A 57,671-nucleotide genomic window follows, 5' to 3' on the forward strand; every position below is an offset into this window, starting at 1 on the left:
TTGGAATAACAGTTTGCTATTGGGTACTTGCTTGGCACAAGGTGGTGAATTTGCTTTTGTAATTTTGAGCCTTGCAAAAAGTGAGAAGATTTTAACGGAAGCTCTATTAGAGCCAGTAACCCTTATTGTGACGTTGTCGATGGTACTCACACCAGTGATTTACTGGCTTATGGCAACCAAGGTCATTCCTCTGTTTAATAAAGAACGTCCACCTGAATATGATGAAATTCCTCAGCAAGATAACCCGATTATCATTGCTGGTTTTGGTCGATTTGGACAAATTATCGCGCGTATTGCCCGCCTGCAACATTTGGGCTTTACCGCAATCGACAACAATCTTCATCAAGTGGACTTTGTTCGTCGATACGGCGGTAAGCTTTATTATGGTGATGTGACCCAACCAGATTTACTGCGTTCTGCGGGTATTGAAAAAGCCAAAGTATTTATTCTAGCGATTGATGATGTTGAAGATTCAATGAATGTCGCACGCCATCTCAGATTAAACTATCCAAATTTAAAGCTGTTGGCTCGTGCTCGTGACCGCCACCATGTACATCTTTTAAGAGATTTAGGCGTGGAATACATTTGGCGTGAGACGTATTTATCTTCATTAGGTATGGCTTATCGCGCCTTGCGAGAACTAGGTATCTCTGATGAACAGGCCTATAACAATATCGAAATTTTTCGGGATTATGATGAGAAATTGCTCATACAGCAGCAAAGTATTTATACTGATGAACAGAAGATCTTTGAAACACATCGTAATGCCTTAGCCGAACTTGAGCATTTGTTTGAAAGTGATGCGCAGCAACAGGCCACATCAAAACACGATGTGAATTTAAAGCGTCATTTACAACCAAATCGCATCGACATTACACGAGATCATCTAGAATAACTTGAGATTTCAAAAAATGGCTATATTAAGGACTTATTCACATTGCCTAAATAATTGGACAATGGGCACAAAGCTGCCCCTGTCCCGCTTGCGGCTTCGCTGCATTTCCTAAGCTTGATTAAAACGAAATAGTTATACTCTGCTTAGGGCCCTGGAGAATATTATGTCTGATTTACGCCAACGCTTTTATATTGAGAACTTTCCAGTTCGTGGGGAAGTAGTTCATCTAGAAGAGGCACTACAAACTATCTTAGCTCAACGTGACTATATGCCTGCGGTTAAAATTCTGCTAGGTGAAATGTTGAGTGCGACTGCATTACTTGCAAGTACACTAAAAATCAAAGGCCGTATCAGCTTGCAAATCCAGGCTAGCGGCACCTTTAAGTGGGCAATGGCTGAATGTAATCATTTAGGTGAAGTTCGTGCTCTAGCGGATTACGAAACGGATCCACGCTTCATTGAAGCAACAGACAGCAGCACAGTTCTCGGCGCTTTAGTTAATCCAGTTTTGTTTATTAATATTGAACCGGAATTTGGCGAGCGTTATCAAGGGATTGTGCCGCTTGACCAAGTAACCTTAGCTGGTTGCCTCATGCAGTATTACGATTTGTCTGCACAAATTCCAACTCGCATTGTGTTAGCGAGTACGACCAAACGCTCTGGTGGTTTACTCATTCAGCTTTTACCACGTCACAATGAAGAAGAGCAAAAATTGGTCGATGAAGATTTATGGCCACGCTTGACCATGTTGACTGAAACATTAAAAGCTGAAGAGCTCACCAATTTAGATGCAAATGAAATCTTATATCGTTTATATAACGAAGAAGAAGTTCGTTTACCAGAAATTGAAGCATTAAAATTTGGCTGTACATGTTCAAAAGAACGCTGTGCACATGCGCTTATTCAAATTGGTGTAGATGCTGTTCATGAAACGTTAGAAGAACAGAACCCGATTCGTATGGATTGCCAGTTCTGTAATACTCAATACACCTTTACTGCTGAAGAAGCTTTAGCGTTATTTGGTGAGCATTTGAGTTAATCTTCAAAATTTATAAAAAGGCGGATATACCGCCTTTTTATTTGTCTGTACTTTTGATGATCATTTTCAATATCTTATTTTAGATAGGATAATATAAGGCTACTTTATAGCCTAATAAATAAGACACTCAAAAAGCCATGAATTATTTTGATTATTTTCTCTTTATTTTTAGCGTAGTTATCATGATTGCTACCCCTGGGCCTGTCATGATTTTAGTTGCAAGCGCTGGACTTAAAGGAGGGTATAAAAAAGCGCTTGAAACCATTTTTGGTACAAATTTAGCATCTCTTGTCTTAATTTTTATTTCAGTGCTTGTTTTAAAGGGAGTGCTCAGTGTTAACGATAGTTATCTTAATATCATTCGGATTTTAGGCTGTCTATATATTGGTTATTTAGGTTTCAGTATTCTTAAAGAAGTGATTCAAGCCCCTCACCCAGAAGCGATACAAACAGTTTCAGCACAAAATGGCGGCTTTAAAAAAGGCTTTCTCGTCGGTATTTCAAACCCTAAAGATATTATATTTTTCTCGGCTTTCTTTCCGCAATTTGTCTCTATTACGCCCCAATTAAATTTAAGTCTAACCATCCTCACTCTGACATGGATCGTTTTAGACTTCCTGACATTATCTTTGGTTTATATATTCTTCCGTCGCCTTTCTAACAGTCATTTATATCCAAAAATATTAGGCCTATGCGGTTTATTACTTTTACTTATTGCCCTTTACGGCTTATATCAAAGTTTCATCTAAATCAGGAGAGGTATATACCTCATTTATCTATGCCTCTTCCTCTCAATTTTATTTTGGAATAGAACAACTCTTATACAATCTAGCTTATTGAAAACTTTAAAAATCGTTTCATAATGAAATAAACCTACATCATCGTGATAAAACATTATGGCAAAAAATTATTATGAAGAATTAGGGGTTACACGCAAAGCCTCTGCTGATGAAATTAAAAAAGCTTATCGAAAATTAGCTCGTAAATATCATCCTGACATTAGCAAAGAAAAAGATGCAGAAGAAAAGATGCAGGCTATTAATGTTGCCTATGACACCTTAAGCAATGCCGAAAAAAAAGCTGAATATGACCAAATGTTAGACCACCCTCAAGGTTTCAATAACTTTGGTCAGGGCGCTGCGCAAGGTGGTTTTGATGGAGCACAGTTTTATCGCCAAGGTTTTACAGGTGGTGAACAAGCAGACTTTAGCGGTTTTGAAGATTTATTTGGGCGCTTTGGTGCAGGATTTGGTGGTGGTCAGCAGCAACACCAGAGACAACAGCGTAGTTATCGCGGTGAAGACCAACATGCCAGCATAGAAGTCGATCTTGATATTGCCTATCAGGGATCAACGCAACAGATTACCCTACAAATTCCGACCGTGAATGCTTATGGCGAGCCTGAAGTTCAGCGCAAAACCCTTCAAGTCAAAATACCAAAAGGTATGAAAGAAGGTCAGCAAATCCGCTTAAGTGGACAAGGGCAAAGTGGTATCAATGGCGGTGCCAACGGCGATCTTTATATTGAAATTCAGTATAAAGACACAGACCGCGTTCATGTTGAAGGCAGTGATGTATATTTGACTGTAGATGTAGCTCCGTGGGAAGCTGCGTTAGGTCAGAGTATTGAAGTAAAAACACCAGCTGGACCTTTAAACGTCAATTTACCTCACAACGCAAAACAAGGACAACAGCTACGTTTAAAAGACAAAGGGATACCAAATAAAACGCCAGGCCATCTCTATTTAATTTTAAATATTGTATTCCCCCCAGCACATTCTGAAAAAGAAAAACAAGCCTATCAGCAACTGGCTGAAGCCTTCGCTTCATTCGAACCTCGTTCATCTCATTAGGGAGCAAGATTATGACAACCATTCATTATCGAGAAATTGTATATGACGGCCATACCTTTAGTGCAGAGGTCGTTGATGAACAATCCACATTTGATCTACAACAATTTGCTCAAGCTTGTGGTCAAAGCCCTGACTGGATCATTCAGTTAATTGAATATGACATTTTATCAGTCGACAATACACCTGAAGCACACCAATTTATGGGTGAAGATGTTGCCCGTGCTCGTAAAGCTTATCGTCTGCAAAGAGACTTTGACGCAAGTTTGGCAGCAGTTGCGGTGATGCTAGATTTGATTGATGAAGTACAACAACTTAGAAAACAGTTGAAGCATTTTCATTAAATTAGATAGCCACGACGGAGTCCTACTGGCACTCATTGTCTATTCCATCAGCTAATTACGTTACTTTTGTTTTGGCATGAGTAGCGAAGCTACGCAAGGCCAAAACCAGAGATATTGAAGTGCGTACTAAGGTCAAATTTATATTTGAACGCAAGCTACGCACTTCGTTTGTCTTGCGCTCGAAGCAAACGAGGTTTGCTTTTTCTCGCTCAGGTTGTGGATGACGCTTAGCTCGAGCAAATTTGGGAAAAGATTCAATAAAAATAAAAAATTATTTCAATCGAGTAATCTTCTCCAATTCCTTCACAGTCTGTTTAATCGGCTCATATTCCAAAAACCAAAACAAATTCATCCGATCTTGACGATGCTGCTGGGCCAACAAATCAATGACACTTTTTTCTCCACGTCCAACCAAGTGCTGTCGATAAAAATAGTACAACAGAAAAATCGTACTAATCAGCATGGCACCCAGCATAATCCAGAACCCAACGGGTGATTTAAGACCAGGAATAAACTCAAAATTCATTCCATAAATGCCGGTTAAAAGGGTAAGCGGTGCAAAGACTGCGGTAATAATTGCGAGAATTCGCATGTTTTCATTGGTTTGGTTCGCAATAGCAGAAAAATGTAAATCAATGGCTGACTGAATTGCGCTGCGTAACCGCAAAGTATGTTTCTGAATACGTTCAACATGACTCATTAAATCATTTAAACGAACCAGTAAAATATCTTGAGAATTACGGATGTGACCGCCAACGACATGGTGGTAATTCTCTACAATTTCATCCCGAAATTCTTGAAGGGTTTCGATTTGTTCTTCACATAAATTTTCGACCTGTTGAAAGGCCATATTTTCATGGAATAGTTGGTGCCATTGTTTAAAACGGCGATTACCCTGTAACAATTGTTGCTGCCAATGCTCGACTCTTCTCGTCAATGGTGAACGGATATCAAGATAACCATCAACCATACTATTTAACAGACGTAACGATAAATCGACGGGTGAATTCGGTAATTTACGGGTTTTGTTTTGTTCTTCTAAAGTTTTGCATAAAATATTTTCGAGACGTTGAATATAGTTTTCAATCGACTTATTCCCCTGCTCGCGCACACTAATCAGCACATCAGGCGTCAAAATAAAACTAATAGGTGTCGTTGCTAAACCAAAAACACTATCTTGTGATTCTGCATGTTTAATTTCATCGTCAGGTGTGACCAGCTTCTTAAAAATTAATAGGTCATACTCTTCAAGCGTATCGAATGCGCAGGGATGTTCTATATTGGCAATATCCCGCATATGAAATTCATTAATAACAACGCCTGAAAGCTTTTGAATCTCGTGTTGCCATTCTTCGTTATGGTTAACCACATCCGTTCTGACACTATCAATCCAGAAAAACTCCAGAACATGTTCACTATGCTGTTCACGGCTTAAAAAGACATAGCCGTCGCTTTGATGGCGATAAAAGTAATAAACCTGCATACCACAACGATCTGTTTTTGTATTACTTGCATCATGCCATAAAAAAAGTCCGCATCAAGCGGACTTTTTCATGTCACTAGAACAATTATGCTTGTTCAATGTCTTTCATAGTCAATTTAATACGACCACGATTATCAACATCAGCAACTTGTACTTTAACTTCCTGACCTTCTTTAAGAACATCAGTTACGTTCGCAATACGTTCATTTGAAATTTGCGAAATGTGAAGAAGACCATCAGTACCGGGCATGATATTTACAAATGCACCGAATTCTACAATACGGATTACTTTACCGTCATAGATCTTACCTGGTTCAACTTCAGCAGTAAGTGCTTGAATTTTTGCAATTGCAGCACGAGCAGCAGCTTTAGTTTCACCAAATACGCGAACTGTACCATTGTCTTCGATATCAATCGCAGCTTTGGTCTCTTCTGTAATGGCACGAATCGTTGCACCACCTTTACCAATAACATCACGGATCTTGTCTGGATTGATGTTAATCACTTCAAATGTCGGTGCATGAGCACTGATTTCAGGACGAGCGCGTGAAATCACTTTGTTCATTTCATTAAGGATGTGCATACGACCAGCAAATGCTTGGTTTAATGCAGCTTCCATAATTTCTTCAGTAATACCTTCAATCTTAATGTCCATTTGAAGTGCAGTAATACCGTTTTCAGAACCTGCTACTTTAAAGTCCATGTCGCCTAAGTGATCTTCATCACCTAAGATGTCAGAAAGTACTGCAAAACGCTCACCTTCTTTCACTAAGCCCATTGCGATACCAGCAACTGGTGCTTTAAGTGGAACACCCGCATCCATAAGTGATAATGAAGCACCACATACAGAAGCCATTGAAGATGAACCGTTAGATTCAGTAATGTCAGATACGATACGGATTACGTACGGGAAGCGGTCAGCAGCAGGAAGAACAGCTTGAACACCACGACGTGCTAAACGACCATGACCAATTTCACGACGTTTAGGACCAGATTCACGACCAGTTTCACCTACAGAGTATGCAGGGAAGTTGTAATGAAGCATGAAGTTATCTGTTTTCGTACCAGACAAAGTATCAACCATTAATGCATCACGAGTATTACCCAAAGTCGTTGTTACCAACGCTTGAGTTTCACCGCGTGTGAACAATGCAGAACCATGCGCACGACCCAACACACCCACTTGAACGTCGATACCACGAACAGTTTTGGTATCACGACCATCAATACGTGGTTTACCTGACAAAATATTGTCACGAACTGTACGGTATTTAAGGTCTTCAAATAATTCGTTTACTTCATCAGCAATACCAGTTTCGTCATTTTCAGGAACGAACTGAGCTACAGCTTCTACATAAAGTGCATCAAGTGCTGCATAACGATCTTGTTTAACCGCAATCGTATATGCTTCAGAAATTTTAGCTTCGAAAGCTGCTTTTAATTGCTCAAGAAGAGCTTCGTTTTTGCTTGGAGCAACCCAAGTTGATTCAACTGCACCAGCAGCAGCAGCAAATTCTTTAATTGCTTGAACAGCAATTTGCATTTCGTCATGACCGAAAAGTACAGCACCTAACATTTGGTCTTCTGAAAGTTCTTTCGCTTCAGATTCAACCATCAGTACCGCAGATTCAGTACCCGCAACCACAAGATCAAGATCACTTTCTTTCAATTGTTCGTGGGTTGGGTTAAGAATGTATTCGCCGTTGATTAAACCAACACGTGCACCTGCAATTGGACCACGGAATGGAACATCTGCAATTGACATTGCAGCTGACGCACCGATCATTGCAGCAATGTCAGCATCCATAGTCTTGTCAGAAGAAACAACAGTCGCTGTCACTTGGATTTCGTTATAGAAACCTTCTGGGAACAATGGACGAATTGGACGGTCAATAAGACGTGAAATTAAAGTTTCAGCTTCAGATTGACGACCTTCACGTTTACCGTAACCACCAGGGATACGACCCGCAGCATATTGTTTTTCTTGGTAGTTCACTGTTAACGGGAAGAAGTCTTGACCCGCTTTTGCTTTTGGTTGAGCAACAACTGCAACTAAAACAGTTACGCCGCCCATTGTAACTAAAACGGTATTTGCTTGACGTGCAACACGACCTGTTTCTAAAACAACAGTGTGTTGACCATATTGGAATTCTTTACGAACGATATTAAACATTGACATGTATTGTATTTTCCTAATTTTATTCTAGTGAGACCCCTAAGGTTTGGCATTCAGACTACAACTATTGGTAGATAAATGACAAAGCTTAGAAGCCATCACACTAGGCCAAAAATTTTAAATAATATTAAACGCAAAGAAGGAGCGCACAAGCGCCCCTTCTAAACATCACTTAACCTAAAATTAAGTGAAACTCTCTTTTCAGCGATAAAGCATTGCGACATGCGAAATAGCGAAAACAAAGTGAAAATCGAATTAACGACGTAAACCTAAAGCACCGATCAAAGCAGTGTAACGACCGTGGTCTTTACCATTTAAATAGTCAAGCAATTTACGACGTTGGTTAACCATACGAATCAAACCACGACGGCTATGATGGTCGTGTTTGTGAGCTTTAAAGTGACCTTGTAAATCATTGATTTGAGCAGTCAATAAAGCTACTTGTACTTCTGGTGAACCAGTGTCATTTTCAGCGCGAGCAAATTTAGCAATGATCTCTGCGCGGTCTGCATTAGTTAAAGCCATTCGATTTCTCCGAGATGCTTAAAAAAAGTTAACGATATGAATCAGTTGAGGCAACTGACTGCCGTGCATCACTACAGCAAGTTATCTATTTTAAGGTATCTATGGGTGGATTGCAAAATTGTTTTCAGTAACTTGTCATTTTAGACACTGACACGAGCATATTAACCCTGCACACTACCTTTGAATAAAAAGAAAGAAGCGCGAGGGACGTGTGAAAATTTTTTCAACCAACACTTGTCCAGTACCGGACAATATTGAGCAAGTTATTCGTCGTCAAGATGAAATTTCTGCTGAACAGGGTGGAATGACTGAACGCCAGATTCACAAAATCTGGAAAAGTATAGAAGCACTATATAAAACTGGAAATTATCCACTCATTACCTTCTGCTTACGTAGACAAGGTAAAATTTTGCTCAACAGAAGCATTGGATATGCTCAAGGAAATTCTCCAGCGGGACTACAAGAGAATGCTCTGATTGCGACTCCTGATACGCCCGTTTGTCTGTTTTCAGCATCGAAGATGATCACCGCCATGCTGATTCATCTATTAGATGAAAAAGGCGAAATCAATTTGCTTGATCCTGTGAGCTACTATATTCCCGAATATGGTGTTAACGGTAAGCGTCGTGCGACGATCTTTCATTTATTAGCACATCGTGGAGGCATTCCCTATATTGATGGCGATGTCACGCCCGAACTTCTATTTGATAAGGACGAAATTTTAAAACGTTTATATGCTGCAAAACCTGTGTCTCCTGCTGGTAACCATCTTGCCTATCATGCTGTGACGGCGGGTTATATTTTAGGAGAAGTCATTGAACGGGTGACTGGTCAAGATTTACGTGAATTTGTACATCAAACTATCGAAAAACCGATGGGAATGCCTTATTTCAATTATGGCTTAAAACCAGAATACCGCTCAGAGGTTGCCTTAAACTGTGCAACGGGTCTACACCCTCGCCTTGGCACCGATCACTACCTCAACCATGTATTAGGTGGAGGGTTGCAACTTGCAGTTGATGTCACTAACGATAACCGTTTTATGGACACAATTTGCCCAGCCGGCAACATTTATACCAGTGCAGAACAAGCTGGACGTTTCTTTGAAATGCTTTTAAGTGGAGGAAGCTATGGCGGTCAGCAAATCTTCAGTGAGAAAACAATTTTCAGAGCAACACTACCGACTACAGGCGTTAATATTGATCGTACTTTATTAATTCCAATGCGCTATGCATTAGGTCCAATGTTAGGCAGTAATCCAGTTGGTTTGTTTGGCCCAATGACGGGGCAAGCTTTTGGCCACTTAGGGTTCTCCAATATTTTATGTTGGGCCGATCCTGAAAGAGATATTAGTGTTTCTCTATTAACAACGGGCAAATCTGTAGTAGGAACTCACCTTCCAGCTTTAGCCAACGTGCTTTATCAGATTTCAACTCAATGTCCACGTATTCCTAGAGATCAACGCCGATCTTTGTTTGGTAGCGACTCTCATGAAACGAACTTAGTGTAAACAAATAAAAAACCCAAGCATTTCTGCTTGGGTTTTTTGCGCTGTAGTTTTTGTTTATCGTGTTATTTCTGTTTTTATTATCGTTAGTGAGATGCTAGTCACATCCTTCTTGTTGTTTTAACTCACTTCCAGTGTCTTTGTTTCTATTTCCTTATGTGATGTATTGTGACACATCCAATTATGAAGAAAAGTAGTATTTTTCTTATCATCATGTAAGCAAAAACGTACAGGTCTGTCTAATATTTAATAGATAACGGTTTTTGCCCCATTATCGTACAGTTCTGTATAACATTTAACTTAACAATTCACAGGAAAAATGGCTGTTTAAAAATCATATTACAGATAAATATATTGATATTACTGATATAAATTTTTAAAAGAAATTACACTCAATATTGGCTTAAATCCGAACTTTTCTAATCATTGTTTAGAAGTAAATAAAATTGAGAATATAAAAAAGCCCTGTAGTCTCTCCCAAAACTACAAGGCTTAGCGGCTGTAAGTTTCCTCTTTATACACTTACATCATTGTAAGTTCGCAGTCTCTCGACTTAAGCTATTATTATTGTGCGATTTTGCCCGACATTCCTTGCCAAGCTCGTTGTGCGTTTATAATCTCAAAAACGTGGGGTGTACTCTAGCAGCAAATATCTCGAATCTATGTAAGCTTTTTCTTACAAGGGTGAAAATATTAAGTTTGGCTTAACGAACTAACCGATTAACTTTCTGAACTAAACCACTTTTTCGTGTCGTACGAACTGTAAAGGACTGTAGTAAAGCTTCAGGATGAACCAAAAGACTCACTACTTTTTTAGCACGTGTAATCGCAGTGTAAATAAGCTCTTGGCTTAATAAATTCTTTGCAGCCTGATCTAGAACGACAGCAGTGTGTGTAAATTCAGACCCTTGCGATTTATGAATCGTTAAAGCGAATGCACTTTGAATACTTTTAGGTAATCGATTTGCAGCGACCCATTTATTCAAACTTGGGAAATATACTTCAAACTGCTGAGGCTGAGTTCTATGTTCAAAACACAAACCAATATCTCCATTTGAAATACCAAGCTGATAGTCGTTATAAGTCATCATGACCGGACGGCCAATATACCATCCCCCTGCTGTCACTATTGAAAGTTGTTGCTGTATCCAACGCTGCGCATATTGATTTAACTGTTGCAACCCAAATGGACCATGACGAACAGCCGTTAAAATACGGTAGTCATCAAATGCTTTTACTACGTTTTGGACCTGTTCAATCGAGCGTTCTTCTTTTAAATAATTTTTTAAGCTTTTTACATATCCTTGGAAACCGAGCATGAGCTTCTGATAATAAATTTCAACTTCTGCGTGATTCCCTTCTGGCAAATACTCAAGCTGAACCACATCTGGCATATCAACTTCTAAAGGAATTGAACGTAACTCTGAAACCTGAACAATGTCGATTTCAAACTGTTGCAAAACCTGCTCATGATTGATCTGACTGGTTTGCATTTGAATAAAACGTGCCACCTGCCCAATCAACGCCCCTTCAGCAAAACGGCGACTAGTTTGTAATTGTACTCTGTTGTCGGCGAGTGCCTGTATTTGTTGCAAGTCAGCAAGTACTGCACCTACATCAACGGAAGCGAGCTGATTTGCATCTCCTAATAAAATAATTCGACAAGATTCTGGCACCGCCTCAAATAGAAGAGTAGCCAGATTTAAATCCAGCATGGAAGCCTCATCCACAACAATCACGTCATAAGGAAGCGGTTGTTTTTGATTAAACCGTGGTGTTTGGCTATGTCCCATCCCTAATAGTCGGTGAATCGTTTGTGTTCCCTGATTCCTTAGTTCTTCACTCACTAATCCAGACTCAAGCAATTTAGGGTCATTAAACGAGTTCTGTAAGGCCTCTTGCATGCGCTGTGCGGCTTTACCTGTTGGAGCAGCCATCGCCACACGAATATTCGGAATTGCTTGGCTAAGCACTGCAATAATACGTGCAAGCGTATAGGTCTTACCCGTACCTGGCCCACCCGTAATAATACTCAAGCTCTGCCGAGCAACCATTTGTAAAGCTGCCTGTTGATGCGGGTCTGTGAGTAGGTCTAAGTAGTCATCACAAGATACAGGTTGAATTAATTGTTGCTTTAATCGACAAATTTGTTCTGCAAGGCGTTGCTCTAGGTGCCAATATCGGTATAATGCCAACCCCTGCTCATCGTAGATGCATGGGGCAACATTTGAGGTTGCTTGATCGGCAGATATAGCAAGCTGACCAAGTGCTGCAATTTGCTCAGAACTGACATCAATACAGCTATCGCCTTGTAAGCTCGCTTCAATAAGCTGCTGCAAGTAAGAAGTGGCTTCTGGCCCTTGCGATTGCTCAGTAAATGGAGCCTGATTTAAGAAGTTACTCCACGTTGTTAACCAGCTTAAATCGGCTTGTTCAGAGCTATTTATATTGTCCACACACTTATCCACCTAGTTTTCCACACGCTTGTCCACATGGTTGTAGACAGGTTTATCCACATGCCAAATATTTGTTAATATTAAAATTACATACTTTATCAGCATTTTTCATGCAATTTTATCCTCAGCAAAATACCCTAAAATGGCATCAAGACGCAGAATAAACTCAATGCTAGGCTGCCAGTAATAATAGCCCTGCTCAGCTTCACCATTCATGCCACGTAAATAAAGATAAGTTGCCCCACCTAAGTGTTGCTCAATCTGATAATCCTGCATTTTGACTTGCAAATAGCGATGTAATGCAACGAGATATAAACCTGCCTGTAGCCAGTAACTTGCCAAAGACATACTTTGAGCAATGCTATCGCTACGATAATCTGCAAGATCATCTCCTAAATAATTACTTTTATAATCGGCAATGTGGTAACGCTGCCCATCAAAATAAACCAAATCGATAGATCCATTAAGATAGCGTGCCGAGCGAGCTTCAAGTAATTCAGGCATATTCAAACCATACTCAGCAAAGAGTTGCTGAATACGTTTCATGGCTAAAACCCGATCTGACAATGCCAAATAAAAAGGAAACTCTGACAAATGCTGTTCTTGTTGGAGCTGATTTAGTCGGAAACCTTGATAAAGCGGCGTTCGCAAGACATCTTTTAGCCACTCTGCAACGGACTGGTAAAGCAGATTCTCGGCATCTTCTTCCTCTGGGAAGCTCTCTATATATTTATTAAGTAAATCTTGCCAAAGACTACTATAGTCATTTTTAAAACGGCGACGTATTTCTATGATCCAGTCATCTGAACATTGAAAATCAATATGCTCAAATATTTCATGCAAGAAATTACCAGCAAGCGTTCCTCGAGGGAAGTTACTCTTTATCCAGTCAATCGGCTGAGCACTGATTGCTTCAGCAGTGTTAATTAAATCCAGCTCATCTTCTGCTAATACAGCATCATTGCTCTGACTCGCCAATAAATCTGTGCCAGCTTTATGTTTTAAATGCTGTGCCAAGTAACTGAAACTGGTTTTACCTCTCGAATAAAAACGTTGTTCAGGAAACCGTTGTGCTTGTATTTCAATAATAGTTGATTGTTTGGCTAAATGAATTGCCTGTGGAATCTGCTCCAAAACCATTTCATCCGTACAGCAACGGTGTTGAAAAGGCTCAGCCCTATTTTTCCAAAACGCGAGGCCTGATACTGATTTACCGTCTATATCTTGTAAAAGTGCATAGACGCGGTGGCTTGCTCGCGTTAAAGCGACATACCAAAGGCGATTCTGTTCAGCAAGCGCTCGTTCTTCGTGCTGCTTAAGTTCAACTTCATTCAAATAAGTCTTATCAGCAATCGCAACTACACGTTGAGTCAAGGTCTGACTTGAGTCTGGCTGGACTACATCTTGGGTCGAAAAATTCAGAGTTTTGTTATTTTCTCGAAAGGGCTTGTCTGCACCTAATAAGAAAACAATCTTAAATTCCAGTCCTTTTGACTGGTGAATTGTCATGAGCTGAACGCCAGCCTCACTCGACAATTTACGTTCTAACTCCCAATCACGATCAAGAGGAGAACCCAACTGTTTAAGATACCAGTGATAGAGGTTTTGCGCGCCTGAGTATTTCTCACTGTGCTGACTCAAAATTTCAGTCAAATGACGCAAGTTCACCACAACCCGTTCATTATCTTTACTTTGGGCAGCGACCAAATTTTGCCATATATCAAACTGGATGAGGCATTGCTGCCATGCCACTAAAAAGCCTTGAGCGGACCACAACTCTCTAATAGTGTCAAAACCGGTCATAAACTGGCTTAACCCTTCGGCTGTCTGCTCAAGCTGCAAGAGTTGTTTTAAATCCATGGCAAATAAACGACTAATTAAAGCTCGCTTCACTTTTGCCTCATCGTAAGGATGAAGTATGGCAGTCAGCAAAGCACCAACGTCTTGGGCAATCGTGCAATCGAAAACACTTCGTTTTGATGGTCTGTTAACTCGAATTCCTAAACGCTCTAGCTCAAATTGAACTTTATCGAGGCCATCATGATTACGAGACAATACCGCAATATCATCTTCGTTTAGAGTTTGAGTCTGAGCATCTTTTTGAAAATATAGTTGTCCAGCATGTGACTGGTTGAGTAGATCCCGAATCTTCCAAGCAACTTGCTGTGCCTCAGTTTCTTTATCTTTGAGCATGAGCCAACGTAAAGGATGAGGATTATGATTGTTCTGCTCAATCAGTACAGGATGAGGTCGGGTTCCTGCTCGAATTGGGTCATATTGAACCTCTTCGCCAAAATCCATTTGTCGTTGAAATAAGGCATCGACCACTTCAACCAGATCTGCAACAGAACGATGGTTATGAATTAACTTATATTCACGACCATGTTTGGTTTGAATATCTTTATAGGCATTTAAAAAGGTGAGCATATCCCCACCACGAAAACCATAAATTGCCTGTTTACGGTCCCCCACCATAATCATGCAACCTTTTTGGTAGCGCTCTGGATGGCGCCAAATGCTCGCCAGCATGTCGTCTTGATCTTGGTTAGTGTCCTGAAATTCATCAACCAAAATTAAGGGATAACGCGCCTGAACAAATACAGCAAAACGCTGCCCCTGTTCACCTTTTAAAGCTTCAGAAAGTGTCCGAATTTGCTGAGAAAAAGTAGTTTCGCCTTTATTTTGTAAAACCTGAGGCAAACGTTTTTTAACTTCTACACACAAATAAGCTTTTAAAAAAATATGAAGCTGGTCGAACTGCTCGGCGTAGTTTTTCAACACGCCAAATAAATGCTGTATCTGTTGAATACAAGGATGTTGATAGAAACCATCTGAAATTTCAGCAGGACATTTCTTGAAAACTTTCTGATCGGCAAGTTGACCTAAAAACTTAAAAACAAGCTCACGTTGGGCAGTCAAAGAACCATCAAAAACTAAAATGCTGTCGCTTTGCGTTAGAACTTGTAAAAGCTGCGGTAAACACTCGCTAAATAGCTTATTAAAGGCACCATTACGAAATATTGTGCCGCTTACATGTTTATAGTGTTCGCCATCAAGCTGGTAGTACGGCTCTAAAAGGCTTAAGTCAATTTCTGTCGCTAACTGTTTGAGCTGAGCAAGTTGTTCAAATTGAATGATTGGTTTTTCAGGAAGTTTAAAATGAGCAGAACTAAAGTTAAGAGAGTCTTCGACCAGTTTGACAAAACCATCGACACTTTTTAACTCTCCTGCTAGATACAACGCATCAATCACGGTCTGAGGTTGAGACTGTATCCATTCACGCAAAACATCATGAATCAATTGTCGGCTATAAGTTTTAGCATCATCGGTAATTTGAGCACGTTCAATTTTGCCACTCTCAAAGGCAAACTCACGTAATAGTTTTTGGCTAAAGCTATCGAGTGTTCCGACAAATAACTCGTCTAACTGATCGATGATTAGTTTTAAACGTTCACACGCATAGGCAATACGCGTCGCGAAGCTTTTTAAAATATGTTGGAGTAATAAATCAGGCTCTTGCTCGGCCTGCATCATTAATTCGTGTTCTGTAAAACTGCGCTTGGTCTCTAAGTAACGATACGTTTCAACCAAACGGGCGCGAATACGACTTTTTAACTCAGCAGCGGCAGCACGGGTAAACGTGGTCGCAATGACTTGTCTAGGCAAGTACTTTTCAAGAAAGATACGGACCATCAAACTTGATAAGGTATAGGTTTTTCCTGTACCTGCCGAAGCTTCAATTAAGTGTAAGCCACTAAATTCAATATCAATAATAGGTTGATAAGACACCTGTACTCTTGAGTTCATGTCTTACTCCGAATGTTGAAATTGAAAAACTGGATGATACAGATCATACGCAAACTCATCACAAGCATGTTGAAGCAAAGCTTGCGCATCTTGTTCTTGTAAAATAAAGCTCCAGTCTCGATGCAACTTGCAAGCTTCATTTTGAGTCATATCCATTGTGGTAAATGACCCTGTTTCATTCCAGTATTTTAACAGCTCAGTGTAGCTCTTCTCATCCAGTTTTGCTTTTTCTGCCTGATTTGTTGTTTCCCACTGATATGCTTTGGCTTTTTCTAATGGTTTTAATAATAAGGCTGCTGGTAGAACCAAGGGTTGTTGCTGTGCATGACGCCAGATTTTAAACCATGGCTGTAAATATTGCCGAGCTTGCTCAGAACTAACACCACTACAAATCACTGTTTGATCGCTAAAAACCACGATACGACGTTTTTCAGCTCCTGCACTTCCCTCATTCAAATAAGCTAACCAAAGTAAGTGTTCCAACCAGACTTTCGCACGTCTTTTTGCTCGGGCACTTGAAGGCTCCATACTGACCCAATCCTGAGTTTCAGACTTTGGAACAGTAATATTCATATGAAGCTGCTTAGCAATGCGCCAAATACGCTGAGTCGTTGGTGTCACTGCTGGTGCATATTGATGAAGGCTTTCAAGCAAACATTCTTGCTCAAACACACCTTGTTGCCATGCACTATATTTGACTTTGCCTACAGGCAACTGATCAATTAATACTTCTGGTTGTGCGTGCTGTTCAGATTGCTGTAAAAAATGTCGAATCGCATAACGCCCTAAACCATCTAATAATAAAGGTTCATTTTGGTCGAGCACTCCGACACTTCCTAAGTTTTCTACCCCTAAAGTTTTCAAATATAATCGTGCAGGGAACGTCACATCCTGTATCCACTGCTGGCTATCTAAAACCAGCATATCAGGGGCTTGTAGCGGATAGGTCGTATTCGCCCAAGGTTGACGGTTTCCTGAGACTTGCTGAATTTGTGAAGCGACCTTAAACCAGTGATCTTGGTAGCGGATAACACTTTTTTCTAGAGTAAAACCTTTCGGGTCGAAGGGCTGTAAATCATGTAGGTGATAGAGTTGTGTTAACTGTGATGGAATCTCAATCCCTTCAAGGACAACATTTTCAGGTACGTCACCTTCAGCTTTCACAATCAAGGCAAGGTGTTCACGGAACTCTTGAAGAATACTGGAAGGTTCTCGCATCTCACCATCGTTCACATCAAACCCGTTATAAAACAGCCATAAATTGTCTTGGGCTAATAATAGTGCATCTAAAAAAGCACCTTGATCATCTTCAAGTCGAGAGCGGTCACCTAACTGTTGACGCAGTGCATCCATTAAATCAAATGGAACATGGGTATCACGGTTTGGAAATTGCCCTGCATCCAGATTTAGCATGACCATTAAACGATAAGGTAACGGCCGAATATGTCCAATTTGAGCAAAGGTAATCTGCCCTGTCGGTTCAGCTTGCGCACTTTGGCTTTCTAAAGTTCGTTGAATTTCTTCAATAATATAAGGCAGAGGCAAGGTAATTTTGCGCAAAGTTCCTGTTTCTGTCTCGGCGTAATAGCTTGCGAGCGTCAACATTCGCTCTTGTTTCTTAACAATTTCTCGAACGGCTTTTAGAGCAGCAACACCGACCTGTTCAAACTCAACAATATCTTTGCCCAATACCTGAAGCCAATATTCAACCGTGTAGACTTTCCCCTGTTCATGCAGAGTCAGCCAATCACGGCGCTCATTCAAATCTTGATAAATTTGAATGAGTGTACCAATCAGCTCAAAATCACCCGGTTGAACTTTGGCATAACTCAACACCTGATTAAATGTCGCATGCACAGGCACGGCAATGCCAAGGGCCAATCGTTCTAAGGCAAATTTAAAGCTATATCGATAATCATCATCCCCTTCACACAAACTACGCTTGAGATGCTCTGCATCAAGCCCTCGTTTAAAGCCTGCATCGGCAAGTAAATTTAAAATTCGCTCGACCTGAACATACTCAAGTTCGTAACGTTGCTGAGTCGCATGCAAACTTAACCAGTCAGCAAAATCATCAAAGCTAAAACGCCCCTGCATCAGCTGAATACGCCCAATCACGGCGCGCCATGCATTAAGTGCATCGAGTGATGCAACACCTGCAATTTTAACGGGCAAATGTACGCCCTGCTCAGTGGCAGTAGCGGGAAATACACTTCGAATTAAAGGCTCTATGTCGGCCAAATTAGGAACTAAAACTAAAATATCATTTGGACGGCGCGGCTGCTCATGCGGTTTAGCCAACCAACCAATCAATTGCTCTTTTAATACTTCAAGCTGACGTAAAGTTGAATGACAAACATGAATCTGAATAGAGTCATCATCTGGGCCAAGCTCATATTGTTTAGCTTGGGGTTCCACTAAATGCAAAATATCTGACTGAACTTTACCGAGTAAACTTTCTGGAAAATCATCCACAAAAGCATCAACCCACTTACCTTCTTCGCCCGTAGACAAATTCGATAATAGTGAAAAGTGGTCGCGGGCTTGCTTACCCAATCTCGTTAAAAGCGGATGTCTGGACTCACGCGCTTCAGCATTAAAGTTGAGTGTAAATTTATTAAAGAAATCACTAATTTCAGCGTCTGTTGCCTTTGGATTTTTTGCAATAAAACGCTCTTTTACCCCGAGGTCATAACGCTGTTTCCAGAGTGGATCGACACTATCAGCCCAATATTCTTGTGATGGGTTATAGTGCAAAATCAACACATCAATATATTGACCTAAACGGCGCAAAAACTGTAATTGGCTTGGTGGTAAATCCAATAACGTAAAGATCACTACTTGAGTCGGTAAGCTAGAAATAGCTCGTTTACTGCGGTCTGGATGATCTAACTCTTGCCAAAACAACGCATCAATTTGCTGCATCTGCACAAAGTCATCATGAAAATGTTGCTGCCACAACCAACGCTGCCAACGTTCTAGCTCCTCCGTTTGATGCAATGCAAAAGCAGTCACTTCTTCGTCTTTTTTTACAATATATTTTTCAATATCGAGTGCTCGGCCTTGTCCCCAAGTCGCCAACCAGTTTTCAGGACAAGTGCAACTATTTTCACAACCACGCTGGCACTGTCCACGATAAATCATATAGTTGCTAAATAAATCGGCAACCTGCTCAGCGACCCAATACAGCATTTTTTGTTTTTTTAGTTGTTTATCGATGCCGTGTTCGAGTCGATCTGCACTGTCATAAATGCGCTGAACAATAGAATGTAGAGGATGTGAGGTATCGATGCTCATCGTGTCAGGTTGTATAAATTCATACAAAGCCTGATGAACCCGCCATTTAAAAATCAAACGCGGGATGTTCGCTTTACGGACCTGCTCTTTATGCGCAGTTAAGACTTGCTGATAGGCATGCCACTGGAAGCCGCGTACCCGTTGGTGAAACTGGTAATTGGCACTCATGCCCTGCTGTTCTGCAAGTTTTTGTATCAGCCACTGCTCGACCGCAGGACTTGGAACAATAAAATGTTGGGTTTTCAAAACCTGTAATGGATGCGTTGAAGCTTGAGATGTAGACGCTAATACACCTTGCAACAACACATCAATACGTTGACTTTGAATAACATGAATCCCCATTTATTTCATTTCCTGCTTGCATAATTTATGCACAAAATCATAAACATTCATTACTATACAACTGAATCTGACTATGTCACGTTGGTTTAAACACAGCATAATTTAACTTCAGGTGTCACTTACACTTGGTTTGAATGACGCCATCAAGAAATTTATACAGGTAGACATTATGAAAATTGACAAGATTCCTGACTATATTGATCCTAGCCTAAATCTGGAACAAATTCGCGATGAGTGCCATGATCTCATCAAAAAAAGAGCTTACGTCTCAGCAGGAGCGGCAATTGTACCGATTCCTTTTTTTGACGTGGTGATAGATTTGGGAATTTTGTCGCACCTGATTCCAGATATCAATTCCCGTTTTGGTTTAGCCCCTGAACACGTAAGTGTTTATGACCCCAAAACTAAAACAATTCACTGGGATGAACTACGTAAACGTGGTTTTGAATTTTCAGGCTTTGTCGTGGCACGCACTACCGTTAAAAAAACATTTAACGGCTTTTTTGGCAAAATCGTAACGAAACAGGTGACTAAATTTATACCGCTAGGCGGACAAATTGTAGCAGCTAGTTTAGGCTATTTCATGATGAAAAAAATAGCAGAAACGCATCTTACTGACAGTTACAATCTTGCAAAGCGTATTCAGCAAAAAAGCCGCACCACCATTGTAAATTAATCTATGCCTTATGGCTGAGAGCTTAATCTGCTCTCAGCTGTTTTAAAACCGCCCTTAATACTTCTAGACGTGCCGTATATTTATCATCAGTTGCAACAACATACCAAGGTGCATAGTCAGTACTGGTTCGCTCAAACATATCTGCTGCGGCTTTTAAATAATCATCCCACTTATCACGATTACGCCAATCTTCTGCGGTAATTTTAAAACGTTTATGCGGTGTTTCTTCTCTGGCCTTAAAGCGCTGCTCTTGCTCATCTTTGCTAATCGCAAGCCAAATTTTTACCACAATCGTTTGACTATCAAATAAATCTCTTTCAAAACGATTAATTTCGTCATAGGCGCGCTGCCACTCTAAAGGTGAAGCAAAGCCTTCAACACGTTCAACAAGTACACGTCCATACCATGTCCGATCAAAGATCGTGATTTTTTCAGCTTCATTAATGCGGTTCCAAAAGCGCCATAAATAAGGATGTCGTGCTTCAAAGCGCTCAGGAGCACCAATACAATGAATATCATATTCACGCGGGTCTAGGTTTTTAACAATTCGCTTAATTGCCCCCCCTTTACCGGCAGCATCCATTCCCTCAAAAGCAATGACGACATTACGTTTATCGAAACGCATGGCATCAGCAATTTTTTTGCTTAATTTATCGAGCTCTTTTTTATATTCGGCTTTATCAAGTGGTTCAGCAGCAGGTTTTAATAAACTCTCTGGAATTTTAGCCTGCTGCCATTTTCCTTTGACTTCGGTTTCATGGTCTGGAAGCTGACGCATGTGTTGTAAAAGGTACTGAGCAAAAAACTGATCACGCTGCTTTTCATCTTCGCCATCAATAATGTACCAATCGTCGGTAAAACGACGGCGTAACTTTTGCAAAGTGTCATATTGTTTTTTATTACGCCAGTCTAAGCCGTGGAGCTTATGCCAGTGTTGCTCTGAGGGATCAATTTTGTCTAACCGCTTTTGTAGTGATTTCCATGGAAGATCGAACCAGACTTTAACGACATCGACATAGTTATTTTTTAAATCTTGCTCAAATGCCCGCATATTTTCAACGTAAGCATCAAATCGCGCCTCATCTAAAGGTTCAGACACATGCGTTGCTGTAACAAGCAAATCGCTATACCAATTGCCAAACATCACCACAATTTGACCTTCAGTAGGAATAAAGCCCGAATAAGATTGCCAAAATGCTTCTGTATCTGTCAGCACACGTGGCGCATCTGCTTTTACCCGCAAATATCTAGGGTCTAACCACTCGCGAAGCTGCTTAACCGCCTCCCCTTTCCCTGCCAGCTCAATACCACTCATTAAAATGAGTGTGCTTTTAGCATTGGGTTTTCCACGACTTTCTTTTAAAGCATATTGTGCTTCAATCAAATCGACAGAAAGCTGTTCTTCATCTCGAATTTCAAATTTTGGTTGTTGTTCACTCATAGTCCACGGCTCTAATATTTTATTGTTTAATTTCGATGATCTTTAACTTATGCGGTTAAATGATGAATTGCTATACAAATTATGTCATTGCGACCGAACTCCATCTAAAAATTGACGCATGAATCATTTTTTTTACATCTTCTCGCCATAGTACAAGGTTACAATGCCTCTTATGATTTTTTGTAAATAGCCCAATATTAGAGTCTTACATGTCTAAACTCGCTGCTTTTGACGAACTTTTACAACAATATAAAACATTTAATTATCACGACAATCCAGTGCTTGCCCAACGTTTGCAAGATGTACAAACATGGCTAAAAGAACGGATGAAAGATACGCATCACGACTTTTTTAACTTGCCTGAACATAAACTCATGTCAGAGTATTTTTTAAATCGTTTATATGGTGGTCCAGAGTTTGATGCCCTTGCAGCACAAATTGAACGCCTATTGAAATATGCCCATAAAGCCGAAAAAGTATTGCCTGAAAATGCAATTAAAACTGGAACTAAATCGGTAAGTTTGGCGGTACTTGCCACTCAGCTTGATGAACAAGTAGCGATACAGCTTCTTGAGGATTATCCAGCAAATACAGTGTTAACCGATGAGATTATGCGTTTAACGCTAACTAAGCTTGATCAGGCAGAAGCTCGTTATCAACAACTTGCTCTTCTTGACGATTTAGGCGCAGCACTCGATAAATATATGCGCTCATTTATGATGTTTACGGCTTTTAAAATGTGTAAAGGTATTGCCCAAAAATATCATTTCGAATTGATGTATGATTTTATCCAAGATGGTTTTAGCGCGATGAAACCGTTAAAATCAGCCGAGAACTTTATCAAGACTTTTACTGAAAAAGAACGCCAGATTATTGAAAATGTACATTCAGGGCATCCGAATCCGTTTAGAGTGTGATAAGGTCGGCACAGAGAAAAAATCAACCTTACGAAGTTGAGATTTTATTCATTATATTTGCATGATGATGCCTGTAAAAATAGACAAAATCTGTCATCATGCAGAACTTATTCCGTTTCACTTGAGTTTGAGTCTAGGAGAGACAATATGTCTAACGAAAACCAAAAGCCAACATCTCCAACTGAGCAGGCACAAAGTTCAGACAAAGTTAGCCCATTCCTAAGCTCACCTTTACCGCAAGGTACCCCTCAAGGGCAACAACAAACTTTACAACAAACCCTAACCGATACACCGGTTAACGGTTCTGTACCAAAATATAATTTACCACGTGGTGCTAGCAATACTGGCAACGTGGGAGAAACCACACACTTTGGTTTCTCGACTGTTAAAACTGAAGATAAAGCTCAAAAAGTTGCCGAAGTATTCCACTCGGTTGCAAGCAAATATGACTTGATGAATGACCTAATGTCATTTGGTATTCACCGCCTATGGAAACGCTTTGCAATTAACATGTCAGGTGTCCGCCGTGGTCAACACGTGTTGGATATTGCTGGTGGTACAGGCGATTTAGCAAAAGTATTCAGCCGCGAAGTTGGTCCTCAAGGTCATGTCGTTCTTTCAGACATTAACGAATCTATGCTTAATGTTGGTCGCGACCGCCTAATTGATGCAGGCTGTACCAATGTTGACTTCGTACTTGCCAATGCAGAAACGTTAGAACCTTTTGCAGACAACAGCTTTGATCTACTCACCATTAGTTTTGGTTTGCGTAACGTGACAGATAAAGATGCAGCACTTGCATCTATGTTCCGTGTGTTGAAACCAGGTGGTCGTTTACTTATTCTTGAATTTTCTAAGCCTGTATTTGAACCATTTTCAAAACTTTATGACCTCTATTCATTCACTGCTTTACCGATTATGGGTAAATTGGTTGCCAATGATTCAGAAAGTTATAAATATTTGGCTGAATCAATTCGTATGCATCCAGACCAACGTACCTTAAAAGGTATGATGGAAAATGCTGGCTTCCAGAACTGTGACTATCACAACCTTACTGCTGGTATCGTTGCGGTTCACCGTGGCTTCAAACTGTAAGGGATAACGATATGTGGTCGATTCTGGCACTCGGTGCAGTCGAACGTATCATTCATCATCTGATCGATCTGGATGCGGTTACTCGCATTCAGCTTAATCAGTTACAGGGCAAAATGTTGCGTGTTGTGATTGATAGTCCGCAGCTTTCTGTCGATGTATTCTTTGACCAAGAAAAAGTACGTCTTGAACCTACTGCAACAGGGCACAGTGAAAAGCCTTCTATTTTTGAACAACGCCCTTTTGATGCGCAATTCAAAATTTCTGAAGCAACAGCAACTTTGCATGTTAAAGATGTCGTCGAACTGATTAAATTATTGGTCAACGATCCAGATCAGATTGGCAATATTCCATTGCAAGGTGACTACCACCTGCTACAGGATATTCAAAAGATTATGCAGCAAGCTGAACCAGATTTAGCTGCGCATTTATCAAGATGGGTAGGTCCTCAACTCGCCCACGAAATTGGCAAGATTCAACTTGCACCAAAACATTTAAAACGCTCTCTTCAAAGTCATCTATTTTTTGCAGAAGACGCATTAAAAGAAGATAGCGGCCTATTTGCCCCTCGTTGGGAAATGGATGATTTAACTCAAGCAACTCGCAAGCTTAATCAAGACATTGACCGTCTAGAAGCAAGATTGCAGCAACTCAACACACAACTACAACCCTCTCAAGACTAGGTAAGACTGTATATGATTCCGCACGTTTCACGGTTACTCGAACTTTGGCGTATTGCAGCGCACTATAGACTCGATACGTTGTTCCCTGCGGATGAATTACCAGTTAAAGCTCAACGTGCATTAAGTGTTATTAAAATGCACCCAGCTGCATGGTCTAGTCGCGAACGTAAAAATCCTTTAAAGCTCAAAGAAGCTTTAGAAGAGATGGGGCCGCTCGCAATTAAGCTTGGACAATTACTGTCAACTCGACGTGATTTGATTCCACCTGAAATACTTGCTCAATTGGTCTTACTTCAAGATCAAGTAAAACCGTTTGATATCAATGTTGCCAAACAACGTATTCAAGAATCGTTAAAAGCTGACGTAAATACCTTGTTTGCACGATTTGATGACCAGCCATTAGCAGCTGCTTCAATTGCACAAGTTCATACTGCTGCTTTGCATGATGGTCGTGAAGTCGTTATTAAGGTGACTCGTCCCGACATTCGCAACCAGATTTTGCAAGACTTTGAAATTTTGGCATGGCTAGGCAACACACTAGAAAGCCGCCTTGAAGCTGCTCGCGCCTTACATCTCTCTGAAATTATTCAAGACTACCGCCAGATTATTTTAAATGAGCTGGACTTGAGTATGGAAGCAGATAACACCCGTCGTATGCGCCATTATTTTACTGGCTCAACCATGATGTATGTGCCTGAAGTCTACATGGACACCAAAGATGTCATGGTGGCAGAGCGTATTACAGGTGTACCTATTTCAGATACGGCAACCTTTGACCGTCTTGGCATGGACCGCGCACAACTTGCAGAAAAAGGATTAACCATTTTCTTTACGCAAGTATTCCGCGATAACTTTTTCCATGCCGACATGCACCCTGGCAATGTCTTTGTAGAAACAATTAACCCAAGCAATCCACGCTTTATTGCATTGGACTGTGCAATTATGGGGGAGTTATCTAAGCATGACCAGATGACCATTGCTCGCATGTTGCTTGCTGTAATGAACAGCAACTTTATGCAACTCATTCAAATTGTGCATCAAGCTGGCTGGATTCCACCGGGTACAGACCAAGATGCGCTATCGCGTGAAATGCGTCGCACGGTTGGGCCAATGGTGTCTAAACCAATGGATCAACTTGATTTTGCTGGCATCTTGATTCAAGTGATGGATATTGCCCGTCGCTTCCATTTAGAGATTCCACCGCAACTCATGTTGTTGCTAAAGACTTTAGTGCATGTCGAAGGCTTAGGGACCGATCTTTATCCGCAGCTCGACATCTGGAAATTGGCAAAACCAATTTTGACTGAATGGGTCAAAGCCAACATGAACCCAGTCAAAAATATAAAAGAGTTAGGACAGCAACTACCTGACCTGCTTTTAGGTGCTCAAGATTTCCCAAGCTTAATTGTCGATAGTTTAAATGGTTTAAAAAATCAGTCTGCTTGGCAAGACCGTCAGTTACGCGAAATGCAGCAACTTCGTTTGCAAATGGAACATCAACAACGCCGCAGTTGGATGTTCGGTAGTAGCATGCTGATTTTACTCACCATCGCGATTATTAGTCCTTGGTTTGTTTCTATTATTTTAATTGTGCTAAGCAGTTTATTAGCGCTTTGGCGTATATTGAAATAAGTTTAAAATCCCTTGCCCGCGCAAGGGATTTTTTTATGGCTAACTTTAATTTTTTAAAAAATATAGATCGCTTATTCGTTCATTGCTAAATTAGCACTCATAAATGCTTGAAAAGAACAAACAATGAAAACACCTCATTTTGCCATTATTGGTGCAGGTACTGCAGGTTTAGCCACTGCGATTTTGCTCGCCCGTGAAGGTAATAACGTTACTATTTTTGAACAAGTTGATGAGTTATCTCCAGTGGGTGCAGGTTTATTACTACAACCTGCGGGCTTAGCCGTATTTGAACATCTAGGTGTGCTCGATAAGGCCCTGACACTAGGTGCAAAAGTAACTGGCTTAGAAGGACAACTTCCCAACAAGCGTCTTTTAGTCAACAGCCACTATCATGAAGCATCCGCAAATCTCTATGGTTTAGGTATACACCGGGCCACTTTATGTCATGTACTCACACAAAAACTTAGTGAGTATGCGAGCCAAATTACTTGGTGTATGAACCATTCTGTTGAGAGCTTTGAAGAACATAATGATGAAGTTCGACTATTCGGAACTCATCAAAATCAAAAGTTTGATGCTCGGTTTGATGCCATCCTTATTGCCAATGGTGCTCGCAGCCAATTACGCCTCAAAGCATGGGTAAAGGTTGACCAAGCCTATCCTTGGGGTGCTGCATGGAGTATCGTGCCTGAGTGCCAAGTCCTCGATTCTGAAATTCTGCATCAATTTTATGATCGCTCGAAGATTATGATGGGAATTCTTCCTACAGGAGCGATTCCAACAGAACCGCAACAGCGCCTTTCAAGCATATTCTGGAGTTTACCGACTCCACAATTACAAAGCTTCTTGCAAGAGGAGCAAGCTAAACAAACTTGGTTAAAGCAAGTCTCAGAGCGCTGGCCCAAAGTTGCAGAATGGCTAAAAGAGATTTTGTATAACAGTCAAACTCAACCTAAATGGCTATCTGCAAACTACCGTGATGTAGTTATGACTCAATTTGGTCAAGGTCGAGTTGGTGTGATTGGAGATGCAGCTCATGCAATGAGTCCACAGTTGGGGCAAGGTGCAAATATGGCATTATTAGATGCTTGGGCTTTTTCCCAGTCATTGCAACAAGCCAAGAAGAACCAGAATATTGACTGGCCCCTGCTCTGGCAGCATTACCACCTGCTTCGCCGCTCATCCACCCAGTTTTATCAATTTTTTAGTCGCCTATTAACGCCCCTTTATCAATCTGACCACTGGTGGACTGGAGGTTTAAGAGATCTTGTTTTTCCTTGGATGTATCAAATTCCTTATTTTCGAAAAGAAATGGCAATCACGATTTCGGGCTTAAAGACAGGTCCATTCCAGCAAATTGATTATGATCAAGTCGCTCAAGCACCTAAAGAAAGCCCTGCTTTTAATTTAAAAAATGAATCTTTGTCTGACTATTAACCCAAACAAATGAAATGAGTAACACATGAAAATCAGCCATCTTGATCATCTTGTTTTAACCGTCTCAAATATTGAAACTACCTGTAATTTCTATCAAACCGTATTAGGGTTGAAGGTCATCACTTTTAAAGGTGATAGAAAGGCTCTACAGTTTGGAAATCAAAAAATAAATTTACACCAGCAAGGTAACGAGTTTGAACCTAAGGCATTACAGCCGACTCCCGGATCTGCTGACCTATGTTTTATTTCAGAAACTCCCATTTCCGAAGTGATTGCGCACCTTAATCAATTAAATATTACAATTGAGGAAGGCCCTGTTGAACGTACGGGTGCAGTGCATCCCATTCTTTCAGTTTATATTCGCGATCCAGATCAAAATTTAATTGAGATTTCAAACAATATAAAGTTATAAGTCACTTATAGTTTGCAGGGATATTTTTTAATTGTTTTTCAATATCCCAATCTTTGGGTTTCTCTTTTACTGTCCACCAATTAGCGCCTGCCTCCAACCATTTCTTGCGGTACGCTTTTACAGATGCTTTAGTATAATCCTCATATCCAAATTCAACACCACAACAATCACAAATGTCAAAATTTGGATTTTCCCCATTTTCACCCCATGGTTCTTCAGGTTGTATAAGCCCACATACTCGACAAGCAAAATTTTCTATTTTATCCAAAATTTATTTTTCCTAAGTTATACAATACGCTTAGATAATTTTATAATAACGATGACCTCGAAAATCAAAATTAATTTGAACAACTCTTAAATTACAATTTACTCATATCTATCTTATAGACAAATCATATAACCGATTTTTTATACAACAAGCATAGCCAACCCTAAGCACAAACGCTACACTAGCTGCTTTCCACCCAATGGATTTCCACTCATGTCAAACTGGTTAGATGAAGTTAAATTTGATTCCAATGGTCTTATCCCTGCCATTGCTCAACATCATCAAACCGGACGTATTTTGATGGTGGCGTGGATGAACCGTGAAGCACTCGCGCTCACAGCAGAAAAAAATCAGGCTGTTTATTTCTCTCGCTCTCGCCAAAAACTTTGGCACAAGGGTGAAGAATCCGGCCATTTTCAAACAGTTTATGAAATTCGTCTGGACTGTGATGGCGACGTGATTGTGCTACAAATTGAACAACACGGTGGTATTGCATGCCATACAGGTCGTGAGTCTTGTTTCTATCGTAAACTCACACCGCAGGGCTGGGAAATTGTCGATGCACAATTAAAAGATCCTACAGCAATTTATGGTGACAAAGCTAAAACTGAAGCACATGATCATGCTCACACCACAGAACAAGTTGATGTACTTGCTCACTTAGGGCAATTGATGCAAGAGCGTAAGCAAGCTGAAGCAGATACTTCATATGTTGCAAGCCTCTACAAAAAAGGCATCAATAAAATCTTAGAAAAAGTGGGTGAAGAAAGTGTAGAAGCCATTATTGCTGCTAAAGATTTTGCTGCGCAAGATTCAGAAGCACACTTAAACGATCTCGTTTATGAAACAGCAGATTTGTGGTTCCATACTATTGTCATGTTGGGTTATTTCGATATTAATCCACACGTTATTATTGAAGAATTAGCCCGTCGTCAGGGTTTATCGGGTTTAGTTGAAAAAGCTAACCGCAACAAGGTATAAAATCACTCAGTGTCGAATATTGAAAAACCTAAAGCCACCTATGAGCAAGCCATTGCCATAGATAACGCACGTCTTGGGCAGTCATTTAAAGTGATTGCCTATGCTGGCACAGGTAAAACCACCACTTTACAAATGATTAGCGATGCTATGCCTGAACGGCGTGGTATGTATCTAGCATTCAACAAAGCTATTGCTGGTGAAGCACAAAACAAATTCCATCGTAATGTGGACTGTCGTACTTTTCACTCGCTCGCTTTTCGTAGCGTGCCGCGCGGTGTAACTGACAAATTACGTCTACCACGACTAAGCCCAAGTTTTATTGCTAAAGAATATCGACTAGAACCCATTACGCTACGACGTATGATGGGTGGGCGTTACGAGAAATATGTCTTGATGCCAAGCCGTCTAGCGAGCCTTGTAGCAAATGCAGTGAGCTATTTCTGTTCAACAAGCTCTCAATATCCGGCACCTCGACATATTCAGGCACCTAACTGGTTACATCCAGACGATATTATCGAATTACAAAATCACCTTTACCCTGCTGTCGAACGACGTTGGTTAGAATCGATTGACCAAAACCATCAAGCTGGTATTGGGCATGATATTTACCTCAAACTTTGGGCATTGTCTGAGCCAAACATTCCTACTGACTATGTATTGTTTGATGAAGCACAAGATGCTGACCCTCTAATGCTAGGCATTCTGCTTCGCCAAAAAAATACTCAAGTTATTTATGTCGGTGATGCACATCAACAAATCTACGCTTGGCGTGGTGCAATTAATGCCATGCAACAATTGCCCTTGCCGGAATCTCGATTAACCACTTCTTTTCGTTTTGGCGAAACGATTGCCGATGTAGCCAATGCACTGCTTGGCGGTTTAAATGAAACTGTTCCCTTACTTGGCAATCCAAACCAGAAATCAAGTGTAGTGAATAAACCGCACACCAAAATGCGTGATGCGATTTTATGCCGCACCAATGCTCGTGCAATGGAACTTTTATTAGCAGGTTTGGTTCATGGCGACAAAGTAAGTTTGCAAGCTGACCATCAAAAACTAAACCGTTTTGTAGATGCCGCAAGCCTCTTAAAGCAAGGAAAACGAGTTACTGATGTTCCTGAATTGGCGTGGTTTAACTCATGGCACGATGTACATGAGTACTGTGAAACCAATGAAGGAAGTGACATTAAACCATTGGTTAAACTGGTTGATGATCACGGCACTGACCCACTAAAAAAAGCACTTGCAAAGATTACTCCGATTGAGCAAGCTGATTATGTCATCTCTACAGCTCACAAAGCGAAAGGGCTAGAATGGAATCGCGTTCATATTGAAGATGACTATCAATTTAAAATTAATGGTTTGGAACACAAGATTACTGATGAAGAATTAAGATTACTTTACGTTGCCTGTACTCGTGCTAAAGTAAGTTTAAATATCCATCATCTTTATGATCTGATACAACAATTAAAACTAAGGGCGCCTTTAAGTCTTCGTCAATCGGTTGGTTGAAGCGCTCATAATTAGGTGAGCCTATGAAACTTGAATCTGTCCAATTTAAACATATTGCTCTATTCCACGACCTTAAAATACAGTTTCAATATGAAAAACAGCCGATTACCTTAATTTTAGGTGAACAAGCAACGGGTAAAAGTATGTTGCTCAAACATACTTACCATGCTCTAACTTGGTTCCCTGCCCGTTTTAAAGATTTACGTAGTCCCGGTATTGTTATGCCTGACCAAGACATTACTCAATCACGTCTACAGTCAAAAATTGAAGTGACCCTTCAAGTTCCACCAGAAATTGGCTCTTTACCAGAAAGTACTTCTGCACAAGAGGTAAATTCTTCGCTGTGTAGCTGGAAACTTTTTAAGACCCTAAATTCAAGTGGCATTGGAATCAGCCAAGTTGAAACTCAGCAACTTGACCAGACTATGGCTCTTTATCAACAAATCATCAAAAAAGATCCATTACAAGGATTACCCTTAGTCGCTTACTATCCAGCCGAGCGATTTGTAAATGATATTAATCTGCTCAATAAAAATTTACCCGGCATAACTCAAGCCATTTCAGCCTATGATATTAGTCCAGTTCCGTTCACAACCTTCACTCGTTTTTTTGAATGGTTACGTGAAATTAGTGATATCGAAAATGCTCAAGCTGCACATTTAGTACAACGCATTAAATCTAAGCAATCAGATCCACAAGATCAGACAGAACTATTAAATGAGCTTCAAAAAGAGTTATCTGGGCAACCTAAACAGCTCACCTCACCTAATCTCTATGCTCTCAAAAATGCATTAAATATTGTTTTGCCAGAGCTCAAAGACTTATATCTGCAATATCAGCCTAGGCTTCAACTCATGGCTGACTATGATGGTCAAACCCTGCCTTTTCAGCAACTTTCCAACACCACAAAAACATGGATTGCTTTAGTAGGCGATATTGCCCGCAGACTCTGTTTACTCAATCCGTTAAGCCTAAATCCTTGCCTTGAAGGTGAAGGAATTTTATTGATCGATCAAATTGACGCACAACTCGATGCACAGCATTGTTCAGAAATTTTAAACAAACTCCATCAGGCATTTCCACGCTTACAAATTATTGCAACTGGAAGTCGTGAAGAGTTATTAGAACATGCCTCGGCTTATCAATGTTTAAAATTAGAGCATGGTAAAATTAGCCATCTTGATTTAAATACTACCAAACAACAGCTTGAACACATCTATACATTACTCCAAAGAAGCGAGTCATTGGTTCCACATATAGAAACACAGCTTCCAAGCTTAATAGACCCTATTCCCTCTCCAGCACAGATTGATATTTTATTTCAGCAGATTCAAGGTTTAAATGAACAACAAAAAAATGAATTGCTACGCATGATACATGCAGGAGACACACCAGAAGAAAGCCCTTCTGTTTAAATTTTATAATCAATCAACTCTGTTTTGATAATTAAAAAGCAGAGCCACAAAATATATGGTTGAGTCAGATTTTTTAGCTTCAAAAATAACTAGATGTTGTTACTACATGTAATAACATCAGATTTTTACTGCTTTTTTAGTGTACAATAAATTTCATTTTGCGTTTTTATTCTTCAAGTTGCGCAATACAACTTGTTTCTCGCTTTATTTTCTAATTTGGTCGGGTTTTCAGAATAACAAAGCCTTGGAACTCTCTTTGAATTCCTATCTATTCTGAAATTAAAAATTCACCTTTAGGTTTCGGCCTAAATCACATATGGATACGAGTGTGCTACCGATAATTATCTTATTACCGTTAATATTAGGCACCACCCTTGTTTCATTGCTTCAACGGTTCTCGCGTGGAGTAACGGCTTTAGGGGCAATTGGAGTCAGTTTAACCAGTTTTGGTTTATTACTGACTCAAGCTAAAACTGTGCTTGGTGGTGCAAGCATTCAACAAAGCTGGGATTGGTTACCTCAACTAGGAATTAATCTAAGCTTCAGACTCGATGCTCTTGGTTTACTATTTTCTTTACTTATTACCGGTATCGGTACCCTCATTTATATATACGCCTATTACTATCTTGGGCCTAAAAATTCTTTAAGCAAACTCTATGCTTTACTCATGCTGTTTATGGCAGCAATGCTGGGAATTTCGCTCTCTAATAATCTTATTATTTTATTAGTCTTTTGGGAGCTCACCAGTATTTCATCTTTCTTATTAGTGGGTTACTGGAGTCATTATGAAGCTGCTCAACGCGGCTCTCGAATGGCGCTCACCATTACAGGGATGGGCGGTTTAGCGTTGTTGGGTGGATTTGTTCTATTAGGACAAATCACTGGGACCTATGAAATTAGTGACATCATGGGCATGAAAGACACCATTCAAGCTCATGCTCTATTTGTTCCAATGCTATTACTTATTTTGCTTGGTGCATTTACAAAGAGTGCTCAGTTCCCATTTCATTTTTGGTTACCAAATGCAATGGCAGCACCAACACCAGTGTCTGCCTACCTACACTCTGCGACCATGGTAAAAGCAGGTATTTTTCTACTTGCCCGCTTACTGCCAATTTTTGTAGGCGCTGCGATCTATCACAATATTGTGACATTTATCGGCCTATTTACACTTTGTATGGCGGCATGTTTTGCCATTTTTAAAGAAGATTTAAAAGGACTATTAGCCTATTCAACGATTAGTCATTTAGGACTCATTGTTTGTTTACTTGGTATCGGTTCGCCTTTAGCAGTTGCCGCTGCTATTTTTCATATTATTAACCATGCAACATTTAAAGCTGCACTCTTTATGATTGCAGGGATCATTGACCATGAAACGGGTACACGTGATCTTCGAAAACTCAGTGGTATTTGGCAATTACTTCCTTTCACTGCCACATTAACCATGATCACCGCTGCCTCTATGGCAGGTGTACCGCTCACCAATGGCTTTATTTCTAAAGAGATGTTCTTTACCGAGCTATTGGCGAATCTTTCAGGTTCAGCAGTTATCTTTGCCAGCATTATTGCAACGCTTGCTGGTATTTTTGCAGTGAGTTATTCAATCCGCTTAGTGCACGGCGTGTTTTTTGACGGTCCGATTGGTAAACAAGTGCCAAATAAAGATGCACATGAACCGCCTATGGGCATGCGCGCACCTGCTCTTCTTCTTGCTGTGCTATGTATCTTGGTCGGTGTTCTACCTTCTTTGTTGGTAGAACCACTAGTAAATAGCGTAACGAGAGCAAGCTTGATGCAACCAGAATTTGCAGGAACTCATCTTGCGATTTGGCACGGATTCAATGCTCCTCTAGTGATGAGTATTATTGCTTTAGTCGGCGGATCACTCTTCTATTTTGCTTTAGCAAAAGATGGCATGATTCGTAAAATTGACCTTGACCCACGTCTTGGTAGATTACAAGGCCGCATTTTATTTGATTTATTTTTAAAACATCTGTTGCTTACAAGCCGAAAAATTAAACAAAAAACCGAAAATGGCTCATTGCAAAGTTACTTGTTCATGATCATTGCTTTTAGCGTCATCATGGTCACTATGCCGCTACTTAATCAAGGGCTCACTACAGGCACACGTGAACTTACTCATGCCCCATGGATTGCTATTGTTCTCTGGCTGACTTTATTCTCAGGTTGCTGGATGATGCTGTGGTTCCATCATGAGCGTATTAAAGCAGTCCTTATTAGTGGTGCAATTGGTCTAGTGGTAACGATGGTGTTTGTCACCATGTCGGCTCCAGATTTAGCACTGACTCAAATTACTGTGGATGTTGTAACCACTGTTCTCTTATTAATGAGTTTATCTTTACTTCCACAGCTAACGCCGTATGAATCTCTTCGCTCAAGACGTTTAAGAGATGCTGCTTTAGCGATTATTGGAGGTTTAGGGATAGGCTGGATTGCGTGGCTGATTTTAACCCGTGATCATAATTCGATTTCATGGTTCTTTGCGCAGCAGTCTTTACCACTCGGTGGTGGCTCAAATATTGTAAATGTCATTTTAGTTGACTTCCGTGGTTTCGATACCTTTGGTGAAATTACAGTGCTAGGCATTGCTGCTATTGGTTCACTTTGCCTCATGGATGGTATGCGTGTACATGGTACAACCATAACCCAAGGTCTCACCTACCGTTTTAATCCATCTCCGCTCATGTTTCGTATTACAGCCTCTTGGGTATTACCATTAGCACTTGTCGTAAGTGTTTATATCTTTATGCGAGGCCATAACTATCCGGGCGGTGGCTTTATTGCAGGTCTAATCACCTCAATGGCGCTAATTATTCAATATATAGCGCTAGGTCAAGACCAAACTGAACAATTGCTCAAAGTAAAATCAGGTCGTCTTTACGAAGTGTGGATTGGTTCAGGTTTAACCATTGCTGGGCTTACTGGTGTAGCTGCATGGTTCTGGCTACGCCCATTCCTCACTAGCGCACATGTGTATGTTGAATTACCCATTCTAGGGAAACTACATTTAGCTTCAGCTGCAAGTTTTGACTTAGGCGTTTATATCACCGTAGTTGGTGCAACGATGTTGCTCATCTCGGTATTGGGAGATTCTCGCCACTCAAGCATGGCTGGTCCTGTAGTACCACATCGGGAGGAATCATCATGATCAGTTTAGAATTCTTATTGGCTTCTGCGATTGGTTTACTTGTTGCCACAGGTATTTATCTGATTTTACGTGCTCGTACTTTCCCTGTCGTGCTTGGATTAGCTGTAATTGGCTATGCTGTAAACCTATTTTTATTTGCGATGGGCCGGTTACAAATTAGCTCACCCGCAATTTTAACTGAAACAACAAAAATAACCGATCCACTTCCTCAAGCGCTGGTTTTAACAGCTATTGTAATCGGTTTTGCAACCACCGCTTTTATTGTACAACTGGCACTGCGTAGCCGTTATGAATCAGGTAGTGATCATGTTGATGCTAAAGAAGACATCTCTCCAACATACGACCCACGCGAGGATGAGCCGTAATGTTTGATTTTTTATCTTTCTGGCAAGAACATGCGCCGATTTTTAGCATTCTCATTCCGGCATTTACTGCTTTTATCTTATTACTGCTAGGCAACCCAGGAGCTGGTGCTTTAAAAGATGACTGGCGACAACCATGGCGTCGTGGCATTAGTCTTGTTTCCGCAATTGCTGGATTAATTACTGCAATTGTATATTTGAGCTTTGCAAGCACAGGCCAAATTACCACTTACCAGTTGAGTGAATGGTCAGCACCGTTTGGTATTGTGCTCGTGTTAGATCGTCTTTCTGCTTTTATGCTGGTACTGACCTATGCGTTAGTCGTCCCAGTTCTATGGTATGCAAGCGACAATTGGGATACCCGTGGTCGCTATTTCCATGCCATGGTGCATTTCTTGTTAATGGGTATCTGCGGAGCATTTTTAACAGGCGATTTATTTAACCTTTTCGTCTTTTTTGAAATCTTGTTGATGGCTTCGTATGTTTTGCTTTTACATGGGCAAGGCAAACCACGTTTTCAGCTTGGTGTTCACTATATCATTATCAATCTTTTAGCCTCTGCCCTATTCTTAATCGGCCTTGGTATGATTTATGGCAGTGTAGGTAGCCTCAACATGGCTGATGTTTCACGCCTTATTCCGACACTTGAAGCAGATCAACACAAATTAGCCGTAGCAGGCGCCCTACTTTTATTTGTAGTGTTTGGCATTAAAGCAGCGATGCTTCCTGTAGGTTTTTGGCTACCAAAAACTTATGCTGTTGCAAGTACACCTGTGGCTGCAATTTTCACCATTATGACCAAGGTCGGAATCTATTCGATTTTGCGTGTAAATGGAACAGTATTTGACGATGCACTTAGTCAAGAAATCTTAAAAAGCTGGTTACTTCCGATTGGTTTGATTACTTCACTTTACGGTGTGATTGCAGCAATTGGAGCAGATCGTTTACGTCGCTTTGTCGGCTTTATGGTTCTTTCTTCAATTGGTACCTTGCTCACAGCAATTGCCATGTCGAATACACAAGCATGGTCTGGTGCTTTATATTACTTAGTACACAGTACATTAATTGGCGCGGCTTTTTATCTATTTTGTGGATGGATAACTTCACAACGTGGAGATTTTAAAGATCATTTAAAAGTTGCCCCACGAATCAAACAAGAAAAAGCGGCTATGCTGACTTATTTCTTGATTGCCATGATGCTCGCAGGTTTACCACCTTTTAGTGGTTTCCTTGGAAAAGTATTTATCCTACAAGCGACAGTCGAAGCCAGCTACCAAGGTTGGATCATTGGTGTTGTGCTTGTTGTGAGCCTATTAAGTATTATTGCTCTAACACGAGTTGGTTTTATCTTGTTCTGGCGAGCAACACCACCAGAGGAAGATCCAATCCATCCGGCTTATATTCTTTATCGAGCATTACCAGAACGAGCACCACCACGTAATGATCAAGTGATTTATGTGTTACTTGCCGGCTTAATCGCTTATGTCGTCTTCGCTGCACCTATTCAGCATTACACATTAAGTACTGCCCAGCAGATTCAAGACCATGCACTTTACCAACGCACTATTCTTAAAGTAGATAAAAATGGTGAAGCTATCAGCGTACAACCATTTGACCCTGCTTACCTACCAGAAACTAAATATGGTGGTGAGGTTGAAGATCATAATGCTTACCTCGTTCCAGATATTATTTCGAAAGATACCTTCAATGGTGAACATATTTCGGAATATAAACTTCGACAAATTCAGCAACAGGACAAACTACAAACGCCTACCATTGTTGATGAAAGTCAATTGAAACCTATGGAGCCATAAAAATGCAGTTATCTCATTTGCTTGAACGCTGGTTTCCACATCCATTTGTTTCCGTTCTTATCATTTTATTTTGGCTGATGCTGTCACATAGTCTTGATGCTAGTGACATTCTGACGGCAGTACTGCTGGGTTTAATTATTCCTCGTTTAGTCAAACCGTTTATCACCCGCACACCCCATATTCACTGGAAGCCAGCTATTAAATTATGCTTTGTGGTTCTTTGGGATATTGTTATTTCTAACTTTCGAGTGGCAAAACTCGTTTTAGGACCTACCAAAAATTTACACCCTAAATGGTATCGTGTGCCACTAGAAACAGAGCATGAGCAGGTCAATACTTTACTAGCAATGATCATTACCACAACGCCTGGTACGGTTTCTGCGGGTATTGATCAGGAACGTGGAGATATTCTAGTTCATGCTTTGAGCACGGATAATACCGAATCTGATATTGAAGACATCAAACAACGTTATGAAATTCCACTTATGGAAATTTTTGATGTAAAAAGCAAAACGGAGGCAAGTGCATGACCATCCTACCCTATGCTCTAGGTATTAGCTCAATTGCCATTACAATCTCTATGCTACTTTGCCTCTTCAGATTGGTCATAGGCCCATCAATTGTAGATCGGCTTTTAGCACTCGATACTCTCTTCTTAAATGCAACTTGCCTCATTGTTGTTTTAGGCATTTATTGGATGACGACCTCTTTATTTGAAGGAGCCCTATTGGTTGCGATGCTAGGTTTCGTATCTACAGCAGCTTTAGCACGTTACTTCACAACTGGTCACGTAATCGATTAAGGAGAGATCAAAATGCAGTTCGTAATGGAAATTATTGTTTCGGTCTTTCTGGTTGTTGGTGCTTTCTTTATGTTGGTCGGCTCGATTGGCATGGTGCGCTTGCCTGACTTATTCATGCGTTTACACGCACCCACAAAGTCGAGTACGTTAGGATTAGGTAGCTTTTTAATTGCATCCATGATCTTTTTTGCTTTTCAAGGCCGCTTTGGTTTTGCCGAGCTACTGATCACACTTTTAGCTTTTATTACCGCACCGGTTTCCGCAAACTTAATTGCCCAAGCTGCGCTACATTTACGTTTGCGCTCATTGAGCGGAGAAGTTCCTGAGTCAATTGAACGCCCCTTGCCATGGGACCGTTATAAAATTGGACAGCGTTTCTCGCAAAATAAACCGCCTATGGACCCTCCTAAAGAATAAGAAAAAGCCAACCAATAAAAAAGCCACCCGAAGGTGGCTTTTTTATTTTTAATCTTACTGTTCTTCATCTGATTCGCGTTTCGGTAAATCATTTACCGCTTTCTCGATCAGACCAAACATATAGTTACCATAAGCATTGGTCTTGTCATAATGGAAACGCAATCTTGGCGTAATACGTGTCTTGATACGACGGCTCAATTCATGACGCAAGAAACCAGAAGCTTTATTCAACACCTCTAAAGTTTCTTTATTTGCTGCTTCACTTTGCTCATCGCCAAGCTCACGTCCCATTACTGTGACATAAACTTCAGCATAACCCATGTCTGCACTGACTTTCACCGCAGAGATGGTCACTAGACCACCTAAGCGAGGATCTTTAAGCTCCTGACGGATCAGCTCAGACAACTCGCGTTGCACTGAATCCGCCATGCGCTTTAAGCGTTGGCTACCCGCCATTAAAGACTCCGTTTAATCAATTGAACATCATAGACTTCAATTTTATCTTTCACTTTGATGTCTTTATAACCTTTCACCGCAAGACCACATTCCATACCGGCACGAACATCTTCAACCACTTCTTTATAGCGACGAAGAGATTCAAGCTCACCTTGGAACACAACCACGTCATCACGTAATACGCGAATCGGTTTATTACGATGCAATACACCTTCAAGTACCATACAGCCTGCTGCCGCACCAAACTTACTTGAGTGGAATACTTCACGTACTTCAGCAACACCCAAGATAGTTTCACGATGTTCAGGAGCAAGTTTACCACTCATGGCATCTTTCACATCATCAATCAATTCATAGATGATGCTGTAGTAACGAATATCGATACCGTCTTGGTCACTTCTCTGACGAGCAGTCGTATCAGCACGAACGTTAAAGCCCAACAATACAGCTTCTGAAGATTCAGCAAGAATCACATCAGACTCAGTAATCGCACCAACACCAGAACTAATTACACGAACTTTTACTTCATCAGTAGATAATTCAAGTAAAGCTGCATTCAATGCTTCTAAAGTACCACGTACGTCTGTTCTTAAAACAACGTTCACTGTAGGGACATCTTTTTTGCCCATTGACGACATGATATTTTCAAGACGCATTGCGCTTTGACGATCAATACGTTTTTGACGTTCACGGTCAGCACGAGCATCAGCAACTTCACGTGCTTTCTTCTCGTCATTTACAACAAGAACTTCATCACCTGCCATTGGAGCTTCTGGAAGACCCAGAATTTCTACTGGAATAGATGGTCCTGCTGATTTAATAGGCTTACCATTTTCATCAGACATTGCACGTACACGACCATATGATGAACCTGCAAGAACAAGGTCACCAATGTTTAATGTACCATTTTGAACAAGAATAGAAGTTACTGCACCACGGCCTTTATCAACACGCGCTTCAATAACAACACCTTGCGCAGCACCTTCAGCAGATGCTTTTAATTCCATCAATTCTGATTGAATAAGAATTAAATCAAGGAGTTCATCAATACCTTGTCCACTGTGTGCAGAAACTTTAGCAATCGGAACATCACCACCCCATTCTTCTGGAACGATTTGTTTCGTTGTTAATTCATTTAACACACGGTCTACATCAGCAGATTCTTTATCCATCTTGTTGATTGCAACAATAATTGGAGTACCTGCTGCACGTGCATGGTCAATTGCTTCTGCAGTTTGTGGCATTACACCGTCATCTGCCGCAACAACCAATACAACGATATCCGTTGCTTTAGCACCACGTGCACGCATTGAAGTAAATGCAGCATGTCCCGGTGTATCAAGGAATGTAATGATTCCTTTGTCTGTTTCAACGTGATATGCACCAATATGCTGGGTAATACCACCTGCTTCGCCTGCCGCCACTTTCGAACGACGGATACGGTCAAGCAATGATGTTTTACCATGGTCAACGTGACCCATAATGGTAACAACTGGCGGACGAGTTGTTTGCTCACCACGTGCTTCTTCAGCCGCTTCAAGCAAGTTATCTTCCGCTTGTGTATCAGAAACTAAAACAGGGTTATGGCCCATTTCTTCAACAACAAGTGCTGCTATATCTTGATCAATAGCTTGTTCCTGATTAACCAACTCACCCATTTTCATAAGTGATTTGATAACTTCACGTACTTTAATCGCCATTTTTTGAGCAAGATCGGCAACAACAATGCTTGAACCGATTTCTACATCATAAACTTGCTTTTTAACTGGCTTTTCAAATCCATGCTTATTTGCCTGGCTTGATTTTAAACCACGTTTATTATGGTTAACAAAGCTTTGCTCTTCTTGACCACGACGACCACCTTTTTTACCCGCACGAGGGTTAGTGGTTGCACTACCGCGTTTAATTTCACGGTCTTCTTGCTTAAATGAATCTTCATAAGCTTGGCCAACTAGACCTGAAGCAAGTGGAGAATCATCAATCACACGAATTGTCGTAGTAGCCTCGTCACTTGAATACTTAGACGCCATTTTGCGCATTTGTTCAAGTGTACGTTGCTGAGCTTCTTCAGCCGCTTTACGACGCGCAGCTTCTTCAGTCGCTTTTAACTGAGCTGTTTGTGCTTCACGTGCTTTCTTTTGCTCTAATGTTTCTGCTGGTTTTGGTGCAGGTTTTACTGTACCACCACCACGTCTTTTCACTACTACAGCAGCTTTAGGAGCTGTCTGCGCAGCGCTATCTTGTTGATGAGCAACACGCATAGCATCTAAAGTTGCTTTTGCTTTTTGCTCTGTTTGAAGACGCGCGTTTTGCTGTGCAGTGTCACGCGTTTGTTGTTCTACACGTGTTTTAGCATCAGCTTCTACACGTGCTTTAGCTTCAGCTGCAATTTGTTCAGGGTTTGGTTTAGCAAAAACCTGTTTCTTACGCACTTCTACGTTAATTGTTTTTGCTTTACCCGAAGTACTTGCAACTTTAGCGGTACTGGTTGTTTTACGTTTCAACGCAATTTTTCCTGTGTTACCACTTTCCTGACCATGCACTTTTTTCAAATGATTGACTAAAGTATTCTGTTGTTCAGTGGTAATAATATCGTCTGCTGTACGTTGAGGCAAACCTGCTTCACGAGCCTGTTCTAGGAGCTTCTCAACAGGACGTTCTACACTGAGAGCTAACTCTTTAATTGACTTGTCCGTCATATTTCATCTCCTAGTTAAACCATGATTCGCGAGCTTTCATGATCAATTGACCTGCTTTTTCATGATCAAGTCCTTCAATATCAGAGATATCGTCAGTAGCCTGATCTGCCAAATCATCGACAGTAATAATACCGCGAGCGGCGAGCGAGTAAGCGATCTCAGAAGTCATGCCTTCCATTGTTAGAAGGTCTGCACTCGGTTCTTGAATATTTTCTTGCTGTTTCAAAGCATCAGTAAGTGTTGCTTCTTTTGCACGACTTTGCAATAACTCAACCAATTCGGCATCAAGCTCAATTTCGTCAAAAGTTTCAGCTGGAACATAAGCAATCTCTTCTAAAGAGGTAAAGCCCATTTCCACCAATGCCATTGCTAAATCTTCTTCAATATCGAGACGTGATACAAACATGTCAAGATATTGCTGAGCTTCATTTTGCTGACGAGCACGATACTCTTCTTCAAGCATCATGTCGAGTTTGTAGCCAGTTAAATCAGAAGCCAAGCGAACATTTTGGCCTTGTGAGCCAATCGCACGAGCCAATTGATCGCTGGTTGCAAAAATAATATCGGCACTTCTTGCATCTTCATCAAGCACAATGCCTGAAACATCAGCTGGTTCTAATGCACTTGCAATGTACTGAGCTGGATCATCAGACCAGACCACTACATCAATACGTTCACCGTTTAACTCTTGTTGTACTGCTTGAATACGCGTACCACGCATACCAATACATGCACCCACAGGGTCAATACGATGGTCATTTGTTTTCACTGCAATTTTAGCACGAACGCCTGGTTGACGTGCCGCTGCTTTAATTTCAATAATTTCTTCAGAAATCTCAGGAATTTCTTTTTTCATTAAAGCAATTAGCATTTCCGGCTTAGCGCGTGATAACAACAACTGAGCGCCACGACCTTCACGGTTCACATTGTATAAAATAGCGTTCATACGTTGTTTCGGACGAAGAATTTCTTTAGGAATCATTTCTTCGCGCGCAAGATAAGCTTCAGCGTTGTCGCCTAAATCGATAATAAAGCCATCTTTGGTTTGTTTTTTCACTTCACCGTAAATCAACTCACCAACTTTAGACTCGTATGCATCAGCAACTAAAGCACGCTCAGCTTCACGAATTTTTTGTACGATAACTTGTTTTGCAATTTGTGCAGCGATACGACCAAACTCAATAGATTCTACTTCGAGTTCACGTACATCACCAATTGACCATTTAGATGGATCAAGGTCAGAAATCGCATCTTGGCAAGCTGGCATTTCATGATCTTCATCTGCCACAACAGTCCATTGACGGAACGTGCTGTAATCACCAGTTTTACGATCGATTTCTACACGAAGCTGAGCTTCTTCAGCATGTGTACCTTCGTAAAATCTTTTCTTCGTTGCAGCAACTAGAGCTTGTTCTAAAGCCTCGAAGATCGCTTCACGACTAACACCTTTTTCATTACTAACCGTTTCAACAACGGTAAGAATTTCGCGGCCCATAAGTCACCTACCGATTTCTTATAAAATTTAATAAATTTAATCTTGATAGATCAAGTTTGCTTTATCGATATTGTTGCTGTCGATCTCAAGCACGTGCTTCCCATCAACTTCAACCTGAATTTCTTCATTTTCAAGGTCTACTGAGATAAGTTTTGCTTGAAATTTACGACGGTTGTCTACTGCTGCAATCAAACGCAAAGCAATTTGTTGTCCAATGTAGCCTTGTAACTGTTCTAATTGAAAAAATGGACGATCCCAGCCCGGTGAAGAAACTTCTAATGAATACTCACCTGAAATTGGATCATGAACATCCAGCATTGCGCCGACTTGTTGTGTTACACGCACACAATCTTGTACACCTATACCACGGCCTTGTTCTACTTCGCCATCTTCATCAACTACAGGCTCAGCATCTTCACTTACCGCTTTATCGATATAAATACGCAATAAAGAACGTTTGCCTTGTGGGAGAAACTCGATTCCCCAAAGGTCGACACCACATGCTTGTACTGCAGGAACAATTAAGTCATGCAATGCTTGGGATTTATTTGATAATTTCATTTACTCTCGTCATTCTCGTGCGATTCAATCGGTTGTTCTAACCGACACAGACCTACTATAGTGAAGCATGACTATTTGACCAATTGATGTCGAAACTACACGATAGCGATACGATAACCAATAAAAAAGGGCGTTAATCGCCCCTATCTTGCACAGAAAACAATAATCCACTGTGCAAAAAGGCCCACTTGTCTGTGAGCCTCTTTTAAGAAACTTGGTAGCGGGAGCTGGATTTGAACCAACGACCTTCGGGTTATGAGCCCGACGAGCTACCAGACTGCTCCATCCCGCATCAACGTGCAAAAATTATATACAAATATCAAATAAAGTCAATGTAAACTTACTAGATATTTGCCTGATTAAGTTGCACCTTAATCAAATTGGTAGCGGGAGCTGGATTTGAACCAACGACCTTCGGGTTATGAGCCCGACGAGCTACCAGACTGCTCCATCCCGCAACAAAAACAAACTACACGCATCAACTTTCTGGTTAAAAGCTGGTGCGGAAGGGGGGACTTGAACCCCCACGCCCGAAGGCACTACCACCTCAAGGTAGCGTGTCTACCAATTCCACCACCACCGCAGCTTGTGGGACGCATTCTAGTGCTTCCCACCACAAAAGGGAAGCCCTATTTCGAATTAATGACTCGTTTTTGGTGCAGTTGGCGAAGTTTCAGGCAATGTAGCTGGTGTTGGCGCAGTAGTTTGTACAGTTTTCAAACTATAAGCCTCAGTAGTTTGCTTTTTCGCAAAAACAGCTAAGGTTAAACTAGTCACAAAAAACAAGGCTGTTAACACAGCAGTGAGGCGAGTAAGGAAATTAGCTGAACCCGATGCTCCAAATACAGTTGCTGCTCCGCCGCCACCGAAAGAGGCACCGGCATCAGCACCTTTACCATGTTGCACTAGAATCAAGCCAATCATCAGTACCGCTAAAATAATATGTACGATCAGTACAAAAGAGTGCATACCCTATCCTCGTTATTTACTTTGTGCAAAGGCTTGTACGATTTGATAGAAAGATGCTGCATTTAACGAAGCCCCTCCAACCAACGCGCCATTAATATCTGGACATGCTGCCAACTCGACTGCATTTTCAGCTTTTACACTACCGCCATATAAAATCGCAATGTCTGAACCCGCTGAGGTAATCTGACTTAAACCTTCACGGATTTTAGCATGCATTGCCTGTGCATCTTGTGGTGAAGCAGTTTTACCTGTACCAATTGCCCAGATTGGCTCATAAGCAATTACAATTTGCTTTTGCCATTGCTCTGCGGTCACGATAGGAGCTATATCACAAATTTGTTGCAATACAACCTGTTCTGCTAAATCTTGTTCACGCTGTTCGAGACTTTCCCCCACACAATAAATGACAGTTAAGCCTGCATTTAAAGAGTTTTGGAGTTTAGCCTTTAAAATTTCAACGTTATCACCTAATAAATCACGGCGTTCAGAGTGACCCACCAATACAAAATTAATTTGGCTATCTTTTAATAATTCTGCACTGACTTCACCCGTATAGGCGCCTGTGCCTGCTACACGCGATACATCTTGTGCAACTGTATATACTGTTTTTGCAGCATCTTGCAATTGTGTTTGTACCATCGCAAGTGCAATAGAAACCGGAGCAACCCCGACATGGCAGCTTTCATCTGCAATTTCGTTTTGTTGCAATAGTTGTTTAAATTCTTCTATAAGTTGTTTGGCATTGGCACGCATTGGGTTCATTTTCCAGTTGCCAACTACCCAAGGCGTAATCGTCGAACCCGACATACGGCTCACCTTTCATCAAAAATGCAGCACATTCTACACGCATTTCTACAAATTTCAGATACTTTTCTTTAACAGGATTGCTCATATCTTTTCTACTATTTGAAAACAGTAATAAAACTTTATTGAGTCAAAAGCTCCGCCTTTTAAAAATTAATGAATAAAAACTTCGACTGGTTCAAGCTTTGACAATCGGACCAAGACGAGAGCATCATTTTCTAAGGTAGTAATTTTAGATAACAAAAGTATAATTTTTTATATACCAATTATAAACATATGAGCACAGGTAGGCAGATGTCAGTCATACATACATCTCCAAAATTTTCGGGGTTTTTTCGACGATTAGTCGAAGAAAAACATGTGTCAGCAGCGACCATGCAAGCAGCATTAGATGCAGCAAAAAGAGCTAAACAGGATACTGTTGCGTACCTGATTGAAGAGGTTCATCTCTCCCCTTCTTTATTAGCTGAAACAATCTCTATTGAATTTGGTGAACCATATTTTGATCTGGATGTTTTCGATACTGGCCAGATTCCTAAAGATTTGGTCGACCAGAAACTGATTTTAAAACATCGGGTCTTGCCTCTCGTACAAAGAGGACAGATTTTATATGTTGCGACCAGTAATCCCAGCAATATTGAAGCGATTGATGCTATTCGCTTCAATAGCAAGCTTATGGTTGAACCGGTTATTGTCGAGCACCATAAACTTGAGAAAATTCTGGCGCAGCAATTTACTGAAGAAAGTAGTTTCGAATTTAGTGATGAAGAGTTTGATCTTGATGTAGATCTTGATACCTCAGCGGCTCCTGAAGAGGATGATGATACTCCTCAAGGCGATGAAGCACCTATTGTTAAATATGTTAACAAGTTATTAATAGATGCGATTCGTATAGGGGCTTCAGACTTACATTTCGAACCTTATGAGAAATCGTATCGGGTCCGTTATCGGGTCGATGGCGTTTTGCGTCAGATTGCAAATCCACCATTACAACTCGCAAATCGTTTGGCTTCACGCTTGAAAGTAATGTCTCAAATGGATATTTCTGAAAAACGTGTTCCCCAAGATGGTCGTATCAAGCTCAAGCTATCGAAATCTAAAGCAATTGATTTTCGTGTGAACTCTCTTCCAACCTTATTTGGTGAAAAATTAGTTCTACGTATTCTCGATCCATCGAGTGCCATGCTGGGAATTGATGCTTTAGGATATGAAGAAGAGCAAAAAGCGCTTTTCATGGAAGCATTAGATAAGCCACAAGGTATGCTTTTAATCACAGGCCCAACCGGTTCGGGTAAAACAGTATCTTTATATACAGGCCTCAACATTTTAAATACTGAAAGCTCCAATATTTCTACTGCCGAAGATCCAGTCGAAATTAACCTTGAAGGCATTAATCAGGTTAACGTGAACCCGAAAGTAGGTCTGACTTTTTCGGCTGCGCTTAAGTCATTTTTACGTCAGGACCCTGACATTATTATGGTCGGTGAGATTCGTGATTTAGAAACAGCTGAAATCGCGATTAAGGCGGCTCAGACAGGTCATATGGTAATGTCCACACTACATACCAACAGTGCACCTGAAACACTGACTCGTCTACGCAATATGGGAGTTCCATCTTTCAATATTGCAACATCGGTTAATCTGGTGATTGCTCAGCGTTTGGCACGTCGCTTATGTCCACAATGTAAAGTACCTACTGACGTTCCTAAACAAAGCCTATTGGAAATGGGTTTTACCGAACAAGATCTAACCAATCCCGATTTTCAAGTTTTTCAACCAGTCGGTTGTCCAGAATGTCGTGAGGGTTACAAAGGTCGAGTTGGTATTTATGAAGTAATGAAAGTCACACCTGAGATTTCCAAGATTATTATGGAAGATGGCAATGCTTTAGAAATCGCTGCTGCTTCTGAAAAACTGGGGTTTAATAATCTGCGGCGCTCAGGTTTAAAGAAAGTCATGCAAGGTGTTACTTCTTTACAAGAAGTCAACCGCGTGACCAGTGAATAAAAGACAATTTAAAATAAGGATAATGTCATGACTGTCAAAAAGGCACAATTGATGCCGACTTTTGCTTATGAAGGGGTTGACCGTAAGGGCGTAAAAATTAAGGGGGAACTTCCGGCTAAGAATATGGCTTTAGCCAAAGTCACCCTACGCAAACAAGGTGTAACTGTTCGTAATATTCGGGAAAAGCGTAAAAACATTCTTGAAGGCATATTCAAGAAAAAGGTATCGACGCTCGATATTACGATCTTCACCCGACAACTTGCAACCATGATGAAAGCTGGTGTTCCACTGGTACAAGGCTTTGAAATTGTGGCAGAAGGTTTAGAAAACCCAGCTATGCGCGAAGTGGTACTCGGCATTAAAGGTGAAGTTGAAGGTGGTAGTACTTTTGCCTCAGCTTTAAGAAAGTATCCTCAACACTTCGACAAATTGTTTTGCTCTCTTGTAGAGTCCGGCGAACAATCTGGTGCACTTGAAACCATGCTGGACCGCGTGGCAATTTACAAAGAAAAAAGTGAATTGCTCAAGCAGAAAATTAAGAAAGCTATGAAATATCCTGCAACGGTTATTGTGGTTGCTGTGGTTGTTACTATTATTTTGATGGTTAAAGTAGTTCCCGTCTTCCAAGACCTATTTTCTTCGTTTGGTGCAGATTTGCCTGCCTTTACACAAATGGTCGTAAATATGTCGAAATGGATGCAGGAATATTGGTTCATTCTGATTATTGTGATTGGGGCAATTATTGCTGCTTTTATGGAAGCTAAAAAGCGCAGTAAAAAATTCCGTGATGGTTTAGACAAACTTTCTCTTAAGCTACCTATTTTTGGTAACCTTATTTACAAAGCAATTATTGCCCGTTACAGCCGTACTTTAGCAACCACTTTTGCAGCTGGTGTTCCGCTCATTGATGCGCTTGAATCAACGGCTGGTGCAACCAATAATATTATTTACGAACAAGCTGTAATGAAAATTCGTGAAGATGTTGCTACAGGTCAACAACTCCAATTTGCGATGCGCGTTTCAAATCGTTTTCCATCTATGGCTATACAAATGGTCGCAATTGGTGAAGAATCTGGTGCACTAGACAGCATGCTCGATAAAGTTGCAACGTACTATGAAAATGAAGTTGATAATGCCGTTGATGGTTTAACTTCAATGATGGAACCTTTAATCATGGCAATTTTAGGGGTACTTGTAGGCGGTTTGGTGATTGCTATGTATCTTCCAATTTTCCAAATGGGTTCAGTCATATAATGCAAGAAATAATTGCTTATTTTATTCAAAACTTAACTGCACTTTATATTGCAGTTGCATTATTGAGCCTATGTATTGGTAGCTTTCTGAATGTGGTGATTTATCGCACCCCAAAAATGATGGAACAAGATTGGCAGCAAGAATGTCAAATGCTACTCAATCCTGAATACCCCATTATTGACCATGAAAAGCTGACGTTAAGTAAGCCGGCTTCATCATGTCCAGAGTGTCATCAAACCATTCGTTGGTATCAAAATATTCCTGTTATCAGTTGGTTAGTTTTAAAAGGTAAATGTGGGCATTGTGGGCATGCGATTAGCATGCGCTACCCAGCGGTTGAACTACTAACAATGGTATGTTCACTGGTTGTGGTCATGGTGTTTGGCCCAACCATACAAATGCTTTTAGGACTAGTTCTGACTTGGGTGCTGATTGCCCTCACCTTTATAGACTTTGATACTCAGCTACTACCCGACCGTTTTACCCTGCCTTTAGCAGCACTTGGCTTAGGCATTAACACCTTTAACATCTACACCACACCCACTTCAGCCATTTGGGGTTATTTAATTGGTTTTTTATGCCTATGGATTGTGTATTACTTATTTAAAGTGATTACAGGCAAAGAAGGCATGGGTTATGGTGACTTTAAGTTGCTTGCCGCCTTAGGCGCATGGATGGGGCCATTGATGCTGCCATTAATTGTGCTATTGTCATCTTTATTAGGTGCAATTATTGGCATCATTTTACTAAAATTACGCAATGACAATCAGCCCTTTGCCTTTGGGCCATACATTGCCATTGCAGGCTGGGTTGCCTTTTTATGGGGTGACCAGATTATGAAAATTTATTTGGGAGGTTAAGATGGCTTTTATTCTGGGAGTCACAGGTGGAATTGGTAGCGGAAAATCTGCTGCAACACAATGGTTTGAATCCCAAGGAATACAAGTCGTCGATGCTGACATCGTTGCTCGCGAAGTAGTTGAAAAAGGCCAACCTGCGCTTCAAAAAATCCAACAAACTTTTGGAGATTGGGTGCTTCAATCCGATGGAAATCTAGATCGTCGTGCCCTACGCGAACATATTTTTCAAAACCCTGAAGCAAGACAAACACTTGAGAAAATTACACATCCAGCCATTCGCCAATCTATTATCCAGCAATTACAAAATCCGCGTAGCGCCTATGTGATTTTGGTTTCTCCATTACTTTTTGAAACCAATCAGCATCAACTGGTTAATCACACTTTATTAGTTGATGCGAGTGAACAAACTCAAATTCAGCGTGCCAGCCAACGCGATGGGCAAAACCAAGAACAAATTCAGAAAATTATTGCAGCACAAATGCCACGCGAGCGTAAACGCGAACTTGCAAATGACATTGTGTTTAATGACGGATTACTCGAACATTTACATCAACAATTAGAGCCGTTACATCAAAGTTATTTGAAACGCACAAATTAATTTGGTTTATTTTGCTGTTTAATTTTTTGTGCCAAGCTATCTGGTCGAAACCATCGCCAAGGTTGTAAGGCACCCACTCCCATACCGACCAAGCCCACCACAATAGATGAACTGAGTGACTCACCCAACAATGGCACAGCCAATATTGCTGCAATAAACGGCGCCAAAGTCACAATACTTCCTGTTTTAAAAGCACCAAGTCTCTGAATCGCTGCAACATAAGTCAGAGTTGCAATAATAACGACAAACACGCCATGAAAAATGCCCTGTATCGCTAAATGAACAGGACTGACTTCCATGAAATGCTTAGGCAAAAATAAAATATAGATTGGCAAATAAATAATTGCAGACCAAATCGCAACACTTGCCATTGAGTGCCATGCAGACAGTTTCCACTGTTTAAGTAATACAGTGAAAATACCCCACCAAATCGCACTAATAAAAAGGAGTAAATCACCTATTCCAAAAGCAGAGGCATTACCTTGCAGCATCAAAGCGCTCATAAGGGCCAAAGCCGCGATCATGATTGCAAGACTAGCCCAGGTATGTTTATCAAATGGCTGTCTAAATAAAATGTATGCTGCAAACGCAGTACAAATTGGAATACAACCATTTAAGAAAATTGCAGCGTGCGCAGCGGGAGCATAGAGAAAAGCGGTATAGACGGTAAGACAATAAATGACTCCGCCAATCAACGCCAAAATAACCGCATGCTTACTCCATAAAAAAGCGAGATCTTTTTTATAGATTAAAATAGGCATTAAAATTAGAAAAGCTATAGCGAAGCGCAGTGCGGCAATATCCCAAGCACTGATGTGCCACTGTGCATTTAAACGGGCAAAAAGCGTAAACCCGCCCCAAATGCACATGGTCACCAATACAAAGAAATAACCTTGCTTACGGGGAGACATATCAAGATGACTTAAAAACTAGAAAGGCAGCTAAATTATACCTCAGAACGCTGGCGGCAAGCCTCATAAAGTGCCATACCCGTCGCTACACTGACATTTAGACTTTGTAGATTTCCTGACATAGGAATATAAACTTTATGATCACACTGTGCCTGTGTAATAGGACGCAAACCGGTATCTTCGGCTCCCATCACAATCACAACTGGACCAGAAAAATCGCATTTTTGAAGTGGTAATGCACTTTCATCAAGCATGGTCCCAATCACGCGCACATGCGTTGTTTCTTTAAGATGAGCCAATGTACGAGCTAAATTTGTGACTTGAATGAATTTAACTTTCTCGGCTCCACCCGCTGCAACTTTACGAGCAGTTGGCGTTAAACTTGCTGCACGATCACGAGGCACAATAACTGCTTGCACACCCATCGCAGCGGCAGTACGAATACAAGCCCCTAGGTTATGTGGGTCTGTCACCTGATCCAATGCCAACAACAAGGCATCTGGAGTTTCACTTAAGATTTGATCAAGATCTTGCTCATTTAAGACAGGATGTGGACGCACTGCTGCCACCACCCCTTGATGAAATGGTAGGCCTGCAAGTTTTTCAAGACTATCGCGGCTTGCTTTTTGTACACTGATTCCAAAAGGCTCTGCCAATTGCAAAATCTTTTGCAAACGCTGATCATCCCGTCCTTTTAAAGTAAACAGGGTTAGCACACGCTCTGGCTCAAGCTCTAGCAATGACTCCACTGAATGAACGCCATAATAATATTCCTGTTTTGCCATGCATGACCTCTAACAACGTTTGAGCAAAAAAATAAAAATCCTGCAAAGCCAACTTCGCAGGATTTCTTTGGGCATAGTGTACCCGATTTGAATAGGAATTTCTTAGCCTTCTAAATGGCACACGTAATCGAGCACTTCATCAGTTTCGATTTTAAAAAGACTATTGCCTGGCACATAAAATGATTGCCCCGCACGGAACAACTCACTTTCATTGCTGTCTGCAATTGTTACGCGACATTCACCTGAAATAATTTCCATACGCTCAGGAACATGCGTTTCAAAAGTTAAAGCTTGCTCAGTCGGCAAAATAACACCTAGTGTTTTTTTCGTTCCATCTTCAAATTGCACGGTATGGCTGATACATGCTCCACCAAAATAAACGTTTGATTTTTTGATGACCGTTACATGATCAAATTGGTTTGTACTCATGCACATTCTCCAGATAATGCCATATTTATATAAATTATGATGAATGTAGTTTAATTGTGCCTAAATAACTAATCAATCAGTTTTCATACGGATAGACTTGTAATTTCCACTGCTCTGCCTGAATTTTTTTGGCAAAAGCATGAGGTAAGTTAATCTCAATATTTCGATTACTCGACACAATTGCATCGTATCTGCAAACTTCGACCTGATTTTCATCTAAAAGTACCCAACTCACTCTTTGTGCTGTTGGATGGGCGACTGCGGTGGTCACTACTGGTAAGCCGTCATTCATTCCTACATGAAAATTTTCACTGTCATTTTGCATTAACGCCAGATCGTAAGCGGGAAAATCGCTAGCATCTGAATCGAATTGCTGGCTATCGTGTATAAGCACACTCTGTTTTAAAGTCGGCCAAATACAATAGCGCAAATAATGCTGATCCATCACCCGATTATCCAGATAACGTCCGGTGGCAACATAATCTCTGATATGTGCTTCAATATTATGAAAAATCCCTGTACATCCACCCCACATTCCAGCCAAAATTAGTTCGGTATGAGAATAACTATCTCGCATTAAATGAAACCATTTATCACTCTTGAGCCATGCATCTACAGCCGCCTTTTCACGGTGCGACACAATAGAGTCGGCATCACGAATCAGAAAATGCTTAACTGTTGGATCATCCATCACAAAAAAACGCCAGAACAGCCCTGATAATTGCTTTTGAGAGTCCGTCACTTGTACCACTTGCGCCCCCTTCTCTTTTAAGCGCTGTTGTACAAGTACTGGTACAGTATCATCCACATAAAATCGACACGTCCATTCTGGATAAATCTGTTTGGCTAGCTGAGTATTTAAAATAGAGGTTTCACAATAACGCGGGTTGGCTCCAAACAAAGAGAAAGCAATAATATTTTCTTCAGGATTTGAACTAAACTCAGGTGGCGCATGACTTGGAATCGGTAAAACAGGTTCACTTTTAACGAGTTCTTTTTTGGTTGTAATTGCCAAGCGTCCAAATTTAATTGTTTCTTCTTTTTTATTTAAATGATGGCAAACTTCTGTGAGCCCGTCATATAAGTTTGTATTTACGTTAGCTCCACTTGCCTGAATCGCTTGTAAATAATGTTGGTAGGCATCGGTATAACGACCTAAGCGTAGCTCGGTATAAGCCAAGTCAGATAAAGCTCCCGAATGCTTAGGAACTAAACTAACGGCTTGTTTAACATGTTGATAAGCTTTGGCATAATTGCCTTGTGCGGCTGCTTGTTTAAAAGCATTAAAATGTTGATTTAAAATTTTATTCATTTCCGCAGGATTGTTTTTTTTATGGCGATTGATCATCCCTAAGGACGGTTTCGGTAAGCTTAATGTTTTTTTCATTGTAAATATCCGCAATCTTGCTGTTCTATAATTTCAGTTAGAATAATAGATCACTTGTAGCAAATTCAAAACTTCTCTATCTTTAACCCATAATTTGGCGCGTTGGATGCGTTTATGCTCACACATTTAACTTTAATTAATTTTGCATTAGCTGATCATTTAGCTATTGATATAGAACAGGGATTTAATGTTCTAACAGGTGAAACAGGTGCCGGAAAATCATTATTACTGGATGCACTTTCTGCCTGTCTAGGGGATCGTACAGATACAAATTATGTCCGTTATGGTTCGGACAAAGCGGATATCACCGCTGTTTTTACCTATCAAAATAATAGTCCTGAAGCAAAATGGCTCCAAGAACACGAGCTAGATGATGATTCTGGGGAAATTCATTTACGTCGCGTTATTTTTGCAACTGGACGCAGTAAAGCATGGGTGAATGGCCGCCCAAGCAGTTTATCTGAACTCAAAGAGTTAGGACGTTTGCTCGTTCAACTTTATAGTCAGCACAGCCAGCAGCAACTTCTTGAACCACCTTACCCAAAGCATTGGTTAGATCGTTATAACAATTTTTACGTTGAAGCGAATGATGTCCGTGAAGCCTACAGCTCATGGCAACGCACGATTCGTTTGCATCAGGCTGCCTTAGATGCACAAGCAACACGTTTGCAACGCATTGGCACTTTAGAGCATCAAATCGAGGAACTCGAAGAGGTCATTCAAACCGACTATAAAGAAATTGAGCAAGAGTTTGATCGTCTTAGTCATCATGAACATATCATGCAAGACTGTAGCTATAGCTTAAATATTTTAGATGAAGCTGAACAAAATATTACTCAAGAAATGTCTTCGATTATTCGCAGATTAGAGTCCCACGCGGGCCGCAGCGAACACCTTTCTGAGATTTATAATTCTTTATTGAATGCCCAAAGTGAAATAGATGATGCAACGGCAAACTTGCGTCAATTTATTGATCGTCAAAGTTTTGATCCCGAGCGAATGGAAGAGCTCAATACTAAACTTGAGGTTTTTCATCGTCTGGCACGTAAATATCGAACTCAACCAGAAACGCTTAAAGAAGAATATGAAGGTTGGCAACGTGAGCTTGAGCAATTGCATCAACTTGAAGACCCAGAAACACTGGCAGAGCAAGTTGAAAAATCTCATGAGGAGTTTTTAGAAAAAGCTCAGCATTTAGACAATATACGTCGTGAAGCTGCCGCGCCGCTTGCTAAACAATTAACTGAACAAGTGAAACCTTTAGCGCTACCAGAAGCACACTTCGAGTTTAAGTTTGAACCATTAGAACAACCGGGTGCGGAAGGTTTAAGCTTTATTCAACTTTTATTTACTGCCAACAAGGGTATCCCTCCACAACCATTGGCACGCGTGGCCTCAGGTGGTGAGCTTTCTCGTATTGCACTCGTGATGCAAGTCATGAATGCTGAAAAAACTGAATCTGAAGTTTTGGTGTTTGATGAAATTGATGTCGGGATCAGTGGTGGCACCGCAGAAGTTGTAGGACGTTTACTTGCTGACTTGGCACAACATGTCCAACTCTTATGTATTACTCACCAAGCACAAGTTGCTGCACAGTCTGATCAGCATTTATTGGTGAAAAAACAACAAACTGACCCAGCGAGCAGTACAATTGTAGAACTTGATGAAAATCAAATCATTTATGAGTTAGCTCGCATGTCAGGTGGTGTTGAAATTAATGAAACAACCTTACAGCACGCAAAACAATTACGCCAACTTAAATTTCAGGCTTCTTCAAATTAATAAAGAAAATGAGAGAAAAAGATTGGCGAAATCCGATTAACTCTTGTATGTTGATAAAAAGAACCTATATAGATAAAAGGGTCGAGAGGCCCTCTAGTGACATTTTTTGAGGGAGAACCGCTTAGGTGACCAAACAATATCTGACTCACCGTTGTCTGATTGCCCCGCCAGAAATGGCAGATGACTTTTTCGCAAACACTGTAATTTATCTTGCCCGTCATGATGAAGAAGGTGCTCAAGGCATTATTATTAATCGTCCTTCTGGTATTCAAATTAAAGAATTACTCCATGACCTCGACATTGAAGCAGACAATGTAAATCCACATGCGGTTTTACAAGGTGGCCCTTTACGTCCCGAAGCTGGATTTGTTCTTCATACTGGACAACCAACATGGCATTCATCTATTGCTGTAGGTGAAAATGTTTGTATTACCACCAGTAAAGATATTCTTGATGCAATTGCCCATAACGAAGGTGTAGGTCGATATCAGATCGCTCTCGGCTATGCGAGCTGGAGCAAAAATCAGTTAGAAGACGAAATTACACGTGGTGACTGGCTCATTTGTGATGCCGACATGGATCTGATTTTTAACCTGCCTTATGACGATCGTTGGGATGCAGCTTATAAAAAAATTGGTGTAGACCGCGCGTGGCTAGCATCTGAAATCGGACACGCTTAATGACCGAAACACAATCAAAATCGATTATGGCTTTTGACTTTGGTACTCAAAAAATGGGAATGGCGATTGGCCAGTCTTCAATTGAAAGTGCCAATCCTCTCCCTCTATTTGTCATGAAAGATGGTATTCCAAACTGGGATCAGCTCTTAAAAATTGTGAAAGAATGGCAACCCGATTTATTTTTGGTTGGCCTGCCATTAAATATGGATGATAGTGAGTCCGAACTCTCTACACGTGCCCGCAAATTTGCGAGACGTTTACGTCATCAAACCAACATAGAAACGTTGATGGTAGATGAGCGTTTAACTACACGTGAAGCGCGAGAAGAACTAGGTTTTTACCAAGAACAAGGTCGAGCAAAAAAGCTATCCGCAGACAGTTTTGCTGCTGCACTACTCATTCAGAGTTGGTATCGAAATCCAGTTGGATTAACGCCATAAAACAAAAAAGCATGTAATTAAAACTACATGCTTTTTTAATTAAATCACTTCGATTTTATTTTTCAACGATATGCACAGTCGCAGTTCGTCCAGAGACAAAAGCAAGTTCATTCTTCGGTGTTTCATCTAACACAATCTTCACAGGCACACGCTGCGCTAAACGAACCCAACTAAAAGTTGGATTTACATTGGCAAGAAGTTTAGAGCTGCTTGAGCGCTCACGATCTTCAATACCCGATGCAATACCTTGTACATGTCCTTTAATTTTCTGGTTATCACCCATTAATTGCACAGTAGCCTGATCGCCTACATGAATACGATTTAACTTGGTCTCTTCAAAATAACCCACCACATAGAGCTGTTTGCGATCAAGTAATGCTGCAACAGCCTGCCCAACTTGGACATAGTTACCTGGACGCATATCAAAGTTAGATAATGTACCATCAGCTGGGGCAATTACCGCGGCACGATGCATATTAAGCTCGGCCAAATGTACATTGCTTGTTGCAACCTCAATAAGAGCCTGTTGTTGCTTAACAGTTGCTTCCGCCTGCTGAATTGCTGCTTGGAGTTGCTCATGCTCTGCAAGGGATTGATCACGTGTGGCAAACACTTGGTCTTGTTCTTGTTTAGAGATAGCGCCATCCATTAGGTTCGAGTAACGACCGGCATTTTTCTCGGCCAATTTGATATTACTGGCTGATTTAATCAAATTCGCTTTTGCTTGTGCCAAACCCGCCTGCGCTTGAGCAAAGGCTGCATTTGCTTTTGCTAAATCCGATTTGGCCTGCTCTACATCTAAA

At 40.8% G+C, this 57,671-nt stretch carries 48 protein-coding genes and 3 tRNA genes (2 of these 51 cut by a window edge); 29 read left to right on the forward strand and 22 right to left on the reverse strand.

Annotation, left to right across the window (positions count from 1 at the left end; translation table 11 throughout):
- The 5 genes from F935_RS13480 to F935_RS13500 all read left to right on the forward strand — a co-directional run.
- A protein-coding gene (locus tag F935_RS13480) for a monovalent cation:proton antiporter-2 (CPA2) family protein (RefSeq protein WP_016139408.1) crosses the window boundary here: on the forward strand, positions 1-895 show its 3' end. 950 nt of this gene lie to the left of the window's left edge; the window shows 895 of its 1,845 coding nt (coding positions 951-1,845); the start codon falls outside the window, past its left edge; its stop codon occupies positions 893-895.
- A 163-nt stretch (positions 896-1,058) separates the two neighbouring features.
- Positions 1,059-1,934, forward strand: a complete 876-nt coding sequence (gene hslO / locus F935_RS13485; RefSeq protein WP_016139409.1) for an Hsp33 family molecular chaperone HslO — start codon at positions 1,059-1,061, stop codon at positions 1,932-1,934.
- Positions 1,935-2,071: 137 nt separating this feature from the next.
- Positions 2,072-2,683, forward strand: a complete 612-nt coding sequence (locus F935_RS13490) for a LysE family translocator (protein ID WP_004794957.1) — start codon at positions 2,072-2,074, stop codon at positions 2,681-2,683.
- Positions 2,684-2,830: 147 nt separating this feature from the next.
- Entirely contained in the window at positions 2,831-3,787 is a 957-nt protein-coding gene (locus F935_RS13495; protein ID WP_016139410.1) for a DnaJ C-terminal domain-containing protein, read from the forward strand.
- 11 nt (positions 3,788-3,798) lie between these two features.
- Positions 3,799-4,128, forward strand: a complete 330-nt coding sequence (locus F935_RS13500; RefSeq protein WP_016139411.1) for a chaperone modulator CbpM — start codon at positions 3,799-3,801, stop codon at positions 4,126-4,128.
- Between the two features lie 271 nt (positions 4,129-4,399).
- Here the strand turns inward: F935_RS13500 and F935_RS13505 are convergent, their stop codons facing one another.
- The 3 genes from F935_RS13505 to rpsO all read right to left on the reverse strand — a co-directional run bounded on the left by F935_RS13505 (position 4,400) and on the right by rpsO (position 8,312).
- Positions 4,400-5,611, reverse strand: coding sequence for a magnesium transporter CorA family protein (locus tag F935_RS13505; RefSeq protein ID WP_016139412.1), 1,212 nt, complete (start codon positions 5,609-5,611; stop codon positions 4,400-4,402).
- Between the two features lie 85 nt (positions 5,612-5,696).
- Complete coding sequence (pnp, locus tag F935_RS13510; RefSeq protein ID WP_171068142.1) at positions 5,697-7,784, reverse strand: polyribonucleotide nucleotidyltransferase; 2,088 nt, start codon at positions 7,782-7,784, stop codon at positions 5,697-5,699.
- A 258-nt stretch (positions 7,785-8,042) separates the two neighbouring features.
- Entirely contained in the window at positions 8,043-8,312 is a 270-nt protein-coding gene (gene rpsO / locus F935_RS13515; protein WP_002114951.1) for a 30S ribosomal protein S15, read from the reverse strand.
- 211 nt (positions 8,313-8,523) lie between these two features.
- Here rpsO and F935_RS13520 point away from each other — a divergent pair, with 211 nt between their 5' ends.
- On the forward strand, positions 8,524-9,822 hold the full coding sequence (locus tag F935_RS13520; protein ID WP_016139414.1) for a serine hydrolase domain-containing protein: 1,299 nt from the start codon (positions 8,524-8,526) through the stop codon (positions 9,820-9,822).
- Positions 9,823-10,523: 701 nt separating this feature from the next.
- On the opposite strand, the gene recD is transcribed toward F935_RS13520, so the two are convergent.
- From recD to F935_RS13535, 3 genes are all read right to left on the reverse strand, one after another.
- Positions 10,524-12,275, reverse strand: a complete 1,752-nt coding sequence (recD, locus tag F935_RS13525) for an exodeoxyribonuclease V subunit alpha (protein ID WP_035366282.1) — start codon at positions 12,273-12,275, stop codon at positions 10,524-10,526.
- Positions 12,276-12,383: 108 nt separating this feature from the next.
- Positions 12,384-16,082: a UvrD-helicase domain-containing protein gene (locus F935_RS13530; RefSeq protein ID WP_016139416.1), complete on the reverse strand. Its 3,699-nt coding sequence runs from the start codon at positions 16,080-16,082 to the stop codon at positions 12,384-12,386.
- A gap of 3 nt (positions 16,083-16,085) precedes the next feature.
- Positions 16,086-19,721: an exodeoxyribonuclease V subunit gamma gene (locus F935_RS13535; protein ID WP_016139417.1), complete on the reverse strand. Its 3,636-nt coding sequence runs from the start codon at positions 19,719-19,721 to the stop codon at positions 16,086-16,088.
- 169 nt (positions 19,722-19,890) lie between these two features.
- Between F935_RS13535 and F935_RS13540 the strand changes: the two genes are divergently transcribed.
- A complete protein-coding gene (locus tag F935_RS13540; RefSeq protein ID WP_016139418.1) occupies positions 19,891-20,397 on the forward strand; it encodes a hypothetical protein in 507 nt (168 codons plus the stop codon).
- A 22-nt stretch (positions 20,398-20,419) separates the two neighbouring features.
- On the opposite strand, the gene F935_RS13545 is transcribed toward F935_RS13540, so the two are convergent.
- A complete protein-coding gene (locus F935_RS13545; RefSeq protein ID WP_016139419.1) occupies positions 20,420-21,838 on the reverse strand; it encodes a polyphosphate:AMP phosphotransferase in 1,419 nt (472 codons plus the stop codon).
- A 209-nt stretch (positions 21,839-22,047) separates the two neighbouring features.
- Between F935_RS13545 and F935_RS13550 the strand changes: the two genes are divergently transcribed.
- From F935_RS13550 to F935_RS13575, 6 genes are all read left to right on the forward strand, one after another.
- Complete coding sequence (locus F935_RS13550; RefSeq protein WP_016139420.1) at positions 22,048-22,755, forward strand: DUF8198 family protein; 708 nt, start codon at positions 22,048-22,050, stop codon at positions 22,753-22,755.
- Between the two features lie 147 nt (positions 22,756-22,902).
- Complete coding sequence (gene ubiE / locus F935_RS13555; RefSeq protein WP_016139421.1) at positions 22,903-23,850, forward strand: bifunctional demethylmenaquinone methyltransferase/2-methoxy-6-polyprenyl-1,4-benzoquinol methylase UbiE; 948 nt, start codon at positions 22,903-22,905, stop codon at positions 23,848-23,850.
- Positions 23,851-23,861: 11 nt separating this feature from the next.
- Positions 23,862-24,530, forward strand: coding sequence for a ubiquinone biosynthesis accessory factor UbiJ (locus F935_RS13560; RefSeq protein WP_016139422.1), 669 nt, complete (start codon positions 23,862-23,864; stop codon positions 24,528-24,530).
- A gap of 12 nt (positions 24,531-24,542) precedes the next feature.
- Entirely contained in the window at positions 24,543-26,162 is a 1,620-nt protein-coding gene (locus F935_RS13565; RefSeq protein WP_016139423.1) for an ABC1 kinase family protein, read from the forward strand.
- 123 nt (positions 26,163-26,285) lie between these two features.
- Positions 26,286-27,599: an FAD-dependent oxidoreductase gene (locus tag F935_RS13570; RefSeq protein ID WP_016139424.1), complete on the forward strand. Its 1,314-nt coding sequence runs from the start codon at positions 26,286-26,288 to the stop codon at positions 27,597-27,599.
- Positions 27,600-27,624: 25 nt separating this feature from the next.
- Positions 27,625-28,011: a VOC family protein gene (locus F935_RS13575; protein WP_016139425.1), complete on the forward strand. Its 387-nt coding sequence runs from the start codon at positions 27,625-27,627 to the stop codon at positions 28,009-28,011.
- Between the two features lies 1 nt (position 28,012).
- Here the strand turns inward: F935_RS13575 and F935_RS13580 are convergent, their stop codons facing one another.
- The gene (locus F935_RS13580) at positions 28,013-28,279 is read right to left on the reverse strand and encodes a hypothetical protein (protein WP_016139426.1); all 267 of its coding nucleotides are present in this window, start codon (positions 28,277-28,279) and stop codon (positions 28,013-28,015) included.
- A gap of 213 nt (positions 28,280-28,492) precedes the next feature.
- On the opposite strand from F935_RS13580, the gene hisIE reads away from it, so the two are divergent.
- From hisIE to F935_RS13625, 9 genes are all read left to right on the forward strand, one after another.
- The gene (gene hisIE / locus F935_RS13585) at positions 28,493-29,260 is read left to right on the forward strand and encodes a bifunctional phosphoribosyl-AMP cyclohydrolase/phosphoribosyl-ATP diphosphatase HisIE (RefSeq protein WP_016139427.1); all 768 of its coding nucleotides are present in this window, start codon (positions 28,493-28,495) and stop codon (positions 29,258-29,260) included.
- A 9-nt stretch (positions 29,261-29,269) separates the two neighbouring features.
- Positions 29,270-30,772: a UvrD-helicase domain-containing protein gene (locus F935_RS13590; protein WP_016139428.1), complete on the forward strand. Its 1,503-nt coding sequence runs from the start codon at positions 29,270-29,272 to the stop codon at positions 30,770-30,772.
- Positions 30,773-30,795: 23 nt separating this feature from the next.
- Positions 30,796-32,187: an AAA family ATPase gene (locus F935_RS13595; RefSeq protein ID WP_016139429.1), complete on the forward strand. Its 1,392-nt coding sequence runs from the start codon at positions 30,796-30,798 to the stop codon at positions 32,185-32,187.
- Between the two features lie 316 nt (positions 32,188-32,503).
- On the forward strand, positions 32,504-35,356 hold the full coding sequence (locus F935_RS13600; protein ID WP_035366284.1) for a monovalent cation/H+ antiporter subunit A: 2,853 nt from the start codon (positions 32,504-32,506) through the stop codon (positions 35,354-35,356).
- Positions 35,353-35,721: a Na+/H+ antiporter subunit C gene (locus F935_RS13605; protein ID WP_003654595.1), complete on the forward strand. Its 369-nt coding sequence runs from the start codon at positions 35,353-35,355 to the stop codon at positions 35,719-35,721. The genes F935_RS13600 and F935_RS13605 overlap by 4 nt, the downstream gene beginning before the upstream one ends.
- A complete protein-coding gene (locus F935_RS13610; RefSeq protein WP_016139431.1) occupies positions 35,721-37,532 on the forward strand; it encodes a monovalent cation/H+ antiporter subunit D in 1,812 nt (603 codons plus the stop codon). Before F935_RS13605 ends, F935_RS13610 begins: the two co-directional genes overlap by 1 nt.
- 2 nt (positions 37,533-37,534) lie before the next feature.
- Positions 37,535-38,062 (forward strand): Na+/H+ antiporter subunit E, encoded by a 528-nt coding sequence (locus tag F935_RS13615; RefSeq protein WP_005301847.1) that lies wholly within the window; start codon positions 37,535-37,537, stop codon positions 38,060-38,062.
- Complete coding sequence (locus tag F935_RS13620) at positions 38,059-38,334, forward strand: monovalent cation/H+ antiporter subunit F (RefSeq protein ID WP_004795001.1); 276 nt, start codon at positions 38,059-38,061, stop codon at positions 38,332-38,334. Before F935_RS13615 ends, F935_RS13620 begins: the two co-directional genes overlap by 4 nt.
- Before the next feature lie 12 nt (positions 38,335-38,346).
- On the forward strand, positions 38,347-38,751 hold the full coding sequence (locus F935_RS13625) for a Na+/H+ antiporter subunit G (protein ID WP_016139432.1): 405 nt from the start codon (positions 38,347-38,349) through the stop codon (positions 38,749-38,751).
- 54 nt (positions 38,752-38,805) lie between these two features.
- Here the strand turns inward: F935_RS13625 and F935_RS13630 are convergent, their stop codons facing one another.
- The 9 genes from F935_RS13630 to tpiA all read right to left on the reverse strand — a co-directional run bounded on the left by F935_RS13630 (position 38,806) and on the right by tpiA (position 45,738).
- Positions 38,806-39,207: a ribosome-binding factor A gene (locus F935_RS13630; RefSeq protein ID WP_016139433.1), complete on the reverse strand. Its 402-nt coding sequence runs from the start codon at positions 39,205-39,207 to the stop codon at positions 38,806-38,808.
- Complete coding sequence (gene infB, locus F935_RS13635) at positions 39,207-41,906, reverse strand: translation initiation factor IF-2 (protein ID WP_016139434.1); 2,700 nt, start codon at positions 41,904-41,906, stop codon at positions 39,207-39,209. The genes F935_RS13630 and infB overlap by 1 nt, the downstream gene beginning before the upstream one ends.
- 10 nt (positions 41,907-41,916) lie before the next feature.
- Positions 41,917-43,401: a transcription termination factor NusA gene (gene nusA, locus F935_RS13640; protein WP_016139435.1), complete on the reverse strand. Its 1,485-nt coding sequence runs from the start codon at positions 43,399-43,401 to the stop codon at positions 41,917-41,919.
- A 36-nt stretch (positions 43,402-43,437) separates the two neighbouring features.
- Positions 43,438-43,962, reverse strand: a complete 525-nt coding sequence (gene rimP / locus F935_RS13645; RefSeq protein WP_016139436.1) for a ribosome maturation factor RimP — start codon at positions 43,960-43,962, stop codon at positions 43,438-43,440.
- A gap of 215 nt (positions 43,963-44,177) precedes the next feature.
- Positions 44,178-44,254 (reverse strand) — tRNA-Met (locus F935_RS13650).
- A gap of 89 nt (positions 44,255-44,343) precedes the next feature.
- Positions 44,344-44,420 (reverse strand) — tRNA-Met (locus tag F935_RS13655).
- 40 nt (positions 44,421-44,460) lie between these two features.
- Positions 44,461-44,545 (reverse strand) — tRNA-Leu (locus tag F935_RS13660).
- Between the two features lie 56 nt (positions 44,546-44,601).
- Positions 44,602-44,931 carry a preprotein translocase subunit SecG gene (gene secG / locus F935_RS13665; protein WP_016139437.1) on the reverse strand — a complete coding sequence of 110 codons (330 nt, stop codon included), beginning with the start codon at positions 44,929-44,931 and terminating at the stop codon, positions 44,602-44,604.
- Between the two features lie 12 nt (positions 44,932-44,943).
- Complete coding sequence (gene tpiA, locus F935_RS13670) at positions 44,944-45,738, reverse strand: triose-phosphate isomerase (protein ID WP_016139438.1); 795 nt, start codon at positions 45,736-45,738, stop codon at positions 44,944-44,946.
- 291 nt (positions 45,739-46,029) lie between these two features.
- Here tpiA and pilB point away from each other — a divergent pair, with 291 nt between their 5' ends.
- Genes pilB through coaE form a run of 4 tightly spaced genes read left to right on the forward strand, consistent with a single transcriptional unit; the run spans position 46,030 to position 50,454 of the window.
- The gene (pilB, locus tag F935_RS13675) at positions 46,030-47,742 is read left to right on the forward strand and encodes a type IV-A pilus assembly ATPase PilB (RefSeq protein ID WP_016139439.1); all 1,713 of its coding nucleotides are present in this window, start codon (positions 46,030-46,032) and stop codon (positions 47,740-47,742) included.
- A 27-nt stretch (positions 47,743-47,769) separates the two neighbouring features.
- On the forward strand, positions 47,770-48,996 hold the full coding sequence (locus F935_RS13680; protein ID WP_016139440.1) for a type II secretion system F family protein: 1,227 nt from the start codon (positions 47,770-47,772) through the stop codon (positions 48,994-48,996).
- Positions 48,996-49,856: a prepilin peptidase gene (locus F935_RS19145; protein ID WP_016139441.1), complete on the forward strand. Its 861-nt coding sequence runs from the start codon at positions 48,996-48,998 to the stop codon at positions 49,854-49,856. The genes F935_RS13680 and F935_RS19145 overlap by 1 nt, the downstream gene beginning before the upstream one ends.
- Position 49,857: 1 nt before the next feature.
- Positions 49,858-50,454, forward strand: a complete 597-nt coding sequence (gene coaE / locus F935_RS13690; RefSeq protein WP_016139442.1) for a dephospho-CoA kinase — start codon at positions 49,858-49,860, stop codon at positions 50,452-50,454.
- On the opposite strand, the gene F935_RS13695 is transcribed toward coaE, so the two are convergent.
- The 4 genes from F935_RS13695 to F935_RS13710 form a co-directional block, all read right to left on the reverse strand.
- A complete protein-coding gene (locus F935_RS13695) occupies positions 50,451-51,365 on the reverse strand; it encodes a DMT family transporter (RefSeq protein WP_016139443.1) in 915 nt (304 codons plus the stop codon). The genes coaE and F935_RS13695 overlap by 4 nt on opposite strands.
- 35 nt (positions 51,366-51,400) lie before the next feature.
- Positions 51,401-52,150, reverse strand: a complete 750-nt coding sequence (gene rlmB / locus F935_RS13700; protein WP_005037200.1) for a 23S rRNA (guanosine(2251)-2'-O)-methyltransferase RlmB — start codon at positions 52,148-52,150, stop codon at positions 51,401-51,403.
- Positions 52,151-52,252: 102 nt separating this feature from the next.
- The gene (locus F935_RS13705) at positions 52,253-52,579 is read right to left on the reverse strand and encodes a pyrimidine/purine nucleoside phosphorylase (protein ID WP_016139444.1); all 327 of its coding nucleotides are present in this window, start codon (positions 52,577-52,579) and stop codon (positions 52,253-52,255) included.
- A 76-nt stretch (positions 52,580-52,655) separates the two neighbouring features.
- Positions 52,656-53,966 (reverse strand): tetratricopeptide repeat protein, encoded by a 1,311-nt coding sequence (locus F935_RS13710; RefSeq protein WP_016139445.1) that lies wholly within the window; start codon positions 53,964-53,966, stop codon positions 52,656-52,658.
- Between the two features lie 114 nt (positions 53,967-54,080).
- On the opposite strand from F935_RS13710, the gene recN reads away from it, so the two are divergent.
- From recN to ruvX, 3 genes are all read left to right on the forward strand, one after another.
- Entirely contained in the window at positions 54,081-55,748 is a 1,668-nt protein-coding gene (gene recN, locus F935_RS13715) for a DNA repair protein RecN (protein ID WP_016139446.1), read from the forward strand.
- A 125-nt stretch (positions 55,749-55,873) separates the two neighbouring features.
- Positions 55,874-56,428, forward strand: a complete 555-nt coding sequence (locus tag F935_RS13720) for a YqgE/AlgH family protein (RefSeq protein WP_016139447.1) — start codon at positions 55,874-55,876, stop codon at positions 56,426-56,428.
- Entirely contained in the window at positions 56,428-56,868 is a 441-nt protein-coding gene (gene ruvX / locus F935_RS13725; RefSeq protein ID WP_002115066.1) for a Holliday junction resolvase RuvX, read from the forward strand. The genes F935_RS13720 and ruvX overlap by 1 nt, the downstream gene beginning before the upstream one ends.
- A gap of 55 nt (positions 56,869-56,923) precedes the next feature.
- Here ruvX and F935_RS13730 read toward each other — a convergent pair whose 3' ends face one another.
- Positions 56,924-57,671: the 3' portion of an HlyD family secretion protein gene (locus F935_RS13730; RefSeq protein ID WP_016139448.1), read on the reverse strand. 254 nt of this gene lie beyond the right edge of the window; 748 of the gene's 1,002 nt are visible here — the last part of the coding sequence; its start codon lies off the right edge, out of view — the gene reads right to left on this strand; it ends in the stop codon at positions 56,924-56,926.

Source organism: Acinetobacter calcoaceticus ANC 3811, assembly GCF_000399665.1.
GTDB lineage: Bacteria > Pseudomonadota > Gammaproteobacteria > Pseudomonadales > Moraxellaceae > Acinetobacter > Acinetobacter calcoaceticus_B.

Excerpts from the sequence above, each read along its gene's own strand:
- hslO (WP_016139409.1), top strand. The coding sequence starts at position 1,059 with ATGTCTGATTTACGCCAACGCTTTTATATTGAGAACTTTCCAGTTCGT.
- F935_RS13490 (WP_004794957.1), top strand. The coding sequence starts at position 2,072 with ATGAATTATTTTGATTATTTTCTCTTTATTTTTAGCGTAGTTATCATG.
- F935_RS13495 (WP_016139410.1), top strand. The coding sequence starts at position 2,831 with ATGGCAAAAAATTATTATGAAGAATTAGGGGTTACACGCAAAGCCTCT.
- F935_RS13500 (WP_016139411.1), top strand. The coding sequence starts at position 3,799 with ATGACAACCATTCATTATCGAGAAATTGTATATGACGGCCATACCTTT.
- F935_RS13505 (WP_016139412.1), bottom strand. The coding sequence starts at position 5,611 with ATGCAGGTTTATTACTTTTATCGCCATCAAAGCGACGGCTATGTCTTT.
- pnp (WP_171068142.1), bottom strand. The coding sequence starts at position 7,784 with ATGTTTAATATCGTTCGTAAAGAATTCCAATATGGTCAACACACTGTT.
- rpsO (WP_002114951.1), bottom strand. The coding sequence starts at position 8,312 with ATGGCTTTAACTAATGCAGACCGCGCAGAGATCATTGCTAAATTTGCT.
- F935_RS13530 (WP_016139416.1), bottom strand. The coding sequence starts at position 16,082 with ATGAACTCAAGAGTACAGGTGTCTTATCAACCTATTATTGATATTGAA.
- F935_RS13535 (WP_016139417.1), bottom strand. The coding sequence starts at position 19,721 with ATGGGGATTCATGTTATTCAAAGTCAACGTATTGATGTGTTGTTGCAA.
- F935_RS13540 (WP_016139418.1), top strand. The coding sequence starts at position 19,891 with ATGAAAATTGACAAGATTCCTGACTATATTGATCCTAGCCTAAATCTG.
- F935_RS13545 (WP_016139419.1), bottom strand. The coding sequence starts at position 21,838 with ATGAGTGAACAACAACCAAAATTTGAAATTCGAGATGAAGAACAGCTT.
- F935_RS13550 (WP_016139420.1), top strand. The coding sequence starts at position 22,048 with ATGTCTAAACTCGCTGCTTTTGACGAACTTTTACAACAATATAAAACA.
- ubiE (WP_016139421.1), top strand. The coding sequence starts at position 22,903 with ATGTCTAACGAAAACCAAAAGCCAACATCTCCAACTGAGCAGGCACAA.
- F935_RS13560 (WP_016139422.1), top strand. The coding sequence starts at position 23,862 with ATGTGGTCGATTCTGGCACTCGGTGCAGTCGAACGTATCATTCATCAT.
- F935_RS13565 (WP_016139423.1), top strand. The coding sequence starts at position 24,543 with ATGATTCCGCACGTTTCACGGTTACTCGAACTTTGGCGTATTGCAGCG.
- F935_RS13570 (WP_016139424.1), top strand. The coding sequence starts at position 26,286 with ATGAAAACACCTCATTTTGCCATTATTGGTGCAGGTACTGCAGGTTTA.
- F935_RS13575 (WP_016139425.1), top strand. The coding sequence starts at position 27,625 with ATGAAAATCAGCCATCTTGATCATCTTGTTTTAACCGTCTCAAATATT.
- hisIE (WP_016139427.1), top strand. The coding sequence starts at position 28,493 with ATGTCAAACTGGTTAGATGAAGTTAAATTTGATTCCAATGGTCTTATC.
- F935_RS13595 (WP_016139429.1), top strand. The coding sequence starts at position 30,796 with ATGAAACTTGAATCTGTCCAATTTAAACATATTGCTCTATTCCACGAC.
- F935_RS13600 (WP_035366284.1), top strand. The coding sequence starts at position 32,504 with ATGGATACGAGTGTGCTACCGATAATTATCTTATTACCGTTAATATTA.
- F935_RS13605 (WP_003654595.1), top strand. The coding sequence starts at position 35,353 with ATGATCAGTTTAGAATTCTTATTGGCTTCTGCGATTGGTTTACTTGTT.
- F935_RS13610 (WP_016139431.1), top strand. The coding sequence starts at position 35,721 with ATGTTTGATTTTTTATCTTTCTGGCAAGAACATGCGCCGATTTTTAGC.
- F935_RS13615 (WP_005301847.1), top strand. The coding sequence starts at position 37,535 with ATGCAGTTATCTCATTTGCTTGAACGCTGGTTTCCACATCCATTTGTT.
- F935_RS13620 (WP_004795001.1), top strand. The coding sequence starts at position 38,059 with ATGACCATCCTACCCTATGCTCTAGGTATTAGCTCAATTGCCATTACA.
- F935_RS13625 (WP_016139432.1), top strand. The coding sequence starts at position 38,347 with ATGCAGTTCGTAATGGAAATTATTGTTTCGGTCTTTCTGGTTGTTGGT.
- F935_RS13630 (WP_016139433.1), bottom strand. The coding sequence starts at position 39,207 with ATGGCGGGTAGCCAACGCTTAAAGCGCATGGCGGATTCAGTGCAACGC.
- infB (WP_016139434.1), bottom strand. The coding sequence starts at position 41,906 with ATGACGGACAAGTCAATTAAAGAGTTAGCTCTCAGTGTAGAACGTCCT.
- nusA (WP_016139435.1), bottom strand. The coding sequence starts at position 43,401 with ATGGGCCGCGAAATTCTTACCGTTGTTGAAACGGTTAGTAATGAAAAA.
- rimP (WP_016139436.1), bottom strand. The coding sequence starts at position 43,962 with ATGAAATTATCAAATAAATCCCAAGCATTGCATGACTTAATTGTTCCT.
- secG (WP_016139437.1), bottom strand. The coding sequence starts at position 44,931 with ATGCACTCTTTTGTACTGATCGTACATATTATTTTAGCGGTACTGATG.
- tpiA (WP_016139438.1), bottom strand. The coding sequence starts at position 45,738 with ATGTCGGGTTCGACGATTACGCCTTGGGTAGTTGGCAACTGGAAAATG.
- pilB (WP_016139439.1), top strand. The coding sequence starts at position 46,030 with ATGTCAGTCATACATACATCTCCAAAATTTTCGGGGTTTTTTCGACGA.
- F935_RS13680 (WP_016139440.1), top strand. The coding sequence starts at position 47,770 with ATGACTGTCAAAAAGGCACAATTGATGCCGACTTTTGCTTATGAAGGG.
- F935_RS19145 (WP_016139441.1), top strand. The coding sequence starts at position 48,996 with ATGCAAGAAATAATTGCTTATTTTATTCAAAACTTAACTGCACTTTAT.
- coaE (WP_016139442.1), top strand. The coding sequence starts at position 49,858 with ATGGCTTTTATTCTGGGAGTCACAGGTGGAATTGGTAGCGGAAAATCT.
- F935_RS13695 (WP_016139443.1), bottom strand. The coding sequence starts at position 51,365 with ATGTCTCCCCGTAAGCAAGGTTATTTCTTTGTATTGGTGACCATGTGC.
- rlmB (WP_005037200.1), bottom strand. The coding sequence starts at position 52,150 with ATGGCAAAACAGGAATATTATTATGGCGTTCATTCAGTGGAGTCATTG.
- F935_RS13705 (WP_016139444.1), bottom strand. The coding sequence starts at position 52,579 with ATGAGTACAAACCAATTTGATCATGTAACGGTCATCAAAAAATCAAAC.
- F935_RS13710 (WP_016139445.1), bottom strand. The coding sequence starts at position 53,966 with ATGAAAAAAACATTAAGCTTACCGAAACCGTCCTTAGGGATGATCAAT.
- recN (WP_016139446.1), top strand. The coding sequence starts at position 54,081 with ATGCTCACACATTTAACTTTAATTAATTTTGCATTAGCTGATCATTTA.
- ruvX (WP_002115066.1), top strand. The coding sequence starts at position 56,428 with ATGACCGAAACACAATCAAAATCGATTATGGCTTTTGACTTTGGTACT.